36 protein-coding genes and 2 pseudogenes (1 of these 38 only partly in view) are annotated in these 44888 nt (G+C 70.6%); 21 read left to right on the top strand and 17 right to left on the bottom strand.

The genetic code is table 11. From position 1 onward, the window contains the following. Both IPN03_17055 and IPN03_17050 read left to right on the top strand, forming a co-directional pair. Nucleotides 1–246, top strand: a 246-nt coding sequence (locus IPN03_17055) for a M2 family metallopeptidase (GenBank protein ID MBK9375381.1), incomplete at its 5' end; no start/stop codon positions are given. A gap of 92 nt (nucleotides 247–338) precedes the next feature. Then, a complete protein-coding gene (locus IPN03_17050; protein MBK9375380.1) occupies nucleotides 339–683 on the top strand; it encodes a M2 family metallopeptidase in 345 nt (114 codons plus the stop codon). Between the two features lie 1284 nt (nucleotides 684–1967). Here IPN03_17050 and IPN03_17045 read toward each other — a convergent pair. From IPN03_17045 to IPN03_17030, 4 genes and pseudogenes are all read right to left on the bottom strand, one after another. After that, nucleotides 1968–2315, bottom strand: a pseudogene (locus IPN03_17045) (methionine adenosyltransferase domain-containing protein). A 28-nt stretch (nucleotides 2316–2343) separates the two neighbouring features. Further along, nucleotides 2344–2526, bottom strand: coding sequence for a hypothetical protein (locus tag IPN03_17040; GenBank protein MBK9375379.1), 183 nt, complete (start codon nucleotides 2524–2526; stop codon nucleotides 2344–2346). Nucleotides 2527–3658: 1132 nt separating this feature from the next. Continuing rightward, nucleotides 3659–4303 (bottom strand): hypothetical protein, encoded by a 645-nt coding sequence (locus IPN03_17035; protein ID MBK9375378.1) that lies wholly within the window; start codon nucleotides 4301–4303, stop codon nucleotides 3659–3661. Next, nucleotides 4303–4539 carry a hypothetical protein gene (locus IPN03_17030; GenBank protein MBK9375377.1) on the bottom strand — a complete coding sequence of 79 codons (237 nt, stop codon included), beginning with the start codon at nucleotides 4537–4539 and terminating at the stop codon, nucleotides 4303–4305. The genes IPN03_17035 and IPN03_17030 overlap by 1 nt, the downstream gene beginning before the upstream one ends. 114 nt (nucleotides 4540–4653) lie before the next feature. Between IPN03_17030 and IPN03_17025 the strand changes: the two genes are divergently transcribed. From IPN03_17025 to IPN03_17010, 4 genes are read left to right on the top strand one after another with little or no spacing between them, the layout of a single operon-like run. Further along, nucleotides 4654–5799 (top strand): insulinase family protein, encoded by a 1146-nt coding sequence (locus IPN03_17025; protein ID MBK9375376.1) that lies wholly within the window; start codon nucleotides 4654–4656, stop codon nucleotides 5797–5799. A 22-nt stretch (nucleotides 5800–5821) separates the two neighbouring features. After that, entirely contained in the window at nucleotides 5822–6064 is a 243-nt protein-coding gene (locus tag IPN03_17020; GenBank protein ID MBK9375375.1) for a hypothetical protein, read from the top strand. A gap of 10 nt (nucleotides 6065–6074) precedes the next feature. Next, the gene (locus IPN03_17015; protein ID MBK9375374.1) at nucleotides 6075–6599 is read left to right on the top strand and encodes a hypothetical protein; all 525 of its coding nucleotides are present in this window, start codon (nucleotides 6075–6077) and stop codon (nucleotides 6597–6599) included. Nucleotides 6600–6641: 42 nt separating this feature from the next. Further along, nucleotides 6642–6980 carry an insulinase family protein gene (locus IPN03_17010; GenBank protein ID MBK9375373.1) on the top strand — a complete coding sequence of 113 codons (339 nt, stop codon included), beginning with the start codon at nucleotides 6642–6644 and terminating at the stop codon, nucleotides 6978–6980. 451 nt (nucleotides 6981–7431) lie between these two features. Here the strand turns inward: IPN03_17010 and IPN03_17005 are convergent, their stop codons facing one another. After that, nucleotides 7432–7737, bottom strand: coding sequence for a GNAT family N-acetyltransferase (locus tag IPN03_17005; GenBank protein MBK9375372.1), 306 nt, complete (start codon nucleotides 7735–7737; stop codon nucleotides 7432–7434). A gap of 460 nt (nucleotides 7738–8197) precedes the next feature. Next, on the bottom strand, nucleotides 8198–8647 hold the full coding sequence (locus tag IPN03_17000; GenBank protein ID MBK9375371.1) for an alpha/beta fold hydrolase: 450 nt from the start codon (nucleotides 8645–8647) through the stop codon (nucleotides 8198–8200). 711 nt (nucleotides 8648–9358) lie between these two features. On the opposite strand from IPN03_17000, the gene IPN03_16995 reads away from it, so the two are divergent. The 6 genes from IPN03_16995 (at nucleotide 9359) to IPN03_16970 (ending at nucleotide 15392) form a co-directional block, all read left to right on the top strand. Further along, complete coding sequence (locus IPN03_16995) at nucleotides 9359–9919, top strand: hypothetical protein (protein MBK9375370.1); 561 nt, start codon at nucleotides 9359–9361, stop codon at nucleotides 9917–9919. 577 nt (nucleotides 9920–10496) lie between these two features. Further along, nucleotides 10497–10745, top strand: coding sequence for a hypothetical protein (locus IPN03_16990; protein ID MBK9375369.1), 249 nt, complete (start codon nucleotides 10497–10499; stop codon nucleotides 10743–10745). Nucleotides 10746–10906: 161 nt separating this feature from the next. Beyond that, on the top strand, nucleotides 10907–11338 hold the full coding sequence (locus IPN03_16985) for a hypothetical protein (GenBank protein MBK9375368.1): 432 nt from the start codon (nucleotides 10907–10909) through the stop codon (nucleotides 11336–11338). A gap of 105 nt (nucleotides 11339–11443) precedes the next feature. After that, nucleotides 11444–12070, top strand: coding sequence for a CDP-diacylglycerol--serine O-phosphatidyltransferase (gene pssA / locus IPN03_16980; GenBank protein MBK9375367.1), 627 nt, complete (start codon nucleotides 11444–11446; stop codon nucleotides 12068–12070). Further along, on the top strand, nucleotides 12067–13554 hold the full coding sequence (locus IPN03_16975) for a GAF domain-containing protein (protein MBK9375366.1): 1488 nt from the start codon (nucleotides 12067–12069) through the stop codon (nucleotides 13552–13554). The genes pssA and IPN03_16975 overlap by 4 nt, the downstream gene beginning before the upstream one ends. Continuing rightward, nucleotides 13470–15392, top strand: coding sequence for an EAL domain-containing protein (locus IPN03_16970; GenBank protein MBK9375365.1), 1923 nt, complete (start codon nucleotides 13470–13472; stop codon nucleotides 15390–15392). Before IPN03_16975 ends, IPN03_16970 begins: the two co-directional genes overlap by 85 nt. A 16-nt stretch (nucleotides 15393–15408) precedes the next feature. On the opposite strand, the gene IPN03_16965 is transcribed toward IPN03_16970, so the two are convergent. Continuing rightward, nucleotides 15409–15576, bottom strand: coding sequence for a hypothetical protein (locus IPN03_16965; protein ID MBK9375364.1), 168 nt, complete (start codon nucleotides 15574–15576; stop codon nucleotides 15409–15411). Then, nucleotides 15573–17030 (bottom strand): FAD-dependent oxidoreductase, encoded by a 1458-nt coding sequence (locus IPN03_16960; protein ID MBK9375363.1) that lies wholly within the window; start codon nucleotides 17028–17030, stop codon nucleotides 15573–15575. The genes IPN03_16965 and IPN03_16960 overlap by 4 nt, the downstream gene beginning before the upstream one ends. A 185-nt stretch (nucleotides 17031–17215) precedes the next feature. Here IPN03_16960 and IPN03_16955 point away from each other — a divergent pair. The 5 genes and pseudogenes from IPN03_16955 (at nucleotide 17216) to IPN03_16935 (ending at nucleotide 28530) form a co-directional block, all read left to right on the top strand. Further along, nucleotides 17216–21388 (top strand): annotated as a pseudogene (locus IPN03_16955) (DNA topoisomerase 3). 116 nt (nucleotides 21389–21504) lie between these two features. Further along, a complete protein-coding gene (locus IPN03_16950; protein MBK9375362.1) occupies nucleotides 21505–22086 on the top strand; it encodes a DJ-1/PfpI family protein in 582 nt (193 codons plus the stop codon). 135 nt (nucleotides 22087–22221) lie between these two features. Next, complete coding sequence (locus IPN03_16945) at nucleotides 22222–24579, top strand: RNA-binding transcriptional accessory protein (protein MBK9375361.1); 2358 nt, start codon at nucleotides 22222–22224, stop codon at nucleotides 24577–24579. 29 nt (nucleotides 24580–24608) lie between these two features. Continuing rightward, nucleotides 24609–25202, top strand: coding sequence for a peptidyl-prolyl cis-trans isomerase (locus IPN03_16940; GenBank protein ID MBK9375360.1), 594 nt, complete (start codon nucleotides 24609–24611; stop codon nucleotides 25200–25202). Nucleotides 25203–25311: 109 nt separating this feature from the next. Continuing rightward, entirely contained in the window at nucleotides 25312–28530 is a 3219-nt protein-coding gene (locus tag IPN03_16935; protein ID MBK9375359.1) for a hypothetical protein, read from the top strand. A 76-nt stretch (nucleotides 28531–28606) separates the two neighbouring features. On the opposite strand, the gene IPN03_16930 is transcribed toward IPN03_16935, so the two are convergent. The 9 genes from IPN03_16930 to IPN03_16890 form a co-directional block, all read right to left on the bottom strand. Next, complete coding sequence (locus tag IPN03_16930) at nucleotides 28607–30181, bottom strand: ankyrin repeat domain-containing protein (protein ID MBK9375358.1); 1575 nt, start codon at nucleotides 30179–30181, stop codon at nucleotides 28607–28609. A 122-nt stretch (nucleotides 30182–30303) separates the two neighbouring features. After that, a complete protein-coding gene (locus IPN03_16925; protein MBK9375357.1) occupies nucleotides 30304–31602 on the bottom strand; it encodes a 4Fe-4S dicluster domain-containing protein in 1299 nt (432 codons plus the stop codon). A 188-nt stretch (nucleotides 31603–31790) separates the two neighbouring features. Next, the gene (locus IPN03_16920; GenBank protein MBK9375356.1) at nucleotides 31791–33341 is read right to left on the bottom strand and encodes an Rne/Rng family ribonuclease; all 1551 of its coding nucleotides are present in this window, start codon (nucleotides 33339–33341) and stop codon (nucleotides 31791–31793) included. Between the two features lie 8 nt (nucleotides 33342–33349). Beyond that, nucleotides 33350–34450, bottom strand: a complete 1101-nt coding sequence (gene rodA / locus IPN03_16915; GenBank protein ID MBK9375355.1) for a rod shape-determining protein RodA — start codon at nucleotides 34448–34450, stop codon at nucleotides 33350–33352. Between the two features lies 1 nt (nucleotide 34451). After that, complete coding sequence (mrdA, locus tag IPN03_16910) at nucleotides 34452–36365, bottom strand: penicillin-binding protein 2 (GenBank protein ID MBK9375354.1); 1914 nt, start codon at nucleotides 36363–36365, stop codon at nucleotides 34452–34454. A 12-nt stretch (nucleotides 36366–36377) separates the two neighbouring features. Continuing rightward, a complete protein-coding gene (locus tag IPN03_16905) occupies nucleotides 36378–36872 on the bottom strand; it encodes a hypothetical protein (GenBank protein ID MBK9375353.1) in 495 nt (164 codons plus the stop codon). Next, on the bottom strand, nucleotides 36869–37663 hold the full coding sequence (locus IPN03_16900; protein MBK9375352.1) for a rod shape-determining protein MreC: 795 nt from the start codon (nucleotides 37661–37663) through the stop codon (nucleotides 36869–36871). Before IPN03_16900 ends, IPN03_16905 begins: the two co-directional genes overlap by 4 nt. Before the next feature lie 85 nt (nucleotides 37664–37748). After that, a complete protein-coding gene (locus IPN03_16895) occupies nucleotides 37749–38774 on the bottom strand; it encodes a rod shape-determining protein (protein ID MBK9375351.1) in 1026 nt (341 codons plus the stop codon). 44 nt (nucleotides 38775–38818) lie between these two features. Continuing rightward, on the bottom strand, nucleotides 38819–40273 hold the full coding sequence (locus tag IPN03_16890) for a hypothetical protein (protein ID MBK9375350.1): 1455 nt from the start codon (nucleotides 40271–40273) through the stop codon (nucleotides 38819–38821). Nucleotides 40274–40410: 137 nt separating this feature from the next. Between IPN03_16890 and IPN03_16885 the strand changes: the two genes are divergently transcribed. The 4 genes in view from IPN03_16885 to IPN03_16870 are tightly spaced (at most 16 nt apart) and all read left to right on the top strand, a layout consistent with a single transcriptional unit that may run on beyond the window. After that, nucleotides 40411–42363, top strand: coding sequence for a SurA N-terminal domain-containing protein (locus IPN03_16885; protein ID MBK9375349.1), 1953 nt, complete (start codon nucleotides 40411–40413; stop codon nucleotides 42361–42363). Between the two features lie 7 nt (nucleotides 42364–42370). After that, the gene (ruvA, locus tag IPN03_16880) at nucleotides 42371–42976 is read left to right on the top strand and encodes a Holliday junction branch migration protein RuvA (protein MBK9375348.1); all 606 of its coding nucleotides are present in this window, start codon (nucleotides 42371–42373) and stop codon (nucleotides 42974–42976) included. A 16-nt stretch (nucleotides 42977–42992) separates the two neighbouring features. Next, a complete protein-coding gene (ruvB, locus tag IPN03_16875; protein ID MBK9375347.1) occupies nucleotides 42993–44021 on the top strand; it encodes a Holliday junction branch migration DNA helicase RuvB in 1029 nt (342 codons plus the stop codon). Then, nucleotides 44018–44888, top strand: partial view of an NAD(+)/NADH kinase gene (locus IPN03_16870; protein ID MBK9375346.1) — the 5' portion only. Its footprint extends 41 nt past the window's final position; 871 of the gene's 912 nt are visible here — the first part of the coding sequence; its start codon is at nucleotides 44018–44020; its stop codon lies off the right edge, out of view. The genes ruvB and IPN03_16870 overlap by 4 nt, the downstream gene beginning before the upstream one ends.

Raw genomic sequence — 44888 nt, 5'->3', positions numbered from 1 at the left:
CCCGCGCGACCGCGCGAGGTCGTCTGCTACGCGAGCGCCTGGTGCATCGACCGGGTCGACGATCTGGCGGGGCTGAAGATGCATCGAGATCAACGCCGAGGACTTTGCCACCGTCCACCACGGTTCTCGGGCACACCGTCTACCAGCGCTTACAACCGCCAGCCCGTCCTCTTCGCGACAGCGCCAACGATTTGCTTCCACGAGGCGATCGGCGACACGGTCGCCCTCTCGCTCACCCGGGAGTAACGCCGCCCGTCAAGCTCCGTCTCCTCCCGAAGACGCCTCCTCCCCGGCAAGGACGTCGGTTACCTCCGGAAACATGGCGCTGGAGAAGATCGGTGTTCCTCCCGTTCGGCCTCCTCATCGACAAGCGGGCGCTGGCAGGCCTTCTCGGGCGTGAGGTAAGTCTTGGCGCCCGCTGGAACCAGGCGTGGTGGGACCTGGAAGCCGAAGTACCAGGGCGTCACCCCGGCCGGTGGCGGGCGCAATCGAGGCACGTAGGCCGACTCCCCGACCCGTACTGCCAGCACCACATCGCCTCGGGCACTTTCACCGCGCTATTTCTCGCGCACGTGCTCCAGTTCTGTATTACGCACCGCGCTCTCGCGAAGACGGCCGGCTGCACCATACGCCGATCCACACCTGCTCGATCTATGCGGAACAAGGAAGCGGAGCCCGGCTGATCAAGATGCTCGAGATGGGCAGAGCAGGCCGTGGCCCGACGCTTTCTTCCTCGAGGCCGTGACCGGGCAGCGCCAGATGGACGCCACGGGCTGTCCTCGAGTACTAGCGCCGCTCCAGAAGTGGCTCGACGAGCAGACGAAGAACGCCCCCGAAGGTGGTGTGAGGCCGTGACGTGCCGTGAGGATCCCGCTGCCGACCTACGAGTACCTCGCAATAACGCCGAGCTGCTCGAGCAGGCCCGGGCCGGGTCTGCTGCCGCTTCCGCCTGACGGAAGAAGATGACGGAACCCGCCTCTGAAAACGCGGTCCAGGCGGGATCTCCGAAGCCGCGTTCTTCGACGAGACACCATGGGTCCCGCGATCTACTCCATCTCGGAAGGTCGCGGTTCACGACTGTCAGCCGGAATGCCTCCTGGGTATTCCAGCGCCGGCTTTCCGCCCCGGCGAGCCACGCCTGCGAGGCCGTCGTCGTGAAGACGGCCGCAGCCAGGTTTGCGTCGAGGCGACCCTCACCCAGCAGAGAGCGGCGGAGAGACGTCGCCCGCGCCACGGTTGTCAACCATTCCTCGACCCGGCGAGGAAGGGGTAGCCCGGGAGAGACGTAGGGACCGGGAGGCCGGGAGGCCGGGAGGCCGGGAGACGGCAGCTTCACCATCTCGTCGATTTTCTGGCGGGGCCGCGTGGGGCGCGGTGAGCCAGTCTCACGGGTTGGGCCGCCTGTTGCGCTCCGCCGACCGCTTCTGAGTTTGCTGGTGGCCGGGCGGGGGCTCGCGCGAAATCTCGCTTTCGCCTTCGTCAGACACGCGCGGGCCTGATCCCCGCCCGCCTCGCGAACTCGAGCGGGTCCCCGGCGGTGCCTTCGGGGCGGTCGCGAGACGCACCGCCCTCCCGGCGGCCGGCGAGCTTGGAGCTGCAGGGGCCCTTGATGAGGGGTGAAGAAGGGTCTGGTCTACGCCTACACCTTACGGGCAGGCAACTGGAGGTGCCCTGTCCAGCGACGCTCCTCTGTCCAGGAGCTAAAGTAGAAAATCAAGACCTGACCCCCTTCTCGGGCTCGTGCTTTGCCCAACAGGAGTCTTGAGCGGGCGGGAGGGGTGTCCCGCGAGCGCCGTCCGAGCAGCGCCAGCCGCGGGCCCCGCACGGCTCCAAGAGCAGGACCGATGTGCGGGTCGCGCGCGCGGAGGGGGCGCCGTGGGACACCCCTCCTGTCCGCGATTTGTGGGCACGGTGTGATGGCCTCTACCGTCCCGGTCTCCCGGTCCTTCCTCCCGCCTTCCCGGCTCCTATTCCTCCCAGGGGAGGCCGGGCTTGCCGAAGTGGCCGTAGTTCGTCGTCGAGCGGTAAATGGGGCGGCGCAGGTTCAGCCGTTCGCAGATCGCGGCGGACGGAAGTCGAACGACGAGGCGAGCGCCGCGGCGGCCTTCGCGTCTCCTGCGCCGAAGGTCTCCACCCGCCACCGACATCGGCTTTGCTTCCGCCGATCGCGTACGAGACCCGATCTCGGCGCGACGGGCGATGCCCTGCTTCACGACCTGCCGGGCGGCCCAGCGGCAGAAGGAGGCGCCGCTGCGGTCGACCTTCGAGGGATCCGTCTTGCGGGCGCCGCCGCCGTGCCGTGCCGCGCCACCGTGAAGCCGTCGACGATGATCTTCCGGCCTGTCACGCCCGCGTCGGCGGACGGCCCGCCGAGGACGAAGGAGCCTGAGGGATTCTGATGAAATGGATCCTGTCGCGCATCCAGCCGTCGATGTTCCTCGGCGCGAGCTTCGTCGCGACCCAGGTCTCGATCTCTTGCGCGACACGCCCTCCTGGTGCGGCGGTCGAGATGAGGACCGTCTCCACGCGAACCGGTTTGCCTCCTCGTACGCCACTGTCACCCGGGGGACTGTTTTGTCGGGCTTCAGCCACGGCACGTCTCCGGCGCGCCGCGCCTCGGCGAGACCGCGTGAGGCGATGGGCGAGGAGAATCGGGAGAGGAAGCGTGTTCTCGGGTTGTCTCGTCGGTGGCGTACCGAACATGATCTCGGTCGCCCGCGCCGAGGTCCTTCTTCTTCGCGTCGGTTTCGGCTTCACTTGCTTGCACTTCTCATTTCAGCAACAGGAGGTCAGGCGGCACTTGCAGGCAATGCAATCCTCCGCATTCGCGGATTGTCTCTTCAATGCTTCTGCTGGATTGAAAGGATCCCGGCGAGGACGGCTTCGCCCTTGCAGAGGACCTCGCAGACGCGGGCGTTCGGGTCGGGCCTGCCTGATGTCTGCGTCCAGGATCGCGTCGGCAATGAGGTCGCACACCTTGTCAGCGGCCCTCGGTCACGGATTCGGGAGGTCAGCAGGAAGTCGAGGCTCGGTGCTCATTGGCAGCGTCCTTTCGCCTGAAGTCGTCCAGCCTCGATCGCATGGGTCCTGATCGGGAGATCGGGCCTTGGCCTTACCACCGCAGGGACTACGGTCTGGCGGGCGGGTCGCCGAGCCGGTGCTTTCTCCGCCACTTTCATGCCGGCAGCCCAAGCGCAGGGCTGCCAGTTGCTCAAAGAACCGCGCGTCAGGCAGCGCGCGGCGGGACGGTAGCAGAGAGGGTGGACGGAGGAGGGTCGCGGCTGGCTGACGACGTACTTCCGAAGCTTCTCCTGAAACCGGTCTCGCCCCGGGCCCGAGCTTGGCGGGCCCGGCAACCCGTGAGAGACGAAGGGTGGTTCCTGACGCGCACCGTCGCCGCTGGCAGGGGCTGCGGCCTCCACGCCGACGACGGCGGCCGGGCACGAGGATGAAGACGAGGTGCGTCTGGCGGCGGCGCACATCTAGGTGCGCGAACGCGACGGTCTTGAGTCGCAGTCGCCGCGGCCCGATACGAGGACGTCCGTCGGGACCCCTCAGCCCCAGGGTCTGCCGGCCCTCCTCCTCGTCCGGGGGTATCTCGTAGCCGAGCTCCCGGTAAGGCGAGAAGGAGGCCCATGAACTGCCTCACGTTCGCGAGCTAACGGCCCGAAGCGGCGAGCGCGCGGTAGCAGTCGGAGAGCGGCGCGGTTCCGTCCCGGATCAGCCGCTCGTAGTCGATCGACAGGGTTCTCTCCTTCAGGAGCAGTCCGCGTCGCTTGTAGATGCCGGCGCGAATCCTCTCGTCATGGGCGGGGAGCTCACGGTCGAGCCACGCCTTCAGCTCCTCGATGCCCGCAAGAGCCCTCTTGCTGTCGGATTCCCCCATCCCCTCGGGGAGGTTCCACGACCAGCGGTGGCCGCCGGCGCCGTAGAACTCGACCCGGAACCAGGAGCCGAGGCGGCGGGCGGCGATCTCTGCGTCGACGAGCCGGGTGAGCTCGGCGTTCAGCTCCGCGTTCACGGCCTCGGGCTCGTACCCGAACCCCGCCCGCTCGGCCGTGTGGGCCTCGCGGTCCACGAGGCAGGAGACGCGGTGCGTGCGGCCGTGGTAGTCGATGAACCCGAACGTCAGGCGGTAACGCCGGTCCGTCTCTGCCCGGGAGAACTCGCGCAGCGCCCCCGGGTTCGACTTCCAGCTCTCGGGCAGCGTCCCGGGGTCGGGTGCCGGGCCGGGCGCGTCGGTTTCGGCCATCTCGCGGGGTCTTTCGAGAAGGGAGAGCCCGCCCGCCACCAGCCAGGCCATCACGAGGACCGCGAGGCCGCGTGGCGCAGGAGCACCGCCTGGCTCAGGAGAATCGCGCCGAGGGAGATGGCGATGGAGCGGTGCCCGCCCCGGAGCAGGCTTTCCTCGTCCACCTCCCGGGTGATGAAGGCGTTCGCGCGGTAGACGACGAAGACGAGGAGGGCTGCCGTCACGACGGGCACGCTGTACGCAACCATCCCCGCCGCGACGACCGCGAGGTCGAATCGGGCATTCATCGAGCGTCCTCCGAGTGGCTCAAACCTACCACGCAGGGGATTCCCGCTTCCCGGAAACCTCGCGCGCTCCGGCCCGTAGTCGTCTAACGTGCCCAGCTCATGCAAGGAGGAACGATGACCCCGGTTTCCCGCAGCCTCCGGGCCGCCGCAGGCGTCGCCCTGGCCCTCACCCTGACCGCTCCCGCCGCCCGGGCCGCGTCCGGCCCACCGCCGAAAGGCGCCGGGTGGCGCATCCCGACCGCGGTGAAGACGCTTCCGAACGGCCTCACGGTCGTCGTCTCGGACGACCACTCCGCCCCCACGTTCGGCCTCTGCATGGCCTACCGCATCGGCTTCCGCCTCGAGCCGAAGGGGCGGACCGGCTTTGCCCACCTCTTCGAGCACATGATGTTCCAGGGGACGCCGAACGCCCCGAAGGGGAGCTACGACCGCGTCATCGAAGGGGGCGGCGGGATCAACAACGGGTCGACCCGCTACGACTACACGAACTACATCGTCAGCGCCCCGGTCTCGGCGCTCGAGGCGGTCCTCTGGCTCGAGGCCGACCGGATGAAGACGCTCGACTTCCGAGAAGAACCCGCGAACCAGAAGGAGGTCGTCAAGAGGAGATCCGCGTCAACGTCCAGAACAGGCCCTACGGCCTCTTCTTCTGGACCGACGTCGCCGGCACCGCCTTCGACAAGTGGGAGAACGCCCACGACGGGTACGGCTCGTTCGCCGACCTCGACGCGGCCACCCTGCCCGACGTCAAGGCCTTCTTCGAGAGCTACTACGGCCCGGAACAACGCCGTCCTGGCGATCGTCGGAGACGTCAACGCCGACGAGGCCTTCGCGAAGGTCGAGAAGTACTTCGGCGTCGTCCCGGCCCGCCCGGCGCCCCCGAAGCCCGACGTGAGCGAAAAGGCGAACACGAAGGAACGGACCCTCTCGCAGACCGACCCCCTCGCGAACGTCCCGGCCGTCGCCATAGGCTGGAAGATGCCCGCCCGCGGCACGAAGGACGACATCCCCGCAGCCGTCCTGGGAACCTCCTCGCCGGGGCGAGGCCCCACGCCTCTACCAGGGGCTCGTCAAGGGCAGGGAGCTCCTGCTCGGCATCGAGGGGGGAACAACTGGCCTCTCGACGACGCCTTCACGTACGAGGGGCCCACGCTCCTCCCCTCTTCGGCCTCTACAAGCCTGACACCACCGCGAAGGCGGTCGTCGCCGCCATCGACGCCGAGATCGCCGCCATCGCGAAGGGCTCGGTGGGCGCGCTGAGCTCGAGCGGACGAAGACGAAAATGGTCTCCGACCTCTACGGCCAGCTGGAGATGCCCCTCGACCGCTCCGTCGTCCTCTGCCTCGCGCAGCTCTTCGACGGCAACGCCGCGACCGTGAACGACCTCCCCGGAAAGATCGCCGCGGTCACGAGCGCCGACCTCGCCCGCGTCGCCTCCTCCTACCTCACGGCCGCCAACCGGACCGTCGTCGACCGGCGGCCCGCGCCGGCGAAACCGTCCGATGCCGCACCGGCGGGGAAGTGAGGAGAACGCCGTGAAGAAGCAGAACGTCGTCCTCGTCCTCGCCGCCGCCCTCCTCGCCCCCGCCGCCTTCGGCGCCGAGCCGCCGCCGCTCCCGAAGGACTTTCCCGGCTACGGCGCCGGAGGGCATCTCGGACCTCCTCGCCGTCACGCTCAAGGAAGGGACGGCGAAGAAGACCTCGCGCCAGATCGCCGAGGAGCTGGAGAGCCTCGAGGCGACCTCGGCGTCTCGGCGGGCGCCGACGCCATCACCCTGCGCGCCAGCGCCCCCGCGACCGGCACCCCCGTCTCCTCGACCTCCTCGCCGCGGTCGCGCCTCGCCCCGCCTTCCCGCCGGCCGAGGCTGCCCTCGCGAAGGAGAACGCCCTGCAGGAGCTGGAGGCCGCCGAAGCGACTCCTGATTTCCCGCGTCGAAGGCCTCGCGAAGGCCGTGTACGGCAGCCACCCGTACCACGTCGTGACGGCGACCCGCGAGACCATCGCGAAGACGACGTCCGCGATCCTGGGCGCCGAGCACGCGCGCCGCTTTCCGCCCTGACCAGGCGCTCCTCGTCGTCGCGGAGATCTCGACGAATCCGTGGTGAACGCCTCCATCGTCCGCGCCTTCGGGGCGTGGAAGAACACCGGCGCCCTGCTGCCGCCTGTGCCTGCGTCGCCTCCCCGCCCGAGGCCGCGAGTTCTTCTCGTCGACCGTCCTGGATCGGTCCAGTCGACCGTCGTCTCCGGCCGGCCCGGCCCGGCCGTCTCTGATGCCGACTGGTACGACGTCCTCGTCGCGAACACCGTCTACGCTGACGCCTTCGGCAGCCGCCTCGTGAAGAACATCCGCGAGGAGAAGGGCTACACCTATTCCCCCCTCAGGCGATTTCTCTACGCGCCGCGCCGGGAGCCTTCTCCAGATGCAGGCCGACGTCCGTAACGACGTCACCGCGGCGACGCTCCTCGAGGTCTTCTACGAGCCTGACCGGATGGCCGCCACGAAACCGACGGCCGACGAGCCGCGGGGGCGAAGGCTACCAGGGCGGCCTCTACCTCATCCGCAATCAGCTTCCAGGGCGCGGTCGCGGGAACCCTCGCCCGCAACTGTCAACGGCCCTCCGCCCGAGGCTCCTCGCCGACTTCGTGCCGAAGGTGAACGCTGTCACGGCCGAGGGCGTGCAGGCCGCGGGCAGGAAGCACTTCCTCTCGAGCACTCCAGACCGTTGTCGCTGTCGGCGACGCCAAGGAGGTCCGCTCCCAGCTCGAGCTCTACGGGGCGGTGAAGGAGATCAAGCCGTAGCCGGCCTGACGGTTTCACGGCATGCGGGGTCTGATCCGTTCTCCGTGTTGAAACACGGAAGACGGAACTGACCCCGTTTGCCTACCCTTCTTCACGCGAGCCTCTTGCCCATCAGCAGCTCGGAGTACCCGTCGACGACGTAGTCCGGCAGCTCGCCCACCAGCCGGTACCCATGCCTTTCGTAGAGCGCGCGGGCCCGCGTGTTGAACGACGAGACGCACAGGAAGACGTAGCGCGCCTTCGGGTAGCGGGCTTCGGTCGCATCGAGGAGCGCCTTGCCCACGCCGCGCCCGCGTTCCTCTTCCGCCACGGCCACGCTCGCGACGTACGGCGACCCGGCCACGCCGCGCGGGTGAACCGGATGAATCCCGCACGGCGCTCCGCCCCGCCGCGCCACGAGGACGAGGTAGCCGGGGGTCGAGAGCCGCGGGAAGGAGGACGTCGAGCCCGCGCCTCAGGGTGATCCACGGCTCGCTTCGCGGCCATCAGCCGCGCGCACCATTCCTGTTCGTCCGCCGTCGCCTCGCTGATCTCGATCTCGTCCATCGGGCCAGTTTGCGTCGGGGAGCGCGGAGCGCCGCAAATCAGGGAGTGCGGGAGGCGGCCCCGCGGGAAGAACCCTGTCACCTCGCGTGCCGTCTCCTCGAACCGCTCGAGGGGAAAGCAGTGCCCGGCCCCGGGGAGGAGGACGAGCCGCGCGCCGGGGATCGCTTCGACGATCCGGCGTGAGTTCTCCACCGGCACGAGCTGGTCGGCGTCTCCCGTGAGGGCGAGCGTCGGGACGCGGATCTCCCGAGCCGGGGCGTCGCGTCCCAGACCGTCACCGCGGGCCAGTTGCTGCGCGAGGACGCGGGGGCTCACACGGCCTGTGGCCCGACCCACGCCCCGAATCGCGCGAGGTCGCTTCCGGCCAGCTCCTTCGAGACGAGCGCGCCGGCGATGAGCCGGTGCGAGCCGATCCGCGACAGCGCTCCTCCGGCAATCAGCTCTGCCATCACGGAAAGCGACGCCTTCCGGCTCTCCCTCCACCCCGCGAACGTCGCGCCGAGCGCGAGCGCACTCACGTGGCCCGGGTGCCGGAGCGCCAGCTCGAGCGCGATCATCCCGCCCATCGAGATCCCGAAGACGGAGGCGGGCCCGGCCCCGGCGGCTTCCATCACCGCCGCCGCGTCGTCGGCCAGGTCGCCCATCCCGAACGGGCGCAGCGGCGCCGTCGACGCCCTGACCCGCGGTTGTCGAAGACGACGACGCGGAACTCCTGCGCCAGCCGTTCGGGCAGCGGCCCCCACGCCCGCCGAGAAGCTCATCCCTGCATGACGAGCAACGGCGGCGGCGCTGGCGCGCCTGAGCGTCTGGTACGAGAGGGTGGGTTCCGCGATCGGCGAACGGCATCGGACTGCGGCCGGAGGTGCGCCCGCTCGGGCCGGAAGGAGCGGCGGCTCCCGGGAGTGGCGAGGGCATCGTAGACTTTCGCCGATGCCCACCGAGGTGCCGATGAATCGTTCCCGGCGCTCAGTCCTTGCGGGCCCCGCCGTTGCGGCGCGCGCCCTCTCTCCCTCCTCGCCCTCGGCGCCTCGCCGCCCCGGGCCCGCCCCTCGCCGCAGAGGAGACGTTCCGCATCGTCGTCGACTCGTCTCCGACGCGCGTACGCGCACCGCCGCCAACGACACGAGCGGACGGCTTACGCTCATGCCGAGGCTCGACGGAGACGGACTCACGGACGCGAAGGCCTACCGGATCCGCGTGACCGCGGCAGCGGACGATGCGGGGCACGACCTCCTTCCGGAGGAGCCTCGCGACCGCTTCCCTGGGAAGAGAACCCGGCGGGAGAGGGCCTCTGGATCACCTCGCGAACCCGGCCTGCGGCGCCACGGCCGTGACCGTCACGGGCACGGTCGATCTCTGATGCCGAAGCGCGATCCCAGGCGCCCCACCTGACGAAGAAGTCCAGTCGTCTCCGTGCTGTTCGCGCTGAAGGGCGTTCTCCCGTGAAGCGGGCTTGCCGAGGTTCCGCCGCCATGACGTCCTGCCCGGTCCGCGCCGTGCTGGCCCTCGTCCTCGCCGCCGTCGCAGCGTCCACGGCCGCCTGCGGCCTCCCGGAGAAGGCCCGCGCGCTGGTGTCGCCCCGCCCCACGCCAACCGTCGTTCCCACGCCTTCGCCCACACCGCTTCCCGTGCCGCCGCTGAAGATGGAGTTCGTCCGGATCCGCGAGGACCGCGTGCGGGGCAGCGCCGGCACCGCGCTCTGCGAGATCGACATAGAGCTCGTCGGCGCGAAGCGGAGCGAGATCGAAACGGCGCACGTCCTCGTCCGCACCGCCGTCGACGACCTCGGCACGAACCTCGTCCTCGACGGCGCCGAATCGGTGGCGGCACGGCCGCTGAAGGCCGAGGCCCCCGAAGCGCCTGTCGTCCTCCAGGTCCCGCTGAAGCTCGCCGCGCGCACGGCGACCTCCCTGCGCGAGGTCTCGGGCGAGATCGAGCTCTTCGTTCCGGGCGGCGATCCGGCGGCCGCCGCGAGCGACTCGCGGTACCTGCGCCGCTACCGCTTCGTCCTGAAGGACGTACCGCTTCCGTAACGCCCCGGAAGGCGTAAGCGGCGCCGGCCCCGACCCGGAATCCGAAACCGTTCGCCCGGCGGAATAGGGGGCGTGAACCGAAACGCCGTTCTCGCCGTCTCCGTGCTCCTCGTCGCCGGCTCCCTCGCCGCCGGCCCCGCCGCGGCCGAGGACCGCTTCCGCCTCGAGCTCGAAGGGGGGCGCCGCCTGGCAGCTCCGCAACGACTTCGCCGTCCCGGGAGACACCGGCACCCGCATCTCCCTCGACGAGGCGACCGAGGCCCCTTCGCCGCTTTCCGCGGCACGCTCTGGGCCGACATTTCCCGGACGCAGTTCCATCCGTCTCCTCGCGGCGCCCCTGAGGACCACGGCGTCGCTCACTCCCGACACTCCCGTCGACTTCAACGGAACCACGTTCCCCGGCGGCCAGCCGCTCGACGTCACCTACGTCTTCAACTCCTACCGCCTCTCCTGGGTCTACCGCTTCAAGACCTCCGGTCCCGTCTCCTTCCGCGCGGGCCTCACCGGAAAGGTCCGCGACGCCAAGATCGAGCTGACCGGCTCGGGCCTTCGGAGCGCGAAGACGAACACCGGTTTCGTGCCGCTCCTCTACGGCGGCGTCCGCTGGCAGATGACCGACGCCCTCGCGCTCGACCTCGACGTCGACGCCGCCGCGGCCAGCCAGGGCCGCGCGGAAGACGTCGCCCTCCGCCTCGAGGCGAAGGTCTCCCCGAAGGTCGACCTCTTCGTCGGCGCGCGCACCCTCGAAGGGGGCGCCGACAACGACGAGGTCTACAGCTTCGCCTGGTTCACGTACGCGGTCGGAGGCGTGGCGATCCGGTTCTGAAGACCCCGGAAAGGCTTACAATCCCAGGTGCCGCCGGAGCCGCCGACACCCTCTCCGGCAGCCTTGTCCGCCGCGGTCGCCGATGGTCTCGCCGGCTCCCCTCGGCTCCCGGGCGAACAGGCCCTCCCACCGGCCGAGCCGGACACCTCGGGAGGTGCATCGTGAAACGTAACCATTTCCGTTCGTTCGCCATCCTCGTCGGGCTGCTTCTCTGCGGAGGCGCCTGCTACGGCGTGCTGCATCTCTGGGAGCAGCCGGCCGACGCCTACTGGACCGCCGCGGCCGTGTCGCCGACTCTCGCCACGGTCTCCGACCGCGTCGAGGTCTTCGTCGCCAACGAGCCGATCCTGAAGGCGGCGGGGGAGGGCAGGCTCGTCCTCAAGCAGAAGACGGCCGACGTGCCCGTCGTCGCAGACGACCTCGTCGCCCGCGTGAACAACTACGAACGGGCCCGCCTCGCGCGAATCCCGACGATGCTCGGCCTCGCCGCCGCCGCCGGGGGCGGGCTCGTCCTCTTCCTCATCGGCCTCTTCGCGCCTCTCATCGGCGCTCTCGTCCCGCCCGAGATCATCGACCTCCACCTTCCGGGCTGAGGCGCGCCGAACCGCGCCGAAGAGCCCGCCCAGGGTCTCCGTTCCGAATCCCTTATCCTCGCCGTGCCTGCGACGGCAGGCCGGCGGGGACGGGGGATGGCTTCGATGACGACAGGGACGCCGCGCAAGCACTTCTCGATGATTCGCGAGTTCCACCTGGCGGACTGGTTCACGCTCGCGAACGCCGTCTGCGGCGTCGGGGCTCTCTTTTCCACGATGACCTACCTGGAAACGAAGGACGTCCGGCACGTCTATTGGGCCAGCGCGCTCGTCTTCGCCGGGCTCGTCTTCGACGTCCTCGACGGCCGCATCGCCCGCTGGCGGCAGAAGTCGTCGCCGCTGGGCCAGGAGCTCGACTCGCTCGCCGACGTCATCTCCTTCGGCGTCGCCCCCGCCATCCTCGCGTACGGCTGCGGCATGCAGGGCCTGTACGACCGCGTCGTCCTGGTCTGCTTCGTCGCCTGCGGCGTCTCACGCCTCGCCCGGTACAACGTCACCGCCGAGGCCCTGTCCGAGGGAACGGGCAAGGTGAAGTACTTCGAGGGGACGCCGATCCCCACATCCATCCTCCTCGTCCTGCTCCTGGCGTTCGCGGCGAGGTCCGGCGCCGTGGGGCAGGACCTCTGGTTCGGCGTCGTCCAGCCGGGCGGCTTCGACCTTCATCCCCTGGTCCTCGTTTTCGCAATCTCGGGCTCGCTGATGATCAGCCGGATCCGCATTCCCAAGCCGTGACGCGGGCCTCCGCGGCCGCCGATCGCCTGGAGCTCGAGCGGCTCCGCGTCCTCGTCGAGGCGTCGAAGCTGATCAACTCCTCGATCGAGCCGACGGTCCTCTTCTCCACGATCGTGACGCTCGCCAGGGAGAAACTCGGCGTCGAGCGGGGGACGCTCTTCTTCGTCGACGAGGCGAGGCAGGAGATATGGGCCCGGATCCCGATGGAGGGCGACGTCTCGGAGATCCGTCTTCCGATGGGAAAGGGGATCGCCGGGACCGTCGCGGCGACCGGAGAGACGGTCGTCGTGGACGACGCATGGGCGGACCCGCGGTTCGACGCGTCGGTGGACCGCCGGTCGGGCTTCCGGACGCGGTCGATCCTCTGCGTTCCGATCCGGAACCGCGGCGGGCGCATCGTCGGCGTCCTCCAGCTCCTGAACAAGCGGGAGGGCGGGTTCGGCGCGTCGGACCTCGAGTTCCTCGAGCTCGTCTCCGGGCACGTCGCCATCGGGATGGAGAACGCCACGCTCCACCTGAGCCTCCTCGAGAAGGACCGGATGCAGCGGGAGCTCGCGCTCGGGCAGGAGATCCAGAAGCGCCTCCTGCCGGAGCCGCCGCGGGGGATTCCCGGGACGGAGATCGCCGCGACGAGCGTGGCCTGCTTCGAGGTGAGCGGCGACTCGTACGACTTTCTCGAGCTTCCGTCCGGCGACCTCGGCCTCTCCATCGCCGACGTCTCGGGAAAGGGCGTCGCGGCGGCCCTCGTGATGTCGAGCCTGCAGGCGGCGCTGCGGGTGGCCGCGCCGCTGGACGAGAGCCCCGTCCGGCTGACGGCGCGCCTCGACAAGCTGATTCACGAGCTGGCGGGGGGGCAGGAAGTACGTCACTTTCTTCTTCGGCTGCTACACGCCGGCGACGGGCCGCCTGCGCTACGTCAACGCGGGGCACAACCCGCCGCTGATGGTGTGCGGCGGCCAGGTGACGCCCCTCGGGAGCACGGGTGTGCCTGTAGGACTTCTCCCGAACGGGGTGTGGAAGGAGGCGGAGGCGGTCCTGGCGCCGGGAGCTTCGATCGTCTTCTACACGGACGGCCTCACCGAGGCCACCGCGCCGGACGACGAGGAGTTCGGGGGCGAGCGCCTCTCGGCTCTCGCGACGTCACTCGCGGGGCGGCCGGCCTCCGAGGTGACGGCTGGCATCCTCGCCGGCGTCACCGCGTTCGAGGCCGGTTCGCGTCCGGCCGACGACAAGACGCTGGTGGTGTTGCGCCGCGAAGCCTGAGGCGAGGCGCCGGCCGGGGCAGAAGACCGGGGGCGGCCGGCCGCGGCGATATGATTCCGGCGGAAAGCGAGAAGACCGGCCGGACGGACGCGGCATCCTGGAGCCGGAAACCGTCGGCTCGCGGGGGGAGGGCTCGATGGACAGGCCCACCACCGATGAGGGAGAGAAGGGCGCGGAGAGTCGCGACGCGACGCCGATCGGAGGGATCCTCGGCGACCTGATCGCGGCGAAGGCCGATCTCGAAGCGCGCAACGAGGCGCTGCAGCTCGTGAACGAGCTCACCTTGCGGCTCCAGAGGCGGCTCGACGTGGAGGCGATCGCAGCCGAGACCGTGGAGGTGCTGGCCCGCCACAGCCAGGCACCGCTCGTAGCCTTCTACCTCCTCGAAGGGAACGAGGGGCCCCTGCGGATGGTGAAGGGGCACGGGTTCAACGAGCGGGAGATGCAGCTGGGAGCCGTGCTGCCGCTGCTGGGGAGCGCGAGCGGGCTCGCGGTGCGGGAACGACGGATCGTGACGGTGCGGCAGGGGGCCATCGACGAGGGCCATGCCCACCCGGTGGTGACGGCGCTCGCGGAACGGGGCCTCTCGACCGGTCTCTGCATCCCCCTCCTCCGCGGGGACTCGCCTCTCGGCACCGTGAACCTCATCTTCCCGGATCACCGCGAGCTCCGCCCGCTGGAGGTCGACACGTTCCACGGAATCGCCCGCGCCGTCTCCCTCGCTCTCGCAAACGCCCTTCTCGTCGCCGATCTCGAGCACCTCGCCTTCCACGACCTGCTCACCGGGCTCCCGAACCGGGCCGGGCTCCACAGGCGGTTCACACGCCTCGCCCAGCACGGCGGAGGGAGCCCTCAGGTCGGGCTCATCCTGCTCGACCTCGACCGCTTTCGCGAGATCAACGACACGCTCGGACACACCGTGGGAGACGAGCTGCTCGTCCAGGTCGTCTCGCGCCTCGTGTGCGGCACCGACGGCCGACGGGACGGCGTCTTCCGCCTGGGGGGCGACGAGTTCGGCATCGTGGTCCCGGGGGCCGGGAGCCTGGCCGAGATCGACGCCGAGGCGCGCCGCATCCTCGGTGCCCTGTCGCAGCCTCTCCGGGTGGGCGGCATGGGGCTCGAGATCGGTGCGAGCGCCGGCGTCGCGCTTTCCCCCGGGCAGGATTGCGACAGCCACGAGCTCCTGCGCTGCGCGGACGTGGCGCTCCACAGGGCCAAGAGGACCCCCGGGAGCGTGGCCTGCTATGCACGCGAGCTGGACGAGCACACGCCGGAGCGTCTCGCCATGCTGTCGGAACTGGGAAGAGCGATCCGGGAGGGGGAGCTCGTCCTTCACTTTCAGCCGAAGGTGGCGCTGCAGTACGGCTTCATCGAAGGGTTCGAAGCGCTCGTGAGGTGGCGGCACCCGCGGCTGGGGCTCCTCGCCCCGGGGCGGTTCGTGCCGTTCGCCGAGGCGACGGACGTGATGCGGCCTCTGACGAGCTGGGTGGTGAGGAGCGCCCTCGAGCAGCTGACGCGCTGGAACCGGCAGCTGCCGCGCCTGACGATGGCGATCAACCTCTCCATGCGGAACCTCCTCGACCGGAGCTGCCCCGACGCGCTCGCGGAAATCGTGCGGGAAGTGGGCGTCGACCCGGGCGTCGTGGAGTTCGAGCTGACCGAGACGGCGATCATGGCCGACCCGGAGACGGCGATGACGGCCCTCGACCGCATCACGGCGTCGGGTTCGCGCCTCGCCATCGACGACTTCGGCACCGGGTACTCCTCGCTCTCCTACCTCAAGCGCCTGCCGGTGGACGTCCTCAAGATCGACCGCTCCTTCATCGCCGACATGACGTCCGGGTCGCGGAGCCGCGCGATCGTCCAGTCGACCGTGCAGCTCGCGCACAGTCTCGACCTCGGCGTCGTGGCGGAGGGAATCGAGGAGCGCGAGAGCGCACGCGCGCTCCGCGAGATGAAGTGCGACCTCGCGCAGGGCTTCTACTTTGCCCAGCCAGAGCCCGCGGAGATCGCTGGCCGCCACGTCGCGTCGGGGGGGTGCCTGGACGTGCCGGTGTAGGGAGCGCCGGCCCGGGTCAGTGCTTGCGGACCATCCTCAGGATCTTCACGTTGATGACGGCGAACCGGAAGAGCTGCCAGAAGACGTTCGTCCGCATCCTCTTCGTGAACGCGGTCGGGACGGGCGGGTAATAGGTCTGCCCGAAGGGGGTCCTCGAATCGGCGGGGGGCTTCGTCGCGCTCATTCCGGCACCATCGCCCAGAGGGGGTTCGCCTTGGCCTTGTAGAGGAATCCGAAGTGGAGGAGGTGCTTGATCCAGTGGCCGGCGAGGCCGATCTCGCCGAAGGTCCAGCCGAGGTCGCGCCCGGTGTCGGGGTACTTCCTGAAGTCGGGGACGATGGGGAAGAGCGTCATCGAGACGGCCGTTCCGCGGAAGAGGCCGGCGCCGGCCGAGGCGATGCAGGCCGCACCCATGTGGGCGAGCGACGCCTGGCGTGTGGGGGCCGTGGCCTTCCCCTTGATCATGTCGACGATGTTGAGGGCGACCTCGCGGGCCATGACCCCCGTCGGCATTCCGGTTCGGGGCGGCGTGGGAAAGATGGGCGTGCCCCTCGGGCTCGTCATCGGCTTCGAGATGGCGTGCGGCGGCGCGAAGGCGATGCCGACGGCGAAGACGTTCGGGTGCTTCGGAGACTGGTAGGTCCGGGGCCAGTCGTCGGGGGACCACTCTTCGTACGGCTTCTTCGCATAGTCGCCGTCGACGAGCATGAAGCCGCTCGGGGCGAAGACCGACGGTGTGATGTCGGCGCCGGCCCTGTCGAAGGCCTGCAGGCCGACACCGGAGAACGGAGGCAGGAGCATGGCGAAGTCGAACTTCAGCGAGCGCTCGTCGCCGTCGAGCGTCTCGTACGAGGCCTCGCCCGGGGCGACCTCCTTCACCGCGGCGCGGGTGATCCACTCGATGCCGCGCTCGGTGTAGAGCGACTCGGTGAAGACGCGGCTGTGCGTGACGTAGCCGCCGCGTTTGAGGAACATGCCGCCCATCCCGAAGTCGCCCAGCTCGTGCTCGTTCGAGATCCAGACGACCCGGGCCTTGTCGCGCACGCCGCGCCGGCGCAGCTCGAACTCGACGTTGAAGATGTACTCGAACGCGGCCCCCTGGCAGGTGCAGTTGCCGTGGCCGGTGCCGACGAGGAGCGTCTGCTTCTCCCCCGCCTTCATCCGGGCGACCGATTCGTCGAACGCCTTCGACGCGTGCGCGGCGTGGTCGAAGGTGCAGACGGAAACGCTGTTCTTCTGCGGCCCGAGGCCGGGCGTGGCGTCGAAGTTGAGCTTCGGGCCCGTGGCGTTGACGAGCCAGTCGTAGGGGACCCGCTCCTCCTGGCCCGCCTTCCCGGGCTCGGTGAGCGCGACCTTCACGTAAGGCTTCCCGACGTCGCCGTCCCCTTCCGGGTGGACGCTCACGGCCTTGCCCTGCACGAAGGCGATCCCGGCCTTCTCGTACACGGGCCGCAGCGGGAAGGTGACCTGCTCGGGCGTCATCACCCCCACGCCGACCCAGATGTTCGAGGGAATCCAGTTCCACCTGCTGTTGGGAGAGACGACGACGACCTCGTGGTCGCGGCCGAGCTTGCGCCGGGCGTGCAGAGCCGCCGTCTGCCCCGCGATGCCGGCCCCGAGAATGACGAGTCGGGCCATGCGCTCTCCCTCCTTCGCCCGAGCATATCGCCGCGAGCGGGTGCGTGATATCGCCACTTCGTAGAAAGACGCCATGACAGCGTCCGTCCGGGAACCCGACCGTTGCCCGGTCCGAAGCCGGGGAGCGGCCGGACGAGAGCAGCGTCGATCTCGCAACCCGCCGGCTGTCCCATACTCCGCCGGCAGTGCCGAAACCCGCGTTCGTCGCCGTCGTCGCCGAAAAACCGTCCGTCGCCCGGGACGTGGCGGCCGTGCTCGGAGCGACGAAGCGGGGGGAGGGGTGCCTCGTGGGGGCGGAGCACGTCGTGACCTGGGCCATCGGCCACCTCGTCGCGCTGGCCGAGCCGGGGCAGATGCGTCCCGAGTGGCAGAGCTGGAGGCGCGACCGGCTGCCGATCCTCCCCGAGGTCTGGCCCCTCGTCGTCCAGGACCGGGTGAAGGACCAGTTCGAGGCGGTGAAGAAGGTGCTCGCCGACCCGCGCGTGACGGAGGTCGTCTGCGCGACGGACGCCGGGCGCGAAGGGGAGCTGATCTTCCGCCAGCTCTACGAGGCCGCCGGCTGCACCAAGCCGGTGAAGCGGCTCTGGATCTCGTCCCTGACGCCCGAGGCGATTCGCGACGGCTTCGCGAGACTGAGGCCCGCGAAGGAGTACGACCGGCTCGCCGACGCGGCGCGCGGCCGGAGCCGGGCCGACTGGCTCGTCGGGATGAACTTCTCCCGCGCGTTCACTCTCGCCACCGACGAGAAGCTCTCCGTGGGGAGGGTCCAGACGCCGACGCTCGCGATGCTCGTCGAGAGGGAGCTGGCGATCCGCGTCTTCGTCCCCGAGGAGTACCTCGAGGTCGTCGCGACGTTCGAAGGGGAGACGGGGAGGTACAAGGGAACCTGGTTCGACCCGGCGAAGAAGGAGGACGGCGGCAGGCGCCTTCCGAAGGACGGGGTCGCCGCTGCCACGATCGTCGCGCGCGTGAAGACGGGCGAGGCGGCGATCGAGTCGGTCGAATCGAAGACGCGTCGCAGCCCCCGCCGCCGCTCCTCTTCGATCTCACGGAGCTGCAGCGGCACGCGAACCGCCTCCTCGGCTGGAGCGCGAAGAAGACGCTCGAGGTGGCGCAGCGGCTCTACGAGGAGAAGAAGGCGATCACCTACCCGCGCACCGACAGCCGCCACCTCTCGCGCGACGTGGCCGCCACGCTGCCGCGGGTGATCCACGCCCTGGAGCCGGCCTGGGGAAAGCTCTTCGCGAAGGGGACCGGCGAGACGCCTCTCGGCGCGCGATACGTGGACGACGCGAAGGTGAGCGACCACCACGCTCTCGTCCCGACCCCGACGGTCCCGCGGGACCTCGACCGGGAGGAACAGGCGCTCTACGACCTCGTGGTCCGGCGGCTCCTCGCGGCGTGGCACGGGGAGCACGTCGCAGCGACGACGACCGTCGTGACGGCCGTCGGAAGCGGAGAGCCGGTGCCCGGCCGCGTCGTCGACCGCTTCCGCTCGAGCGGGACGATGGTCGTGGAGACGGGGTGGAAGGCGGTGGAACCCGAGCCCGCGTCGCGCAAGAAGGACGACGACGGCGAAGAGGCCGACCTGCCGCCGGGCCTCGCCCGGGGACAGCGGGAAGAGGTGGTCGACGTCGCGAGCGTGGAGCGGAAGACGCGCCCGCCGAAGCGATTCACCGACGCGACGCTCCTGACCGCCATGGAAACGGCCGGGAGGACGCTGGACGAAAAGGAACTCGCCGACGCGATGAGGGAGAACGGCCTCGGGACGCCCGCCACGCGGGCGGAGATCCTCGAGACTCTCCTGACGCGCGGCTACGCGGAGCGAACCGGGAAGGCCTTCTCGGCGACCGGGAAAGGGATCCGCCTCATCGCCCTGGTTCCGGAGTCGGTGAAGAGCCCTGCCCTGACCGGACGCTGGGAGGCCGAGCTCGCCCGCCTGCAGAAGGGCGAAGGGCGTCTCGAGACCTTCATGAAGGGGATCGAGGAGTACGTGACGGAGGTCGTGGGCGACGCGTTCCGGCACGCGCCCGGGCTCGAGGCCGTGCCACCCGGGAGTCGCGGGAGTCGTGCCACCGGGAGTGGTGCCAGGCGTGAAACCGTGTATTACGCCAGTAATACACGGTTTCACGCCTGGCACCGGATCGGGGGCAACGGGGTCATCGGGGGCTTTGGGGGCGTCGGGAGGTTCGGGTCCGCCGGGGGCGCGGACGGGGGCTGCGAGCGCCGGGGAGCGTCCGGCCTCCGTGGGCCCTGCGCTCCGGCCTCCGCGGGGTCCGGTGTCTCCGGAGCGGCTTGGCGAGCTCCTGAAAGGGGTGTTCGGGCACGACGCGTTCCGGCCGCACCAGGAGGCGGTCTGCCAGGCCGTCGTCGAGGGGCGCGACGCGCTGCTGGTGATGCCGACGGGGGCGGGGAAGTCGCTCTGCTACCAGCTGCCGGGGCTGGCGAGGGGCGGGACGACGCTCGTCGTCTCCCCTCTCATCGCGCTCATGGAAGACCAGGTGGCGAAGATGCAGGCGCTCGGTCTCGCCGCCGAGCGGATCCACTCGGGGCGCGACCGTGCCGCCTCGCGCCAGGTCTGCCTCGACTACCTCGCGGGGAAGCTCGACTTCCTCTTCATCGCTCCCGAGCGGCTGGCGGTGCCGGGTTTCCCGGAGATGCTCGCCAAGCGCACCCCCGCGCTCGTGGCCGTCGACGAAGCCCACTGCATTTCGCACTGGGGGCACGATTTCCGGCCCGACTACCGGCTCCTCGGCGCGCGGCTCCCGCTGCTGCGTCCCGCGCCGGTCATCGCGCTGACGGCGACGGCGACACCGCGGGTTCAGGACGACGTGCGGGCCCAGCTCGGCCTCGTGAACGCGGGGCGCTTCATCCACGGCTTCCGCCGGACGAACCTCGCGGTGGAGGTGGCCGAGGTGCCGCCGAGCCGCCGAGGCGAGCTGGTGAAAGAGATCCTCGCGGCGGACGCGCGGCGTCCCGCCATCGTCTACACGCCGACGCGGAAGGAGGCGACGGCTCTCGCGGGGGAGCTGAAGCGCGCTCTGCGCGCGGTGGCCTACCACGCGGGGATGACCGCCCGGGACCGCGACGACGTGCAGGCCAGGTTCCTCGAGGGCCGGGCGGACGTCATCGTCGCGACGATCGCGTTCGGCATGGGGATCGACAAGCCCAACGTGCGGACGGTGATCCACACGGGGCTGCCGGGGAGCGTCGAGGGCTACTACCAGGAGATCGGGCGCGCGGGGCGCGACGGCCTCCCGTCGCGGGCCGTTCTCCTGCACTCGTACGGCGACATCCGGACGCACGAGTTCTTCCTCGGGCGCGACTACCCCGAGACGCCCGTCGTCGAGGAGATCTTCCGCGCGCTGAAGGGCGAGCCGGTGCCGACGGAAGGGCTCCAGCAGCTCGTCTCCCTCGACGCCGACGTGTTCCAGAAGGCGCTCGAGAAGCTCTGGACCTTCGGCGGCGCCGTCATCACCCCCGAGGGGGACGTGTCGCGCGGGAAGGAGGGCTGGCAGCGCGCCTACGAAGAGCAGCGCGAGCACCGGAAGACGCAGCTCGTCCTGATGCGCCGCTTCGCCGACGGGCCGATCTGCCGGATGCTCCAGCTCGTACGGCACTTCGGCGACGAGGAGGACGACGGCGCCCCGTGCGGGCAGTGCGACGTCTGTGCTCCCGCCGACGGAATCGCCACGGCGACGCGCAGGACGAGCCCGATGGAGGAGGCCGCGCTGCGCCGCGCCCTCGAGCTGCTCCGCCAGCGCGACGGCCAGACCACCGGGCAGCTCCACACGGAGGTCGCGAGGCAGTTCCCGGCGGTAGACCGCAGGGCGTTCGAAGAGCTCCTCGGCGGCCTCGTGCGCGCGGCGCTCGCGCGGATCGAGGACGACGAGTTCGAGAAGGACGGGCGGATCATCCGCTTCCGGCGCGTCTTCCTCACGGGAGACGGGAGCCGCCCCGGGGCGGCGATCGACGCCCGCGTGGCCGTTCCGCCGACCACCGCCGCGAGAAAGAAGCACGGAAAGGCCGCGATCCCGAAGAGGGCGGCCCTGCCGAAGCCCGCCGCGAAGGCGGCGGCCGCCACGCGGGGAGGCCGGGCGAAGGGAAAGGCGAAGGCGGGACCCGAGGCGCCGGGAGCCCTCCCCGCGCTCGTCGACGCGCTCCGCCGATGGCGCCTCGAGGAGGCGAAGAAGCACCGCCTGCCCGCCTTCCGGGTCATGACCGACCTGACCCTCCTCGACATCGCGACGCGCAAGCCGTGCACCGAAGCCGAGCTTGCGGCCGTCGGCGGCATCGGCCCGTCGCGCATGGAGCGCTACGGCGAGCGGATCCTCGAGATCGTCCGGTCCGGCCGGTAGGGCCTGTCGGCGCGTCCGTCCACGGGTTCGCGGGAACGCAACGTCCCGGCGGTAGGATCGGGCCGAGACGCGGCGGCGCCGAGGCGCCCCGACACCCGAACCGATGGGAGGACCAGATGAGCGTGAAGAAGATCCTGTTTCTCGTCGGCGATTTCGTGGAGGACTACGAGGTCATGGTCCCGTTCCAGGCGCTCCAGATGGTGGGCCACACCGTCCACGCCGTCTGCCCGGGGAAGAGCGCGGGCGAGAAGGTGAAGACCGCCGTCCACGACTTCGAGGGGGACCAGACCTACTCCGAGAAGCCGGGGCACCTCTTCGCCCTGAACGCCTCGTTCGACGACGTGAAGGCCGCCGACTACGACGCCCTCCTCGTCCCGGGCGGGCGCGCCCCCGAGTACATCCGCCTGAACGAGAAAGTGATCGAGATCGTCCGCCACTTCTCCGCGGCCAAGAAGCCGATCGCCTCGATCTGCCACGGCGCGCAGCTCCTCGCGGCCGCCGGCGTCCTCGGCGGGCGCGAGTGCAGCGCCTACCCGGCGTGCGGCCCCGACGTGACGCGCGCGGACGGGACCTACATGAGCATCCCGGTCGACGCCGCGCACGTCGACGGGAACCTCGTCACCGCTCCCGCCTGGCCCGCTCACCCGGCCTGGCTCGCGGCGTTCCTGAAGGTTCTCGGGACGAAGATCGAGCCCTGACCCAGGCCCGGAGTCCGGGGTCGTCGGAGCCCGGTGCCAGGCGTGCAATCGTGTATTGTGGAACACAATACACGATTGCACGCCTGGCACCTCCCCCCGCGCGGCGGCCCGGGTGCTCCTCTGCGATCATCCGGCGTGAACTTCGAAACCTGGTTCCAGGAAAAGCACCCCGGCATCCCTCCCCGCTCCGCCGCCGCCGTCCTCGCCCTCGGGGCCGAGGGAGGCACCGTCCCGTTCATCGCGCGCTACCGTAAAGAGGCCACGGGGGGCCTCGACGAGGTGGCGGTGCTGGCCGTCCTCGAGGCGAAGGAAACGTGGGACGAGGTCGTCAAGCGCCAGACGTTCGTCGTCTCAGAGATCGAGGCCCAGGGAAAGCTGACCCCCGAGCTGAAGGCGCGGCTGCTCGCGACGTTCGACCTGCCGACCCTCGAAGACCTCTACCTCCCCTACAAGAAGAAGCGGAAGACGAAGGCCGTGATCGCCCGCGAGGCGGGGCTTCAACCGCTGGCCGACTGGCTCTGGGAGGTCGGGCACGGCGGCGCGACGACCGAGGCGCCCGAGGCGAAGGCCGCGGCCTTCCTCAACCCCGAGGCCGGGTTCGCCGAAGTCCCCGCGACGCTCCAGGGGGCCGTCGAGATCGTGATCGAGCGCCTCTCGGAGACGGAGGAGCTCCGGCAGCACGTCCGCCGCGAGGCGTTCGAGCGCGGCGGCCTCTCTTCGGGGAAGGGCGAGGAGCCGAAGGCGGCGAGCAAGTACGAGATGTACTTCGACTTCCGGGACTCCGTCGCCTCGCTGATGAAGCCGGAGTCGTCGCACCGCTACCTCGCGATGCGTCGCGGCTGGCTCGAGAAGGAGCTGACGCTCTCGCTGGGCGACGCGCCGAAGCACCCCGGCTTCGAGGAACGGCTGCTCGCCCAGTTCGAGCGGGCGGCGGGCGCGGGGAACGCGACGCCGGCGCAGCCGTTCCTGAAGAAGGCGGCGCGCTTCGCGCTGAAGGCGCACGTCCTGCTCTCGATCGAGGCGGAGGTCCACAAGGCGCTGAAGGACGTGGCCGACGAGGCGGCGATCCACGTCTTCGCCGAGAACGTGCGGAAGGTCCTCCTCGCGGCGCCGTTCGGTCCGAAGGCGGTCCTCGGTGTCGATCCGGGGCTTCGCACCGGCTGCAAGCTGGCCGTCGTCGACGGCTCGGGGAAGTACGTCGCGTCGACGGTGATCCACCTGCAGGGGGACGACGCGCGCGATCGGGCGCGTCGGACGCTCGTGGAGAGCGTGAAGACGGCCGCGATCCGCTGCGTGGCGGTGGGGAACGGGACGGGCGGGCGCGAGGCGGAGGCGTTCGTCCGCGAGGCGCTCCGCGAGGCGGGGCTCGACGTGCCGGTCGTCCTCGTGAACGAGTCGGGGGCGTCGATCTACAGCGCGAGCGAGACGGCGCGCGAGGAGTTCCCCGACCTCGACCTGACGATCCGCGGCGCGATCTCGATCGCGCGGCGGCTGCAGGACCCGCTCGCCGAGCTGGTGAAGGTCGACCCGAAGTCGATCGGCGTCGGGCAGTACCAGCACGACGTCTCTCCCCACGCCCTGAAGAAGCGGCTCGACACCGTCGTCGACTCGGCCGTGAACCAGGTCGGCGTGAACCTCAACACCGCTTCGCCGCACCTCCTCGCGCACGTCTCGGGGATCGGACCGGCGCTCGGGAAGGCGATCGTGGCGCGGCGCGAGACGAACGGGCTCTTCTCCTCGCGGCCCGAGCTGCTGGAGGTGCCGCGCTTCTCGAAGAAGACCTTCGAGCAGGCGGCGGGGTTCCTCCGGATCGCGGGGGGGGAGAACCCGCTGGACAACACCGGGGTCCACCCGGAGCGATACGAGGCGCTCGAGACTTTTGCCGCGGGGCTCGGGAAGACGCTGAGCGACCTCGTCGGCCCCGGCGTGGCGCTCGTGAAAGGGTCGAAGGAGCTTCGCGAGTCGCTCGGCGCCTTCACGTTCGAGGATGTCGTCAAGGAGCTGGAGAAGCCGGGCCGCGACCCGCGCGAGGGCTTCGTCCCGTTCTCGTTCCTCGAGGGGGTGAACCAGGTCTCGGACCTGAAGGAGGGGATGACCTGCCCCGGCATCGTCACGAACGTGACGAATTTCGGGGCGTTCGTGGACGTCGGCGTCCACCAGGACGGCCTCGTCCACATCTCGCAGCTGTCGTCGGCGCGTTTCGTGAAGGACCCGCGCGAGGTCGTGAACCCGGGGGACCGGGTGCAGGTGAAGGTCCTCGCGGTCGACCTCGCCAGGCAGCGGATCTCGCTGACGATGCGGCTCGGCGAGCCGGCGGGGAGGCCCGCGCCGCGGAACGAAGCGGGGCGCGGGGCGGGCGCCGGGGCGCCGTCCGCCGGCCCCGGGAGGCCGGGACCGGGCGGAACCGGCGGGGCGAGGCCTCCGGCACGCCCCGAGCCGCCGAAGCCCGTGGTCGACCGGCGCTGGGCCGGTCTCGCGAGCCTGAAGAAGTGAACCGGCCACCTGTGCTAGAACTTTCCACCATGAAGCAGACTCTGACCTGCGTGCTTCTCCTCCTGCCGCTCCTGGCGGTGGTGACCGCCTCGGCCCAGACCTCCACGAACCCGTCGGTCGTCGTGAAGACGTCGATGGGGAGCTTCACGATCGAGCTCTACCCCGACAAGGCGCCGGAGACGGTGAAGAACTTCCTCCTTTACGTCGACGAGGGCTTCTACACGGGGACGATCTTCCACCGGGTCATCGACGGTTTCATGGTCCAGGGGGGCGGTCTCGACAAGGAGATGGCGAAGAAGGCGACGCGCGCGCCGATCGTCAACGAGGCGGGCAACAAGCTGAAGAACATCGTCGGGACGGTCGCGATGGCGCGCACGGGCGAGCCGAACAGCGCGACGGCGCAGTTCTTCGTCAACGTGAAGGACAACGCCTTCCTCGACTACCGCGACAGCTCCCGCGACGGGATCGGCTATTGCGTCTTCGGCAAGGTCGTCCAGGGAATGGACGTCGTCGACAAGATCAGGGCCGTCCCGACGGGGACGAAGGGCGGAATGCAGAACGTACCGCTGACGCCGGTCGTCATCGAGTCGGTCACCCGCGTCAAGGCCGCGCCGGCGGCGTAGGGTTCCCCCCCGGACCGGGTCGCCCTGATCCCGCCTCGCGTGGCGGCCGAACACACGGTGCCCCGACCCCTGCTAACGTCTCCACGCCGGTTCCCGGCGTGGAGGCTTCATGACCGGTCGTTTCGTTCACGCGTCCCTCGCCGCCCTGCTTCTCGCGGCGACCACCACGGTGGCGGCGGTCGATGCTGCCCGGCTCGAGGGGCTGAAGGCCCGGAGCATCGGGCCGGCGGGCATGAGCGGCCGGATCGCCGCCATCGACGCCTTCGCTCCCGACCCGCGGATCGTCTTCGTGGGCGCGGCCTCTGGCGGCGTCTGGAAGTCGACGAACGGCGGTCTCACGTTCGAGCCGGTGTTCGACGAGCAGCCGGTCCACGCGATCGGGGCACTGGCCGTCGACCCGCGGACGCCCGACGTCGTGTGGGTCGGCACGGGCGAGGGGAACCTGCGCAACAGCGTCTCGCACGGCGACGGCGTCTACCTGACCCGCGACGGCGGAAAGACGTGGACGAACGCCGGGCTCGCGAAGACGGAGAGGATCCACCGGATACTCCTCCACCCGCGTGACCCTCAGACGGTCTGGGCCTGTGCGGTCGGTCCCGCGTGGAACGACGGGCCGGAGCGGGGCGTCTTTCGGACGACGGACGGCGGGAAGAGCTGGAAGAAGGTCCTCCACGTCGACGAGAAGACGGGCTGCGCCGACCTCGCGCTCGACCCGGGAAACCCCGACCACCTCCTCGCGGCGATGTGGGACTTCCGCCGGACGCCGCACATCTTCCGTTCTGGCGGGCCCGGGTCGGGGCTCCACGTGACGTGGGACGGCGGTGAAAGCTGGACGAGGCTCGGAGAGAAGGAAGGGGTCCCGAAGGGAACGCTCGGGAGGATCGGGCTCGCGTTCTGCGAAGGGCATCCGGAGGTCGTCTACGCCGTCGTCGAGGCGGAGAGGAACGTTCTCCTGCGCTCCGAGAACGGCGGACGCCACTTCGAGGTCGTCAGCGACTCTCCCTCGGTGAACCCGCGCCCCTTCTACTACGCGGACATTCGTGTCGACCCGCGGCAGCCGAATCGCGTCTACTCCCTCGCGACGCAGCTGCGCGTCTCGACGGACGGCGGCAGGACGTTCGAGAACGTCCGCGGGACGGGTCGCCAGCAGGTCCACGTCGACCACCACGCCCTCTGGATCGACCCGAAGGACCCGCAGCGGATGCTTCTCGGCAACGATGGCGGGCTCTACGAGAGCCGTGACCGGGGCGACGCGTTCCGCTTCGTCGGGACGCTTCCGATCGCGCAGTACTACCACGTGGCCGTCGACGGCGAGACCCCCTACAACGTCTACGGAGGGCTGCAGGACAACAACTCCTGGCGCGGGCCTTCGTCGGTCTGGCAGCGGGGGGGCGTGAAGGCGCACCACTGGAAGCGGGTCGGCGGCGGGGACGGCTTCGAGACGCTCCCTGACCCCCAGAACCCGGCCCAGGGCTATTCCCTCTCCCAGGGGGGCAACCTGATGCGCTGGGACGTGGGTACGGGCGAGGTCCGCGACGCCAAGCCGCAGGCGCCCGCCGGGACGAACCTGCGATTCAACTGGAGCGCAGCGCTCGCGGTCGACCCGTTCGAGCCGGCGACGGTCTGGCTCGGAAGCCAGTTCGTCCACCGATCGAGAGACCGGGGAGAGACGTGGGAGACGGTCAGCCCCGACCTGACGACGAACAACCCGGAGTGGCAGAAACAGGACACGAGCGGCGGTCTCACGCTCGACGTGACGGCGGCCGAAAACTACACGACGCTGGTCACGATCGCGCCGAGCCCGGTGGCGAAGGGGACGATCTGGACCGGGTCGGACGACGGGAGGATCCACGTGACGCGGGACGGCGGGGCGACCTGGACCTCCGTCGAGTCGTCGCTCCCCCCCGGCGCACCGAAGAACGCCCACGTCGCGGCGATCGAACCGTCGCGGCACGTCGCGGCGACGGCGTTCGCCGTCCTCGACAATCACCGCTGGGGCGACTTCGCACCGCACGTCTACCGGACGGACGACTTCGGGAAGACGTGGAAGAGCCTCGTGACGCCGGTGGTGAAGGGGTACGCGCTCGCCCTCGTGCAGGACCCCGTGAAGAGGGACCTCCTGTTCCTCGGGACGGAGACGGGGCTTTACGCCTCGCTCGACGGAGGGAAGGGCTGGCTGCACCTGAAGAGGGCGATCCCGACGGCGTCGGTGATGGACCTCGTCATCCATCCTTCCGAGGGCGACCTCGTCATCGCGACGCACGGCCGCGCGATCTGGATCCTCGACGACCTGACGCCCTTCCGCGAGATGTCGGACGAGACGCTCGGCCGGCCGCTCCACGTCTTCACCCCGGGCCCGGCACGGCAGCACTGGCGCGCGCCGGAGGACGGCGTGACGGGCGCGGGCGCGGCGGACTTCGCCGGCGCATCCAGGTCGTACGGGGCGCTGATCACCTTCTCCCTGAACGCGCCCGGCCTTCCGGCCGCGGGCGAGATGGAGCCGGTCCCGGCCCGACGCGCACGGGGCGGTCGTGGAGGCGATGGCGAGGACGGGGCCGACCCGTCGAGGCCGCGGGTCTCGATCCGCGTGACGGACGCGGCCGGGGCTCTCGTGAGGGTCTTCGACGCCCCGGCGAGGCAGGGTCTGAGCCGCGTGGCGTGGGACCTCGGGCGCGACGCCTGGCGCCGCTTTCCCCGCGCGCCCGACGCAGGTCCGCTCCCGGAGTGGCAGGCGTCGGGCCCGGAGGTTCCTCCGGGGGAGTACACGCTGACGCTGACGTTCAAGGACACGACCTCAAGCGCGAAAGTGACGGTCCTTCCGGACCCGCGGTCGAAGAACACCGCGGCCGACTGGGTGCGCCGGTGGGCGACGATCGAGCGGGCGGGCGGGATGCAGGAGAAGGCGGCGGAGGCGGCGATCCGGATCCGCCGGACGCGCGACGACGTGTCCGTCGTGGAGGAAAGACTGCGGCGCAGGACCGAGACGCTGCGCGACCCGGCCGAGCGGCGGAAGGCGAACGAGACGCCGCTGGCGAAGGAAGCGGACGCCCTGAAGAAGGCGTTGACGGAGAGGGAGAACCTCCTCTGGAGCCCGCCGGAAGCTGCGGGGATCTCCGCGCGCAACCGCGTGGCACAGGAGCTCCAGTCGGCGGCCGGCAACGTGGCCTCGTCGTGGGCGCCTCCGAGCCCGACACAGCTCGAGAGGCTTCGCCAGGCCGAGGCGCGCCTGGCGAAGTACCTCGCCGAGCTCGACGCCTTCTACGCGAAGGACGTGGCCCAGTTCCGGGAGAAGGCGGCGAAGGAAGGGGTAGGGCTGCTGGCGCCGTAGCCCCCGGGCCATCTGGCACGAAGCGCCTTCGTCTCCGGGATTGCGACCCGGGCCTTGCGGGGCATCTGGAAGGGCTCTACCGGGCCTTCCGGATCAGCTCCTTCATCTCCGGGGTCTTCGCGGTGTCGAGGAGGAGCTTGCGGAACTTCTCGACCTTCGCGCCCGACCGCAGGAGGAGCTTCACGACGTCGACGTGGTTCTCCATGACGGGCCCGTGGAGGACCGGCGCGCCGCTCGGGGCCGAGTTGGGGTCTGCTCCGGCCTTCAGGAGGATCTCGGTCACCTCGAGCTGTCCCTGGCGCGCGGCCTCGTGCAGCGGCGTCATGCCGTAGTCGTTCCCCTTCTTCACGTCGGCGCCGGCATCGACGAGCATCCGGACGATCCCGGCGTCGTTGGCGTTGATCGCCTCGGCGACGATCGTCGCTCCGTACTCCATCGCCGGGGCGTTCTTCGCGTCGGGCCTCGCGCCTCCGGCGATGAGGGCCTTCAGGGAATCGCCGTTCTTCTGCGAGACCGCGAGCCAGAGGGCGGTCCGGCCTCGGTCGTCCTTCGTGGCCGGGTCGAAGCCGGCGGCGAGAAAGAGCGCGATCGCTCTCGTGTCGCCACCGTCGACACGGCTGAAGAAGGTCTTCGCGTCGAAGGCGAGGCCCATCTTCTTCAGGTCGCCCTTCGGGTCGGACGACGCCGTGGGGGACGCGCCCGGAGCGGCCCCGGGAGTGGCCGCGCTCCCCTTCGGCGCGATCGTCGGCTTCGTCGCCACCTCGACCTTCTTCGCTCCCTCGAGAAGCGGAACGACGTTCGGCGACGTGTTCGTCTTCGCGAGCTGGACGAGGGACTTCCCGTCGGGAGTCTTCTGAGCCGGGTCGGCCCCGTACTGGAGGAGGACCGGAACCATCTTCACGCGGTCGAAGGCGGCGGCGAGGTAAAGCGGCGTCTGGCGCTGGGAGTCCTTCGCGTCGACCTTCGCCCCGGCCTCGAGGAGGATCCGGGCGGCGGCCGGGTTGTCCCACTCGGTCGCCTCGTGGAGGGGCGTCCGGCCGTTCTTGAACTTCGCGTTCACGTCGGCGCCGGCCGCGACGAGGGCCTCGAGGGCCGCGGTCTTCCCGGCCTTCAGACCGAAGTAGAGCGCGGTCTGCTGGTACTGGTCGCGAGCCTCCAGCGGCGCGCCCGCGGCGATCAGGGCCGACGTGATCTCGCCGTCGCCTTCTCCGGCGGCCACGTGGAGAGCCGTCTTCCCCCACGAGCAGACCGCCTTCGGATCGGCCCCCGCCGCGAGGAGGGCGGCGACGTTCTTCGCAGCGGGCTCGTCGGCGGCCTCGCAGAGGGGCGTGTCACCGTCCCCGGAAGCGGCGTTCGGGTTCGCGCCCGCCTTCAGGAGGAGCGCGAGGACCTTCCCCTCGGCGTTCCCGGCGGCGCGGTGAAGGGCGGTGACTCCCTTGTCGTCGGCCGTATCCGCGGACATGCCGGCCTCGAGGAAGAGCGAGACCATCTTCACGTCCTCGGTGTGCACCTCCCAGAGGAACTTCTCGGCGGTGAAGGCGAGACCTTCCTTGTCGAGCTTCTTCCTCGCTTTCGCGGGGTCGGCGGCGCCGGCCGGAAGGGCGAGGGTGAGTGCGGCGAGCGCTGCGGCGATCTTCGTGAAACGCGGCATGGAGCCTCCTCGAAGAGGCCGGCGCGCGGTGCGCGGCGGCGTCGGTCTGTTCCTGAAAGAGGCGGAGTCTAGCAGCGCGTCGGGGGCGGCACGGCTTCGAAGAGCCGGGCGAAGGTCTGCTCCTACGCCCGGTGCCCTGGCCGCCGCTCCCAGGCCTCGAAGATCTTCTCGAGGTAGACCGACTTCACCTGCTCCCGGGCGAGCGCCCGCTCCACCGGGGGGAGGCGGAGGATGGCGCCGAGGAGCGTTCCGAGGATCCTGTGGCTCGCCAGGGCCCGGTCGTCGAAGACGAGGTCCGCGAGGTGCCCCCGCTCGAGCGCCATCCTCACGACGCGCCGCGCCGTGTCGCGCGGGGGAATCACGCGTTCCTCCCGCCTCACGAGACGGAGCGCATCCCGCCGGCAGGCCTGGACGCAGACGCCGCAGCCGAGGCACGCCTCTGCCGCGAGGTTCGCGACCCGGCGTCCGGGGACGCCCGGGTCCGCCGCGGGGCGCAGCGACATCGCCTCGACGGGACAGGACTTCGCGCAGGCCCCGCAGCCGTTGCACCGCCCGGCGTCGACCTCGGGAAGGAAGCCGGTCGTGTGGACGGGCCGGCAGGCCCCGAAGCGCTTCTGGGCCAGGAGCGCCTCGCAGCAGCACCCGCAGCAGTTGCAGACGAAAGCGACGGTTTCCCGCACGTTCTCGCCGAACTGGACGAGGCCGCGCGCGCGCGCCTCGGCGAGGAGGTCGAGCGCCTCGGCGGCGTCGATCCGGCGGGCGAATCCGTGGCGGGAGAGGGAGTCGGCGGTCGTCCCGAACGTGAGGCAGATCTCGAGCGGGGCCCCGCAGGCCCGGCCGACGTGGGACATCTTGTGCCGGCAGTAGCAGACGCCGACCGCCGCGTGGCGGGCCGTCCGCGCCACGGCGCTCGCCCTCTCCCAGTCGAGGACCTGCAGGACGTCGTCGTCGGCGACGGCGTCCTCGTTCACGAAGACGCGCCCGAGCTGCGTCTCGCCGCGGGCGAAGAGCTCGCGGACGAAGTCCTCCTCGACGTTGAGGTACTCGTAGAAGAGCCGAGCGAGGGTTTTCTGGTCCACGTCGTCGCGGACCCGCATCATCGAGAACTCGAAGAAGCCGGCCATCGGCGGCGGGAGGACCCATCGCGTCTCGCCGTCGCGCTCGGCATCCAGGAGGAGGGCCCGCGCGGCCAGGGCGTCGAGGGTCCTCCGGGTCTCGGCGGGGGACGTCTTCCAGGCCCTGGAGGCGGTCGCGAGCGTGAACGGCTTCACGGGGAGCAGCGCGACGAGCCCGGCTTCACGCTCCGTGAAGAGGAGGGCGAGGATCCTGTAGAGGAGGTCCGACGGGGGCGCGCCCTGCGGAAAGCGGTTCAGCCGCTCGACGAGGTCCCGGTAACCGGAGCGCGCCGTGGCGTGGGCCACGGGCCCATTCTCCCAATAAAAAGAGCCGCCCATCGGAGCGGCTTGGAGGAGAGGCTGGAGTGTGCGCCACCCTTCTTAATGCAGGGGGCGTGCCAACCCCTCCGGTGCCATTTCGGCCAGATTCGGGACTGGTTCCATCCGAGTGCGCCGGGGACAGGAGTGCCCCGGCGGCACCCGGGTGATCCGGGTCACGCCTCCACGACGACGTCGTACCCCTCGTGGTGCAGGTGCTCGTCCACCTGGACGTGGATCGGCATCCCGACGTGCTCCTGGAGGTCCTCGATGAGGTGGCGCTCGTCGGAGGAGAGGGCACGCGAGATCTCGGGGTGGACGCGGAGGAAGAGGGCGTGCCCCTCGCCCGACGCGGTGCGCTTGAGGATCTCGCGGCGGATCTCGAGGAGGATCGTCGGGATGCTCTTGATGCGGCCCGAGCCCGAGCAGTAGGGGCAGGGCATCGTGAGGGCCCGCTCGAGGCTCTGCCGCTGCCTCTTGCGGGTGATCTCCACGAGCCCGAACTCGGAAACGGGGAGCATCCGGTTCTTCGAGCGGTCCTTCTTCAGCTCGGTCTCGAGAGCCGTGACGAGCTCCTGCCGGTGCTCCTCCTCTTCCATGTCGATGAAGTCCACGACGAGGAGCCCGCCCAGGTCGCGCAGGCGGATCTGCCTCACGATCTCCTGGATCGCCTCCATGTTCGTGCGCAGGACCGTGTCCTCGAGCCGCTTCTTGCCGATGTACTTGCCCGTGTTCACGTCGATGGCCACGAGCGCCTCGGTCTGGTTGATGACGATGTAGCCGCCCGACTTGAGCCAGACCTTCGACTTGAGGGCGTTCTCGATCTCCTGCTCGACGCCGAGCTCCTCGAAGAGGGGGCTCGACTTCCTGTAGAGCTTCACCTTGGCGACGAGGTTCGGCTGCACCTGGTCGAGGAACTCGACGATGCGCCGGTACTCCTCGTCGTCGTCGACCCAGAGGACGGAGAACTCCTGGGCGAAGATGTCGCGCGCGGCCCGGAGCGTCAGGTCGAGGTCGCGGTGCAGGAGGGCGGGAGCGCCCGAACGCTCGGCGCGCTTGCGGATCTGCTCCCAGAGCCGCGCGAGGTAGCGCTTGTCGGCGGCGAACTCGTCCGCCGCCCGCCCCTCGCCCGCGGTCCTCACGATGAACCCGCCGGGGCCCTTGCGCAGGGAGGTGAGGATGTCGCGGAGCCGGACGCGCTCCTCCTCGTTCTCGATGCGGCGCGAGACGCCGACGTGGTCGATCGACGGCATGTAGACGAGCGTCCGCCCGGGAAGCGTGACGTGGGTCGTGATCCGCACGCCCTTGTGGGCGATCTGGTCCTTCGTCACCTGGACGACGAGCTCCTGCCCCTCGCGGAGGAGCTCGTCGATGGACGGGAGCGGTGCCCGCGCCGGGGGCTCGGCCTCGACCTGCGCCGGCGCCGCTGGTGCGGACTCGTCGGACTCGGCCTCGGCCCCGTTCTCCTCCATCCCGCCGAAGCGGTCGAAGTCCTCGACCTCCTCCCCGACGTCGGCGACGTAGAGGAAGGCGTCCTTCTCGAGGCCGATGTCGACGAAGGCCGACTGCATCCCCGGCAGGACCCGCGTGACGCGGCCCTTGTAGATGTTGCCGACGACGCCGCGCTGGCGGCGCCGTTCGATCTGCACCTCGGCGACGCGGCCGTCCTCGAGGACGGCCACCCGGGTCTCGCGATCGTTTGCGGAGATGAGGAGCTCTTTCTGCATGACTGCCTCTACACGTTGACGAACCGGCGCTGGGCCACGGAGAGGACGAGGCCGGTCATCGCCCAGGTTGCGATGATCGACGAGCCTCCGTAGGAGACGAACGGCAGGGTGATGCCCGTCGTCGGCATGAGCCCGACGTTCATGGCGATGTTGGCCGCGGCCTGCGCCACGACGTTCAGGATGACGAGGAGGACGAGCATCGAGCCGCCCCGGTCGCGCGCGTCCCGCGCGATGGCCAGCCCCCGGGCGAGGAAGAGACCGTAGAGGCCGACGACGGTGGCGACGCCGGCGAAGCCGCGCTCTTCGGCGAGCGCGGCGAAGATGAAGTCGGAGTGCCGCACCGGGAGGAACCCGAGCCGGCTCTGGGTCCCTTCCTTCCACCCCTTGCCGGTGATCCCTCCCGAGCCGATCGCGATGCGCGCCTGGCGCACCTGGTAGCCGGCGCCGCGGGCGGCGAGGTCGGGGTCGAGGAAGGTCCGGATCCGGTCCTTCTGGTAGTCCTTCAGGACGAACCACGACGCGCCGGCGGCGAGCGTGCCCGCCAGGAAGAGGGCGCCCCAGACGCGGCCCGGGAGCCCGCCGAGGTAGAGGGCCGCGAGGAGGAAGGGGGAATAGGTGAGCGCCACGCCGAGGTCGGGCTGGAGGAGGACGAGGGCCATCGGGAGCGCGACGACGCCGACGAGCACCCCGACCGTCTTCGCGGAGAGGCGGGGGCGGTCGTCGTTCTCGAGGATCCACGCGAGGAGGAGGACGGTGGAAATGCGCGCGAGCTCGGACGGCTGGATCTGGAATCCGCCGAAGAGCCTGATCCACGACTTCGCGCCCGCGATCGTCGGGCCGAAGATCGGGAGCCAGATGAGCGGCAGGAGGGAGAAGGCGAAGAGGCCGGGCGAGGCCCTGAGGAGGAGGCGGTAGTCGAAGACGGCGAAGAACGTCGCCGCCACCAGTCCCGCGACGAGGAAGAGCGCCTGGCGGCCGCCGAGGCCTCCCCGGGGGGTCCCGGAGGTCGTCGAGACGACCATGGCGATGCCGATGCCGGAGAGGACGAGCGCGGCGAGCAGGAGCGGGACGTCCAGGCGCCGCGGGAGCGCCTCGGAAAGGCGCGACACGTCAGGTCCCCCGCCGTGGCGAGAGGGGAGGGCCGCTCTGCTCCGCGGTGTCGGAGCCTCCACGGGGCGTCGCCTCGGGGAGGGGCACGGCCGGAGAGGCGGGCGGCGGGACGCTCCCGGGGCGCAGGTAGGCCTCGACGAGGCGCGTCGCGAGAGGGGCGGCGGCCGAGCCGCCGTGGAGACCGTTCTCGACGAAGACGACGACGACGATCTTGGCGTCGTCCTTCGGGGCGAACGCCGCGAACCAGGCGTGGTCCCTGAGCTTTTCAGGGAGGAGGTGCGCCTTCTTCGCCTCTTTCTGGCCGACGACCTGGACCGTCCCGGTCTTGCCGCAGATGTCGAGACCCTCGACGCGGTAACGCCAGGCGGTCCCGCCGGGGAGGTTCACGACGCGCCAGAGGCCCTCGACGATCGTCTCCCGCGCGCCGGGCGGGTAGGGGATGTGCTCGCGAACCGGCGGCCGGAAGGCGACCCGGGCGCCGCTGCGCACGTGCTCGCCGATCCGGAAGAGGTGCGGCACGGGAAGGGCGCCGTCGGCGTTGGCGATGCCTGCGAAGGCCCGCGCCGTCTGGAGAGCCGAAACGAGGAGCGGCCCCTGCCCGATGGCGACGGAGATCGTCTCGCCCGGGTACCAGGCGTGCTTGCGAACGGCCTTGCTCCACTCGGGGGACGGGACGGTCCCCGGCTTCTCGGGACCGAGGTCGACGCCCGTCGGGCGGCCGAACCCGAAGAGCCGGGCCGTGGCGGCGAGGGTGTCGATGCCGAGCCTCTTGCCCATCGTGTAGAAGTAGACGTCGCACGAGACCTGGAGCGCCGTCGGGAGGTCGACGTCCCCGTGGACTCCGTGACACCGGAACCTCCGGCCGTAGAACGTGGCCGAACCGGGGCAGTGGACGCGCTCGGAGGAGTCGATCCCGTTCGAGAGGATCGCGTGGGCGACGAACGCCTTCCAGACCGAGCCGGGGGAATAGACGTTCTGGATGGCCCTGTTCTGGAGCGGCCGGTCCTCGTTGCCGACGATCGCGTCCCACTCGGTGCGGCTGACGCGGCGGGAAAAGACGTTCGGGTCGAAGGCCGGGGCCGAGACGAACGCCAGGACCTCGCCGGTCTTCGGGTCGAGGGCGACCGCCGTTCCGACCTTGTCGCGGAAGTAGTCGTCGGCGAGCCGCTGGAGGTCGAGATCGATGTTCAGGACGAGGGTGTTCCCGGGAAGCGGGTCGACGCGGTCGAGCTCGGCGACCTCGCGTCCGAACGAGTCGATGACGAAGGTCCGGAGGCCCGACGTCCCCGCGAGGAGGTCCTGGTAGGCGGCCTCGACGCCGTTCTGCCCGATCGCCTCCCCGGCGCGGACGCGGCCGGCGCGGGCGGCGAGCTGGTCGGGGCCCGCCTCGCCGAGGTGGCCCAGGAGGTGCGCCGTGACCGAGCCCTGCGTGTAGACGCGGCGTTCGGTCGTCTGGACGACCAGCTCGGGGTGCTCGAGGGCGTGCGCCTCGACGGCGCCGACCTCGGCGACGGTCAGGTCGTCGTCGAGGACGACCGGGACGAAGTCGTAGCTCGCCCGCGAGCGTTCGACGCGGCGGCGGAGGTCGTCCAGCCCGCGTCCCAGGAGGCTCGCCACGAAGCGGAGCGATCCGTCGACGTCCTGCGACTCCCGCCGGTAGAGGAGGAGCGTGAAGGACGGCTCGTTCTCGGCGAGGAGCTTCCCGTTTCGATCGAGGATGAAGCCGCGCGAGGCGTTGATGGGGACGGAACGCTGCCGGTTGTTCTCGGCCTGGCGGGCGTACTCGTCGCCGCGGAAGACCTGGTGGACCCAGTAGACCCCGAGCAGGAGCGCGAGGAAGGAGAACGCACCTGCAGCGAGCCGGTCGATCCGGTGGAGAAGGGGTCGGCGGTCCTCGCGGGCGCTTGCGGGCATCTGGCGGCCCGACTATGCCAGCTTCCGCCGCCGCCGGGCCGCCCGCGCTTCCTTCCACGGGTAGCGGACGCCGGCCTGGAGGAGGGCGGCGAGGACGCCTGTCCCCGCGGCGCGGAGGGTGATGGCCAGTGGGTCGGGGAGGAGCAGCTCTCCCCTGAGGACCCAGACGAGGCCGGTCAGGACGAGGCCGTCGAGGGCGACGGCGGCCCAGGCGAGGAGGCCGAACATGACCGGCTTCTCGACCAGGGCGCGCGCCCCGATCGCCGCCATCAGGTAGGCGAGGAGGATCTTGGAGAAGGCATTCAGGCCGAGGAGCCTCACCGGCGAGGTGAGGGCGTCCTGGGCGAGCCCGGCGAGGAGCCCCGTGAGCATCGCCGGGATCGCGCGCCCCCGGCGGGATACGGACGCGACCGGGAGAAGGAAGAGGTCGGGGGGGTGGGGGAGTCGCAGCACCCCGAGGAGGAGCGTGAAGAGCGCCGCCAGGGCGACGCCCAGGACGGCGGTCATGGTCCCGATCGCGCCGGGAACGGGGGGGCGGACGCAGGCGCGGGCGCGTCGGGCCGGAGGGGAGGGAAGACGAAGACGAGAGTCTCGTGCATCGGGTCGGCCGAGACCCTGACGGGAAGCTCCAGGAAGAGCGAGGCGCCCGGGCGCCTCACGGCGGAGATCTTCCCGACGAGGAGACCGCGCGGGTAGATCCCGTCCGTGCCTGCCGTGACGACCTCGTCATCGACGGCGACGTCGGCGATGGCCGGGACGTACTGGAGGCTCGCGCCCGACGAGCCGTCGCCGCGCGCGACGGCCGCGCGGCCGGTCCGCGGGAGGAGGATCCCGGTGGCCGCGGTCCGGTCGGAGAGGAGCTGGACCCGGGCGCCCCGCTCCCCCGCCGCCACCACGCGGCCGAGAAGACCCGCCTCCCCCACGACCGCCCCGCCCGGGACGATGCCGTCGGCGCGACCGCGGTCCAGGAGCGCGGTCTGGAACGGCCCGGCGGTCTCCACCACGACGATGCGCGCGGGGCGGGTCCCCTCCGGGGGCGACGGGACGGCGCCGAGCAGCTTCACGAACTGGTCCCTTTCGAGGCGGGCCTCGCGCAGGGCGTGGAGCTGGACCTGGAGGCTCGTCACCCGCGCTCTCAGGGCGTCGTTCTCGGACCTCAGGGCCGAGAACGACGAGAACCGCTCCCTCACCGAGAGAGCCTCCGCACGGATCCCGGTCGTCCCGCGAACGAGGACGGAAGCCGCGTCGAGGAGCCACTCCTCGGCGAGCGTTCCGCCTCCCGCCCTCCTCACCTGCACGGAGAGGAGGATGACGCAGCTGCCGAGGAGCGCCGCCAGGACGAGCGCCGGCCGTGCGGGAGAGAGCGGAGCGGCCAGGGGGCCCTCAGTCGACCGAGATCTTCCGGAGCAGGTCGACGTCCGCCAGCATCGCTCCGGTCCCGAGCGCAACCGAGTCGAGCGGCAGCTCGGCGATCGTGATCGGGAGGCCGGTCTCCTCGCGCAGGCGGCGGTCGAGGTTCTTCAGGAGCGAGCCGCCGCCCGTGAGGACGATCCCCTTGTCCATGATGTCGGCCGAGAGCTCGGGGGGCGTCTTCTCGAGTGCGACGCGGACGGCGTTGACGATGGTCCCGACCGTCTCGGCGAGCGCCTCGCGCACCTCGGCGTCGGTCAGCGTGAGGGTCTTCGGGATCCCCTCGACGAGGTCGCGGCCCTTGATCTCCATCGTGAGCGGCTCGTCGAGCGGGAAGGCCGAGCCGATCTCGATCTTGATCTGCTCCGCGGTCCGCTCGCCGATCAGGAGGTTGTACTTCCTCTTGATGTACTGGATGACCGCCTCGTCCATCTCGTTCGACGCGACGCGGACCGACTTCGAGTAGACGATGCCGGCCAGCGAGATGACGGCGACGTCGGTCGTGCCGCCGCCGATGTCGACGATCATGTTCCCGGTCGGCTCGGTGATCGGCAGGCCCGAGCCGATCGCGGCCGCCATGGCCTGCTCGATGATGAAGACCTCGCTCGCGCCCGCCTGGAGGGCGGAGTCCTTCACGGCCCGCTTCTCGACCTGCGTGATGTCCGACGGGACCGAGATGACGATCCTCGGCCTCACGAAAGGCGAGCGGCCGTTCGCCTTCTTGATGAAGTAGTCGAGCATCTTCTCGGTGATCTCGAAGTCGGCGATGACGCCGTCCTTCATGGGGCGGATGGCGACGATGTTCCCGGGCGTCCGGCCGAGCATGTCCTTGGCCGCGCCCCCCACCGCCTCGACCCTGTTGGTGACGCGATTGACGGCGACGATGGACGGTTCGCGGACGACGATTCCGCGCCCCTCGGCGAAGACGAGGGTGTTGGCCGTGCCGAGGTCGACGGCGAGGTCCGAGGAGAACCAGGAGAAGAGTGAGCGGAAACCCAAGGGACGTTCCTTTCCGGGCCGGGCGCCCGAAGGCGCGTTGCGGTCTAGTAGATCTCGATCATCACCGTCTCTCGACGGAGGGTCTCGTTTCCCGCGCCGTCCACGGCGCGCACGGTGAGGACGTTGACCCCTTCGTTCGCGAAGGAGATGACTTTCTTGAAGGTCCCGGAGGCGTCGACGTCGGCCGGCTCGCCGTTCACCGACACCGCCGCACCCGGCTCGGAGCGCCCCGAGAGGATGACGAGCGTGCCGTTCACCTGGGGGCGCGAGAGAACGAGCTCGGGCGGGGTGCTGTCGGGTCCGCCGGACGTTCGCCCGCCCCGGAGGACCTTGAACCGCCGCGTCGGCGACCACTCGGAGACGACGTTGCCCTTTCCGAGCGTGGCGACGCGCCAGTAGAACGCCCCCTCTTCGGTCACCGACACGACCGCTTCCGGGCGCGGGCGATCGTCGACGATGACGATCGAGTCGGGGATGTAGAGGCGGCTCCGTGCGATCTGGAGCCTGTACCGTGCGGCCCCCGGGACCGGGGACCACTTGAGTGTGAGGGGCTGGGGGCGGTTCAGGTCGAAAACGGCGGCGTCGTCAGGGGCGATCGGGCGGGGCGGGTCGGGCAGGATCGTCTTCGGTCCCAGCCCACCCGCGCTGGCGACGACGCGTTCGCGGTCGCCGAGGGTGACGGAGCCCGACGCCGTGGAGAGCGTGACCCGGCCGCGATAGGTCGAGACCCCCGTCGCCTTGGAGGGGTCGACATCGACCCCGACGTTCGATCGCGAGGCGATGTCGGCCGTGGCGGCGTCGGTCCGGACGATGGACCGGGACCCCTCGCCCGTGTCGATGTCGACGGTGCCGACGATGAACTTGATCTCGGACTGCCTCTTCGGCTCCCCCTCGCCGGCCCCTGCGAACGTCTTGCCGCGGTGGACCTCGAAAAGGGTTTCCGGCTTGATCCGGTAGAAGGTCCCGTCGACGGCCATGACCTCGGCGAGGCCGTTGGCGCCCGTCTTCAGGAAGTCCCCTTCGTAGAGCTTCATCCCGACGCGCGCCCCTTCCCATGTGGCGCGGCTTGCGCGCTGGATCTCGACGCGTCCGCCGAGCTCCATGATGGCGGCGTCGTGCCGCAGCGTCCCGGCGCCGGAGGTGATCCTGAGGGCGAGCTGGCGTGCCTCGACCGCTTCCTTCAGCGCGTCGGCGTAGCGGGCGCCCGCGTGGGAGGCGCGGGCGTTCTCGAGCTTCTGGGCCGCTACGGCGATCTCCTCCCGGGCGCGGATCGCGCCGGGCGAAGTCCTGGCCTTGGCGAGGAGCTCGTCTGCGGCCGCGATCTCGCGGGTCGCGCGCCCCGCGAGGTCGTCGCCCCGGTTGAGCCACCAGTAGATCCCTGCAGACACGAGAATCGCGGCCCCGACGAGGAGCAGCACCCAGCGCCAGAGGGTCTCCTTGGAGACGTAGTACCAGTCGAGCTCGACCTCGAACCGGCGCCCGTCCTTCTTTGCAGCCATAACCTTTGCGTCTTCAGCCGCTTACCGGCGAAGCTCCATTTATATCACGGTGCCGGTCGCTCCTTGTCGGGCCGGTCGGCCCGCGCTATCCTCCAGCGCTTGCGGCGTCGGGAGCCCGGCGCCCGGTCGGAGAGGGAATGCTCAAGACTTTCAGGGAAAATTTCAAGCACCTCAAGTGGGTTCTGTGGGCGGTCATCGCCGTCTTCGTCATCTTCGTCTTCGCGGACTGGGGAATGGGGGCGGCGGGAGGCGGTGGCAGCGACGTCGACTTCGCAGCCAGGGTCGGCTCGTCGAAGATCACCGAGGTGGAGTTCCGGCGGGAGTACGTCCAGGCCGAGGAACGGTATCGGCAGATGTACGGGCAGAGCTTCAGCCCCGAGCTCGCGCGGGCCATCAATCTCCCCTCGCAGGTGCTGAACTCGCTCGTGGACAGGCGGCTCCTGCGGGGCGAGACGGAGCGCCTCGGGCTCTCCGTGTCCGACGCGGAGGTCACGGCCCGGATCCTGAAGATGAGGGACCAGCAGGGGAACCTCCTCTTCGTGAAGGACGGGGTCTTCGTCGGCGAGGTGATCTACCGGCGGATGCTCGCCGGCGCCAACCTCAGCCCCGAGGGCTTCGAGGCCGACACGCGCGAGCAGGCGCTCATGGAGAAGCTGAACCGGTTCGTCACGGAGTCCGCGTTCGTCGGCGAGGACGAGCTGAAGGCCGACTTCGAGGGGCGGACGGTGAAGGCGAAGATCGCCTACGCCCTCGTCCCGGCCCCCGCCCTCTCGCCGGAGTCGATCCCGGACGCCGAGGCAGAGGCCCACTTCAAGAAGAGATCGTCCGACTACCAGCTCCCCGAGCGGCGCAAGGCGAAGTACCTCCTCGTGGAGAGCGCGCAGCTGCGTGCCGAGGCGGCGCGGAAGGTCACGGACGCCGACGTCGCGGCGGAATACGCGAAGAGCCTCGACACCTACAGGAAGGGTGAGGAAGTCACCGTTCGGCACATCCTCTACAAGGCGGACGGAACCCCGGCGTCCGACGCGGCCGCCAGGGCAAAGGCCGACTCCGCCGTGAAGCGCCTGAAGGGGGGCGCCGATTTCGCCGCCCTCGCGAAGGCCGAGTCCGAGGATCCGGGCTCGAAGGACTCCGGCGGCGAGCTGGGGGCCGTTGCGCGCGGGCGGATGGTCAAGGAGTTCGAGGACGCGGCCTTCGGCGCGGCGAAGGACGACGTCGTCGGCCCGGTCAAGTCGCCGTTCGGATTTCACGTCCTCCAGGTGACCGGCCGGAGCGCCGAACGCGTCCAGCCGCTCTTCGAAGTCTCCGCGTCGATCCGCGGTCGCCTCGAGGAGGATCGGGCGGGCGACGAGGCCCGGCGCCTCGCGCGCGAGCTGGCCGACCGGGTCGGCAAGCTCGGCAAGAATCCCTCCGACGACGACCTCAGGAAGCTGACGCGGCCGGGCGTGACGTTCAACGAGACCGAGCTCGTCGCCCGCACCGACGCGCCAGCCGGCATCGGCCCGAACCCGAGCTTCATGCAGCTTCTCTTCGAGCTGCCGGTCGGCGAGGTCTCCGAGCCCGTCGCCACGGCGCGCGGCGAGGTGATCCTGAAGCCGGTCGAGGTGAAGGCGGCCGGGCCGGCGGCGTTCGCCGACGTGAAGGCCCGCGTGAAGGCCGACCTCGTGAAGACCAAGCAGCAGGAGACCGCCCTCGCCGCCGCGCGCGCGGCGATGACCCCGGGAGCCTCGCTCGAGGATGTCGCGAAGACGGCGGGTGTGCGGGTCGAGACCCCCGACGCTTTTCCGAAAGCGGGGCCCGTGCCGGGCCTCGGGACGGGCAAGGCTCTCCTGGACGCCGCGTTCTCCGCGGCCGTCGGCGAGACGAAGGGCCCGGTCTGGGTGGCCGATCGCGGCGCCGCGATCCTCCGGGTCCTGGAGGTCACGCCTTTCGACGCCGACGCTTTCGCAAAGCAGAAGGGCGAGGCCCTCGACCGCCTGCGCCAGCAGAAGGCCGGGCGGCTCTTCCAGTCGCTCGTCCAGCGGCTGCGGGCCGAGGCGCGCATCGAGGTCAACAAGGAGCTCCTGGCCCGCTTCTCCGGGCAGGCATGACCGGAGCGTGATCGGGCGCCTCTCGGGAATCGTCCTGGAGAAGCGGCCCGACAGGGCCGTGGTCGACGCCTCGGGCGTCGGCTACGAGCTCCACGTTCCCCTCGGGACGTTTGCCTCTCTCCCCGATATCGGGGAGAGAGCCAGCCTCCACGTCCACACGCACGTACGGGAGGACGCCCTCCTCCTCTTCGGTTTCGCCACGTCCGAGGAGAAGGCCCTCTTCGAGCGGCTCATCACGGTCTCGGGAATCGGTCCGAGGCTGGCGCTCGTGGTCTTGTCGGGGCTTCCGCTCCCCGAGCTCGTCGGTGCGATCGCCGCGCAGAACGTCGCGCGTCTGTCGACGATCCCCGGTGTCGGCAAGAAGCTGGCGGAGCGGCTCGGGGTGGAGCTGAAGGACAAGGTCTCGGGGATCCTCTCCTCGTCTTCCTCCTCGACGGCCTTCGGGGTCCCCTCGGCCCTGGGCGGCCTTCTCGACGACGCCGTCGGGGCCCTCGTCAACCTCGGCTACCGCAAGCCGCAGGCGGAGGCGGCCGTGAAGGCGGCGGGCGACGTGGCCGGCACGACGGACCTCCCGGCGCTCCTCTCGGCGGCGCTGCGGCTCCTGTCGCGGTGAGCCGGAGGGCTCGACGATGGACGAACGCCTCCTCGCGGGCAGCCCGGAGCCTGAAGAGCGCGAGCCGGAACGAACGCTGCGGCCGACGGACCTCGGCGACTTCATCGGCCAGACGAAGCTGAAGGAGACGCTCGGCGTCTTTCTCACCGCGGCGCGGCGTCGGCGCGAGCCGCTCGACCACGTCCTCCTCTTCGGTCCCCCGGGCCTGGGGAAGACGACACTGGCGCACATCATCGCGCGCGAGATGGGCGCCCAGGTCCGGGTGACGGCGGGGCCGGTCCTCGAGAAGGCCGGGGACCTCGCCGCGATCCTGACGAACCTCGGGCCGGGCGACGTCCTCTTCATCGACGAGATCCACCGCATTCCCGCCGCCGTCGAGGAGATCCTCTACCCCGCGCTCGAGGACGGAAAGCTGGACCTCGTCATCGGCACCGGACCCGCCGCGCGAACGGTGGAGCTGCGGCTGCAGCCCTTCACGCTCGTCGGAGCGACGACGCGCGCGGGGCTCCTCTCGACGCCGCTCACCGCGCGGTTCGGCATCACGCACCGGCTCGACTACTACGACACGGCGTCGCTGAAGACGATCGTCCTCAGGTCCGCCGAGATCCTCGGCTGCCCGATCGACGAGGACGGCGCCGGCGAGATCGCGCGGCGCAGCCGCGGGACACCACGCATCGCGAACCGGCTCCTCAGGCGCGTCCGCGACTTCGTCGAGGTGGCGGGAGAGAGCCGGATCTCGGCCGCGGGGGCGCGGTCGTCGCTCGACCGGCTGGAGGTCGACCACTTCGGCCTCGACGAGCTGGACCGCCGGATCCTCGGGACGATCGTCGACCGTTTCGGCGGCGGCCCGGTGGGCCTGTCGGCCCTCGCGCACTCGCTCGGCGAGGACAAGGGGACGCTCGAAGATCTCTACGAGCCGTTCCTCCTGCAGTCCGGCTTCCTGTCGCGGACCCCGAAGGGGCGCGTCGCGACCGCGCTCGCGTACCGGCACCTCGGCCTGCCTCCCCGGTCGGCCGCGGGGCCGCTCTTCGACGGTCCGGCGTGAGGCGCGGCCTCCTCGTCTACAACCCGGCGGCGGGAGGACGCGACCGGACCGCGCAGATGGCGGCCCTCGCGGACGGCGCCCGGAGCCGCGGCGTCGTTCTCTCCCTCCTCGCAACGGAGAGGCCCGGCCACGCCACCCAGCTCGTCTCCGACAGGCTCGCGGACGGGCCGGACCTCGTCGCCGTCGCCGGCGGCGACGGGACCATCGCCGAGGCGGCGAGCGCGCTCGTGGGGAGCGACGTTCCGCTGGCGATCCTCCCCGCGGGGACGACGAACGTCGTCGCCCGGGAGCTCGGCCTCGGGAAGAGCCCGGAGGAAGCGGCCCAGTTCCTGACCTCGACCCAGACCCGGACGCTGACGACCTGGCCCACGGCGGGCCGGACGTCGCTCATCTGCACCGGCGTCGGCTTCGACGCGCGCGTCATGGCGAACGTCAACCCGACGCTCAAGCGCCTTTTCGGGCGGGTCGGGTTCTCGCTGACGGCGACGTGGGAGTGGTGCCGCTACGAGTTCCCGACGATCGAGGTGACGGGCCTGCGCGCCGACGGCGCTCCCTTCACCCGCCGCGCGACGTTCGTCGTCGCGGCGAACACGAGCAAGTACGCCGGCGACGCGATCCTCTCGCCGTTCGCCGACCCGGGTGACGACCTCCTCGACCTCGTCCTGTTCACGTCCGAAAGACGCATCGACCTCCTCCAGTTCTACCGTCTCCTTCCCGGCGGCAAGGCGCGGCAGCTCGACGTGAGGGGCGTCGAGCGATTCCCGGTGAAGAGCTTCACCGCCCGCTCCCTCGCCGGGTACGAGCTGGAAGTGCAGGTCGATGGGGAGGGCGCCGGCAGGACGCCCGTCACCGTCGGACCAGCCGGCG

The sequence above is a fragment of the Holophagales bacterium genome, assembly GCA_016719485.1.
Lineage (GTDB): Bacteria > Acidobacteriota > Thermoanaerobaculia > UBA5066 > UBA5066 > UBA5066.
Note: the sequence above shows the minus strand (reverse complement) of the source record. Positions and strands in the feature narration are given on the sequence as shown.

Excerpts from the sequence above, each read along its gene's own strand:
- mrdA (MBK9375354.1), bottom strand. The coding sequence starts at position 36,365 with ATGCCCGCAAGCGCCCGCGAGGACCGCCGACCCCTTCTCCACCGGATC.
- IPN03_17025 (MBK9375376.1), top strand. The coding sequence starts at position 4,654 with ATGACCCCGGTTTCCCGCAGCCTCCGGGCCGCCGCAGGCGTCGCCCTG.
- pssA (MBK9375367.1), top strand. The coding sequence starts at position 11,444 with ATGACGACAGGGACGCCGCGCAAGCACTTCTCGATGATTCGCGAGTTC.
- IPN03_16905 (MBK9375353.1), bottom strand. The coding sequence starts at position 36,872 with ATGACCGCCGTCCTGGGCGTCGCCCTGGCGGCGCTCTTCACGCTCCTC.
- IPN03_16940 (MBK9375360.1), top strand. The coding sequence starts at position 24,609 with ATGAAGCAGACTCTGACCTGCGTGCTTCTCCTCCTGCCGCTCCTGGCG.
- IPN03_17000 (MBK9375371.1), bottom strand. The coding sequence starts at position 8,647 with ATGAGCTTCTCGGCGGGCGTGGGGGCCGCTGCCCGAACGGCTGGCGCA.
- IPN03_16890 (MBK9375350.1), bottom strand. The coding sequence starts at position 40,273 with ATGGCTGCAAAGAAGGACGGGCGCCGGTTCGAGGTCGAGCTCGACTGG.
- IPN03_17035 (MBK9375378.1), bottom strand. The coding sequence starts at position 4,303 with ATGGCCTGGCTGGTGGCGGGCGGGCTCTCCCTTCTCGAAAGACCCCGC.
- IPN03_16960 (MBK9375363.1), bottom strand. The coding sequence starts at position 17,030 with ATGGCCCGACTCGTCATTCTCGGGGCCGGCATCGCGGGGCAGACGGCG.
- ruvB (MBK9375347.1), top strand. The coding sequence starts at position 42,993 with ATGGACGAACGCCTCCTCGCGGGCAGCCCGGAGCCTGAAGAGCGCGAG.
- IPN03_17020 (MBK9375375.1), top strand. The coding sequence starts at position 5,822 with ATGGTCTCCGACCTCTACGGCCAGCTGGAGATGCCCCTCGACCGCTCC.
- IPN03_16970 (MBK9375365.1), top strand. The coding sequence starts at position 13,470 with ATGGACAGGCCCACCACCGATGAGGGAGAGAAGGGCGCGGAGAGTCGC.
- IPN03_16920 (MBK9375356.1), bottom strand. The coding sequence starts at position 33,341 with ATGCAGAAAGAGCTCCTCATCTCCGCAAACGATCGCGAGACCCGGGTG.
- IPN03_16930 (MBK9375358.1), bottom strand. The coding sequence starts at position 30,181 with ATGCCGCGTTTCACGAAGATCGCCGCAGCGCTCGCCGCACTCACCCTC.
- IPN03_16965 (MBK9375364.1), bottom strand. The coding sequence starts at position 15,576 with ATGAGCGCGACGAAGCCCCCCGCCGATTCGAGGACCCCCTTCGGGCAG.
- IPN03_16935 (MBK9375359.1), top strand. The coding sequence starts at position 25,312 with ATGACCGGTCGTTTCGTTCACGCGTCCCTCGCCGCCCTGCTTCTCGCG.
- IPN03_16995 (MBK9375370.1), top strand. The coding sequence starts at position 9,359 with ATGACGTCCTGCCCGGTCCGCGCCGTGCTGGCCCTCGTCCTCGCCGCC.
- IPN03_17030 (MBK9375377.1), bottom strand. The coding sequence starts at position 4,539 with ATGAATGCCCGATTCGACCTCGCGGTCGTCGCGGCGGGGATGGTTGCG.
- IPN03_16885 (MBK9375349.1), top strand. The coding sequence starts at position 40,411 with ATGCTCAAGACTTTCAGGGAAAATTTCAAGCACCTCAAGTGGGTTCTG.
- IPN03_16950 (MBK9375362.1), top strand. The coding sequence starts at position 21,505 with ATGAGCGTGAAGAAGATCCTGTTTCTCGTCGGCGATTTCGTGGAGGAC.